The sequence below is a fragment of the Bradyrhizobium sp. HKCCYLS3013 genome (assembly GCF_051167615.1).
Lineage (GTDB): Bacteria > Pseudomonadota > Alphaproteobacteria > Rhizobiales > Xanthobacteraceae > Bradyrhizobium.
The window spans coordinates 455270-500095 of record NZ_JBNPTK010000003.1; the positions used below are offsets into that span (position 1 = coordinate 455270).

Genomic DNA, 44826 nt, shown 5'->3' on the forward strand with positions numbered 1-44826 from the left:
GGAACCTCGAACAGGCATCCGTGTCGGTGCTGAAGCGACGCTATTGGGGCGGCGTGTTTGCTGTCCGCAGCCGCAACGCCCCAGTTTATGTCTGCAAGACCGGCGATGCGTTCTATGACCCCGAGAGCGAAGCGGAGATGTTGACCCGGCTGGCCGCGTCCGGCCTTCCGGTTGCCCGGCCCGTGTATGTCGAGAGTGGCCTGTTGGTGTTGGAGGGCTTCCCGGCCGTTCCCGCGGACTGCCATTGCATCACGCGGGCGGGCAGCGCCGTCGCTGCAATGCACGAAGACGATACGTCCGGACTGTACGGCTATCCAAATTCGACGTTCTTCGGCGCCCTGAAGCTCGATAACGACTGGAGCCAACGATGGTCCAGCTTCTTCATCGAAAGGCGCCTGCGCCGTTTCGCAGCACATGCGCGCGACAGCGCTTGGCTGGCCGACGATCTCGATGACGGTGTTCAGGCAGCAGCGCAGCGGCTGGCGGATATCATGCCTGAGCCCGACCGTCCGGCGTTGCTGCACGGCGACTTATGGGCCAACAACATCCAATCCGTCGAGGGATTCCCGCTGTTCCTCGATCCGGCCGCGTTCTATGGAGATCCAGACTACGATGTTGCCTTCATGGCAACCTATCTCGACATGCGGCAGGCCGCGATCAAGGCCTATCGCCGCGCGCGATCGCTCGGACCGGAGTTCTGGCGTATCAAATTGCCGGCCTACCGGCTGGCGTTTCATCTTGCCCACCTTGCCCTGTTCGGCGAGCGTTTCGCACCGGCGGTGCGCGCGCAGATATCCCATGTCTTGGCGATCTGAGACTTGGAGATCTGAGGCTTGGCGATCTGAGGCTTGGTGCTCTGAGTCTTAGTGCTTTGATTCCCGGCGCTTTGCGTCTTGGCGCTCTGAACATCCGAATCCGAAACATGTCGTCGGGCGCCAGCGACTACGTCATCGGGTCACGCGAAAGTTGACACATCTTATGATTGTATTTGTTGAAATCGTTCTGATGCGCCGCTAAGGTTCGCCAGTTTACAGCTGACCGTCGAATTAGGGAGATGATAATGACTGACTCGAATGAGATCTTATCGCTTGCGAACTGGTTGGCTTCGCAGTCCCTCGATCAATGGACGGAATCGACGCTGACGAATTTGATGGTCTCCCAGGCCGAGCAGATGCCGAACACGATGAGGCGTCTGCAGACGCCCGAAGTGGCGGAAGCGCTGATGACCGCATTCGAAGCGGCCGATGCAATGAAGCGCCTGCAAAATGCGTTGCTACCGGTGGCAGAGGCCGGCTCCGTGTCCGCGCTGGTCGACGCGATTTCCCTCGGGTCGAAAGACGCTCCGGACATCGGCGTGCTCAGCAAGACGCTCGTCACCGTGATGGAAGGCAGCACCAATCCGAAGTAGCCCGCGTGATGCTCTCCGCGCAATCCCGGCAGAGATTTGCCGATTGGCTCACAGACCCGCGCGGTGAGCCGCCCGCTCCCGCAGCTGAGATCCAAGCCATGCTGGCCGGCTTGATCCAGGCAGTGGAGCGCGGCGGCGAGGCGGCGCAAACAAATCTTCTATTCCTCTGGACGCTGCGCGAGGCCTCCCGCGCAAATGCCCAGTTCGCGCCAATCGTTCGGAGCGTCGCTGCCGCGACGCGGGGGCGATTGGACGCGGTCGCGTCTGCGCTTCGGGGCGCCGAGGCGCCTTCCCCGCCCATATCGCCCAACCAGACTGACCGCACGCTGCTCGACCAGCTAAATCTGACGTTGATCCGTGCCCGGCGCACGACAGGGCGCTATGCGGATTCGCGGTTCCCCGCCTACATCTCAAGTCTGGAAGCCTATCGTGAATTCCCGACGCTGGAGCGCGCCGAAATCGAAGACAATGTCATCGCAGTCTGCGCCGCCGGCGCAGCGGTGGATTTCTTCACCGCCACCTCGGCCACGACAACGGGGCGCCCGCTGCTGGTGCCTCACAACCGCTCCGAGCTCGACGCGCTGACAACCTTCTCCACGGCCCATCGGCCCGAGATGGCATCAGCCTCCGACGCGAACGACGACCCGTTTGGGCTGACGCTGCGGCTGATGCCGTCCGGCCGCCTCATCGGCGCGCCGATGGACGGCGCCAACTCGGTATTGGCCACGTACGATACCAATGCCATTCGCGAGAATGTCTGGGACACCTGGGACTACATCATCAGCCAGGTCTTCGTCGAGTTTCCCACCGCGAAAGGGCCTTGCCCGGTCGAGACCATTCACGCTACGCCGGCATTCGGCTTGATCCTCCTGACGAAATACATGGTGCAGCGCGGGCTCGATCCTTCTCAATCCAACGTCAAGCAGCTCTTGGTGACCGGATCCTGGATCGGGCCGACGACCCGGCGCTGGCTGGAGCGGACCTGGAAGGTGCCGTTGTACACGACATACAGTTGTTCGGAACTGATTGGTTCGGCGGTCGAATGCGGCGCGCATCCGGGGCGCTACCATTTTTCGTCGAACATCTTTCCAGAGGTTCTCGACGATCACGGACAGCAGGTCGACGTGGGCAGCAATGGTCGCATTCACCTCACCGGCCTGTATCCGTTTCATCAGGCGGCGGTTCTGATGCGCTACAATATCGGTGATTGGGGACGCTGGCATGGCAGCGGTCCGTGCACCTGCGGCGACCGCCGGCTCGCGCTCGACATGCTCGGGCGCACTCGGGATGTTCTGACGTTCGAATTCCGCTCCGGCCGCAAGGTCAGCATTGCGCCGGTTCCGGTCCGCAACGCGCTCGACCGCTTCGACTATGTGCCGAGGATTCCGCGACCGCAGTATCGGCTTCGCATCGTGCCCGACACGATCCCGCGCCTTGAGGTCGACGTCGAATGCTTCTCGCTGGCCGGTCCGGTCTGGCGGGAGACAACGCGCAATGCCATCGCCGCGGCGATCCTCGAAGAAGATGCCGGCATAGCGGAGCTGGTCGAAAACGGCGAGGTCACCCTGGAGGTCAGGCTGTTCTTCCGATCCGGCATTACGCAACTCAGCAGCGTCATCTGACCATGACGCCCTGGCGAGCGCTGGGCATTGACCATCAACCGCTCGACGTGGACCAGACCGGCATCTTCGTCAGCGCCAGCCCGGCTTTGCGCTATGAGGAGATCCCCGCATCGCGGCTGACACGATTGCTGTCCGACATTCCGGCGCACGGCCTGCGCGAGGCGTTGCGCAGGCATCTCGGCAGCGATGACCTGATCTCCGAGGACTATTTGTTTAGCCGGTCACGCGCGCGGTTCCTGGAGCGAGTGCCGGATTCTGCGGCTCCCGACAGCCGTGCGCTGGAGATTGGCTCGGGCTATGGCCCGATCGTCCGCATCATGGCGCAGCGCTATGCCGAAGTCGTGGCGATCGAAGCGTCCTATGAGCGCCTCCGGTTGTCCCAGCTGTGGCATGAGGAGGAGCGCCTCGCGAACATCAGGTATGTACGCGCAGGGATCGGCGAGATCGATCTTGGCAAATCCCAATTCGATCTGGTTGTAATGAATGGCAGTTTGGAATGGATACCTTACGAATTCCCCGAGCGGCCGCCGCGACAGACGCAACTCGACGCGCTGAGGCGCATTCACTTGGCGCTGCGCCCGGGCGGGATTCTCTATCTCGGCATCGAGAACCGCTTCTCGCTGTTTGCATTGGCCGCGCACCCCGACCCGCACACAGGCATTCCGTTTCACTCCGTGGTGCCTCGCAAGGTCGCGGACCTGCTCGCCCGCATGCTCGTGCGCCCGCCACCGACGGTGCCAAGGGTGGACAGGCATCGCAAGTACCTGAACTACACGTACTCATATGGCGGCTATCGGCGGCTTCTGCGTAACGCCGGTTTTGGGGAAATCGCGGCGGCGGTGCCGTGGCCATCGTATAACCGACCCGAGCAGATATTGACCGGCGCGCGCGAACTCGTTGCCGCCTATCGCCAGCATCCGCTCTACCGCCTCGCCGCCTGGACGGGCGGGATCTATCCGGCGGCCCTGTGGTCCATGGCGCCCGGCTACGGCATCTATGCGCGCCGCGAGCCTGATCGCGCCAGCGCATCGCGGACCGCGGCCGCATTGTCTGGGTCAGTCAGTACGTCCGCATCGGATAAGCGAAAATCTACCGCCCAGCTGTAACGCGACCCCATAGCCGGCGAGCACAATTGTTCCAGGCGGGCGCGGTCCTGGCCCGGATGAGCGACAACACAGTGCCGACCGTCGCCCCGCTTGGCGATAAAGGCGAGCAAGGCTTGCAGCTTGGTCTCGTCGGGCCGCGACGACAGATCCAGGAAACTGTTGAACCAGGACGGTTGAGGACGCAGGCCCATGCCGATATCCCGGCAGGGCAGGCCCGCGGCAAGGGCGATGTCGGCCGCCAGTCCCGGCGCCGGCGCGTCGATATGAAAATTGAAGCTGTCCAGTGCCAGTCCCAGTGACCGGCCGCGCGCGATCTGGGCCACGCCTTCGGCGATCAACAAGTCCGGCGGTACAGCTCGGAGATCGGCCGGGGACGACGGCAACGCCCCATCCGCGCCGTCGAGCCGGCCGGTGATCGATGACCATTTCGCGCGGTCCCATTCGCTCGCGTAAGTGAGATGCACGCTGACTGCGACGTCCAGGCTGCGCACCATCCGCGCGGCGTCGGCGGCCGACGGGCCCACGGCCATCCAGGCGACTTCCTGCACCGTCCCCATCGCACAGGCCGCGAAGATCGCCGCGTCAATGGCAGGGTGCATGCCGAGATCGTCAGCCCGGATCCGCACGGACCCTTCGGCCCTCACGGTCTAGAACTCCCCAACGCAGTCGAGGAGGGCCGCGCCGATCCGCCGCGCTGCCACGTCGACGATGTCGGGCGAAAAGCCGTCGGTGACGAAGTTGACGTCCTCACGAAGCAGCACGCCGTGGCTCGCGGCAAACGTCTGAAGCCTGCGCATGCGACTGACATGGTGAGATCTATCGTCAGCCAATCTGAAATAGGGCATCGCCGGATGTCCATGCACGACGCTGCCAAGCCTGGCGTGCTGAGCAATCTCATTGACGGTGTCGGCCAGCGCCTTGCCGGCTTCGACCATGCGGTTTGGATAGTTGGTGCTGCGATAATAGGCCAGCGCGGAACGGCATACCGCCAACGAGAGTGCGTCGCCGCCATGCGTCGCCGAGATGTGCAGCGTGGCCATTGCGGGCCCGTGCTCGCTCTTCATCGTGAGGGCGGCGATCGGCACGCCCGCGCCTAAGCTCTTGCCCCAGCACATGGCATCCGGATCGAGCCCGAAATGAGCGGAGGCGCTGCCGCCTGGAAAGCGGAAGCAAGTGACGATCTCGTCCATAATCAGCAGGGCGCCTTCAGCCCGAACCAACGCCTGAATCTCATGCAGGCGCTCGCGGTCGATGATGCGGTGATAGGGCAGAGCGAGAATCAGGGCCGCGATCCGGCCGCGGTGCGCGTCGAATGCATCCTCGATGGAGTCGGGACCGGATCGCGCGAATGGGTCGATGGGATGATGCAGACCGGCAAGTGCCGCGGGCACGCCGGGCGAGCCGGTCATGAACATGTCGTTGCAGCCGTGATATCCGCCGCTGAGAAACACGTCGCGCCCGGTCTGCGCCCGCGCCAGCCGGATCGCGGCCGCGGTCGCGTCGCCCCCATTCTTGAAGAACCGGACCAGCGGTGTCGCGGGAAACACCTGCGAGAGTTGCTCGGCAGCCTCGAGCTCTGCCACGGTGGGCAGTGAGTGAATGAGGCCTTTGAGCGCCTGTGCTTCGATCGCGGTCGTCACCGCCGGATGATTGTGGCCCAGCGACAGCGCGCCGAGCCCTGCGATCATATCGATGTAGCCATTACCATCCACGTCCCAGACGAAGGGACCGTCGCCGTCGTCGATAAAGACCGGAAAGCCGCTGGCGGGAAAATTCAACCGCCGCTTCATGAACGTCTGCGTCTCGCCAGGGATGACCTTCAGCGCCCGATCATGGTAGCTGAGCGATCGCGCATGACTGGCCGAGGGTCCCGGCTTTTTCGGCAGAGCCCGGTGCGTGCGGGCGGGTGCAATATCCTTCGCCAGGGTGCGCGCCGCCAGCCAGTCGCGGCCAATGTCCTCGAAAAGAATGTCGTTGGTCCAGTAGACCGGACAGCGGTGGTGCATGCCGTTGCGCCGGACCCATTCGCGGACCCGCTCGTCCGGACATCGCGACGGCGTGTCCTCCTCCATCAGCGCCTGCAGATAGGTCGCAGGCCAGCGCCGCGCATCGTGAATGTGCGGATGCAGCGGCATGTAGTCGTGCGCCCAGCTCGGACTTTGCAGGCGGAACAAGGCCAGACCGCCAGCCTCGACCGGGATCGCTTCGGCCGTCCGTTCGAAGGTGCCATGCGCCGCCGCGGTCGGACTGGTGAGGGCGATCATGCCCGCATCGAGCGCCTTGAGCGCACCCACAACCGATCGCGGCCGGACTGGCCCGAGACATCGCCAGTCGTCTTCCAGATACAGGCAATAGCGCGCACGCGCCATGCTGAGCAGCGTCACCACGGCACGCTGCAAGCCGACATTGCGCTGGAATCGGCGGACTTCAACGCTGCCGATACGGGCGTCGACCCTGGCCAGACCTTCGAGCCACGCTTGGGTTTCGCTGATCTCGGCTTCGTCGACGCCGTAAGCAGGGTCGATCACAACGCCCACATGCAATCGGCCGTCGAACTCGAGATTGTCAAGCAGCGACCGATAGGTTTGCTGGATCAGGCTCCGTCCGACAGAGGTCGTCAGGATATCTAGATCCATGGGCCCATCCCTCTACCTCATGCGTCTACGCGCGGAAACAGGCTTTCGATTTCGACCATCTCCCGGCCTGCCGGCAGACGGTCAAGTTGCGGTACCCAGGGGGTGCCTACGCTTGCCTCAAACGGGCAGCCGAGCGTTGCGAGCGCCTTGTCCGCAGCGGTCGGAATGATCTGACGCACGCCTTCCAACACCAGCCGCAGCGCATCGAGGGTCACATAGATGACCGTCGCGCAACGCGGTGCCGTTTCCGGCTTCTTGATGAGATCCCATGGCGCCTGCTCAGCGAAGTAATTGTTGAGCATATCGCAGGCCGTCACCACGGCCTGGGTCACCCGGGGAAGCTCATACATCTCGAACGGTTTCGCAAAGCCGCGCGCTGCGTCGAGCGCGGCCAGGCGGACGCGTTCGTCATCCGCGGTGAGGTCTCCCCGCGCCGGAATCCGATCCTCGAAACGAGCCTTGGCAAACTTGCCGGCGCGCGAAAACAGATTGCCGATCCTGTTGCCAAGTTCGCTGTTGTAGGTCTGCCGGATCAGCTCGATGGAGATCATGCTGTCGGAATCCGAGCGCATGTTGCGCGCCAGATAGTAACGCAACGCGTCCGATCCCAGCAACGACACCACCTCGAACGGATCGACAACATTCCCGAGCGTCTTCGACATTTTCAATCCGCCGGTGCCCAGCCAGTGGCCGTGCACGGACAGCTGTTTGGGCGGCTTCTCACCCAGCGCCATCAGCATGATTGGCCAATAGACGCCATGTGTCTTGAGGATGTCCTTGCCGATCAGGTGTTCGGCCGTATCCCACCACAGCTCATAGCCGGGCTTCGGCCATCCGAGGTTCGTCAGATAGTTGATCAGCGCATCGAACCAAACATAGGTCACGTACTCGTCGTCGAACGGCAGGCGCACGCCGAGTGAGACGCGGCGCACCGGCCTCGAGATGCACAGATCCTCGAGCGGGTCGCTCAGCATGTTGAGCAATTGCGAACGGAACGAGGGTGGCGAAATGAACTCAGGGTTATCGTTCACATGGTCGATCAGCCGCTGGCGGAACGGCTCGATCTTAAAAAAGTAGTTCAGTTCGTCCAGCTCTTCAGGAATCAGAGTCGGATGATCGGGACAGCGGCCGTGCTCGTCCAGATCCGACGGCTTCTTGAACTGCTCGCAGCCAGCGCAATAGATACCCGTGTACTGCTTCTTGACGATCAGCCCGGCATCCATCAGGCGCTGCTCGATCAGCGCGACCTGCTCCATGTGGAACGGACGGCTGGTCCGGACGAAGAAATCGTACCCGACGTTCAGCGTGTCGAACAGGCGCCGGAACTCGCTGCTGCGCATGTCGAGATAGTCGCTCGCGGAAAGCCCGCTCGCGATGGCCGCGGCTTGGTTCTTCTGTCCGTGCTCGTCGCAGCCGGTCGTCATCTTCGTCTCGAAGCCGGCGGCCTGACGATTGCGCTTGAGGATGTCAGCCATGATCGACGTGTGCGCATGACCAATATGCGGCGCGGCATTCACGTAGTAGATCGGCGTGGTAACGTAGCTTCTCATGCTCTCTCTTGAATCCAGTTCGCGTAAAATCGATTTGCGTTGGCGCTAAATCGATCATCTTGGCGTTCATCGGCAGCAGTGTCACAATATATAGCGTACTCTGCTTTCAATGTAAGTCCCCACCACCTGCAGAACGGTTCGGAGGACCCGAACAGGATGCGATCCCCTAGCCCGAATTCGTCGGCAAGAATCTTCGGCAGCGCGCCATAGGCGCCCGGCCCGACCACCGGGTCCTTGGCGGGGAAGATCTCCCGCCCGCCTTCCGTCCAGCTCCCATAGGAGGAATATCCGGAGAGATCGGTCCATACATTGGAAATGCACGCAGCGCGCTGCAGTGCACTGCGAGACAATCTCAGGGCGTGCAGCAGATTGAACCTGATCGCTGGGTTGGCCTCGGCGACTTCGATCGCGTCCAGTGGGCCGTAGGCATTGGCGTGGATCGCATCACGATAACTCGGCTCCTCGCCAGTCCCGACGTGAATGCTCACCGGCAGATCCAGGCGTTTGACGATCGTCCAGAAGGCATCGTCGCGCGCCAGCCGTCGAAGGTCGACCTTGCACAGGATCGGCCATATGATGATACCTGCAAACTTGCCGCCGTCGCGCTCGAGAAATGCGCGGCTCTCGACATCGTTCGGATTGATCGCGGCGACCGGAAGCAGACGCGGCTCGATGGCCGCACATTGGAGAACCGCTGCGTTCTCCTCTCGATAATTTTGTTCAGGCGCGGAAGGGAACGGGCAAGCCGCGGCGCGCCAGCGGCCATCCGGCGCCACCTCTGCAAACATCGTCCTGATCTCGTCTAGCCCGAGGCGGTGTGCAAGCTCGGGCTTGTTGGCCGCAAGCCAGTCATCACGACCGAGGAGGAGGTGGCTGTCGAAGATGCTCATACGACGGTGTCCTCCATGATCGTCAACGTTGCCGCGTTTGGATCGAGCGTGGCCATCGCACCGAGCGGCAAGGTGAGGATCGGCGAGGTATGTCCAATCGACAGCCCGAAAAGCATTGGCAGTCTCCGGCGCGCCGCAAGTTCTGTAGCCAGACCGAGGATTGTCGCGCCGTCATCGACACAGAAGGGCAGTCCGACCACCATCCCGGCGGCGTTTGCGAAGATGCCGGCGAGATCGAGCGCCGTCAGATCGCGGCGGACCTTTTCAAGCTGTCCGAAAGCGGCCTCCCAGAACACGATCGCGCCGGACGTATCAGGCATTCGTCCGGCCGCAATCATCATCACCAAGGTGTCGAGATTGCCGCCGATCAGGGGTCCCCGTCCGACCTGCGTACCGAAACCGCGCGGCCCCGGCGGAGCCTGGCGGGCCGGTGCTGTGTCGTCGTCCCGGTCCCAGAACTGAAACGTCTCCGACAGAAGCGGCGGGTTCGTCACCGTGCGGTACCCTTCTGCCGGCGTCACCATCCGCAGCAGATCGGCGCCCTGCCACGGCAATATGGCAGCCTCGCCGAAACTCGGCAGCAATGCCGGGCCGTGAAACGTCACCCGTCCGCTGCGCCGGTGGAGGTCGAGCAGCAGCGCGGTGGCGTCGCTGAAGCCGACGATGGGTTTGGGATGGGCGCAGAACAGGTCGAGGTCGAGCGCCAGCGCGACGTCCAGCGAGGCATATCCGCCGGTGCCGCACATGATCAGTCCGACCTCGGGATCGCGCAGCAATGCTTCCAGATCTGACGTCCGTTGTGCGGTATCGCCGGAGAGCCGACCGAGGCGGCCCAGCGCATGAGGCGCCATCTTCACGACGCTGCCGAACGTCTCCCGCAAATGGGCTATCCCGCGGTCCAGCCGGCGCGGGAATTCGCTGATCGAATGCGACGGACAGAAGACGCCAATCGCATCCTGCGCCGGTACGAACGCACGAACAGGGCGCATCAGAGCTTCCTTGCGAGGACGATCTGCTTGGCATGGTCCGGCGCGAATGGCGTTTGGTCGAAGTCGCCATACCTGGCCGAGGCGACGAAACCGGACGCCGCAAGCAGCGCGTCGAGCGCAGCCGGAAAGATCTGCCGCATCGTGGACCGGCTGCCGGCCAACGGACGGCCGCTCGCGGCATCCACGATCCGCCAGGTGACGTGAAGCAGCTGCCTCTCATCGTCGTAAGCCGTGTCTTCATACAGGGCGACCTCGCAGCCGGCGCATGCGCTGAAGAAGCGGCGCATCAGCACGTTGTGCCGCGGCCCCGATAGAAACACGTCTGACGGATTGAAAACGTCGAACGCGAACCACCCGCCGGGCGCCAGATGATCGCGGATACGGGTGAGAGCCTGCACCAGATCCACATCGGTTTCGAGGTGCTGCAAGGAATTGAGCCCGCAGACCGCCAGATCGTAGCACTCTGGCTGCTGGATGGTGCGCATGTCTCCCAGCAGCCACTGAACCGATCCGGACCGCTGGCGCGCCCGCGCCAGCATGGCGGCCGACGCATCCAGCCCCGTCACCCGCGCACCGCGCTGTGCGAGCCGCACGGAGATCTCGCCGGTCCCGCAGGCGACATCCAGCACACGTATCCCGGGGTGTGTGACGAGCGCTCCGTAAAACTCGAATTCCTTCTCGCGCCCCGGGTGCAGCTCTTCATAAAAGTCGCAAAGATCGTCGTAAAAATCGACCGCGGGCTGCTCAATCACACGTTTCCCTTAGTCATTGACTGCTGAGACGATTACAATCTTTAATAGCAGACAAACGAAGTCGAGCATAGCTTGATTTTTGAGACGAATGGGCGCGCATGCGGAATTGGGCGGCAGAACACGAGGCCGGACGATGGTCGTTTCTCTCGGAGCCGCCCGAACAGGGCCGGCTGGCCCTAGTCGCGGCTCTAGCCAGGATGTACGGCGAAGGCACCGTGATTGACGTGGGCTGCGCCCGCGGTGAGCTTCGGCACTGGCTCGATCCCAGAGTGTTTCACCGCTATGTCGGTGTCGATATCACCGCCGCTGCGTTTCGCGGCGCCGGTCCATCGGACATCGTCTCCGAATGGATTGAAGCCGGCATCGAAAGCTACGAGCCGCCACCGATACCTGGAGCGGTGATCGTGTTCAGCGAAGTCCTTTATTATCTCGAGCGCCCCGAGCGGGAACTCGTCCGATTATCGCAGGCGCTGAAAGCCAACTGCGCGCTGGTGTCGATCACCGTCCCTGGCACGCGTCACCCCGAGTATCGTGACCGGGTCGCCGCGATCTGGGAGGCAATCGGCCGGTTGACGTGGCGCATGGCGGCGGATCTCACACTGGCCGACGAACGTGGCGGCGAACGCTGGCGCATCGCCGCTCTTGTCCCATTATGACGGTCAGTGTCTCCGGCGCCATCGACGCACTCGTCGCCGCCAATCAGGCCGCGCCGGCGCGCATCGTGACCGCTGCCTTCCCCTTTGTCCCTGCGGAGCTCGGCCTCCCGCATTTTGCCTCGACCTACCTGCCGGCTGATACGCTCAATCGCGTCTATCGCTTCCTCGGCTATCGCTCCGCTCTCGTCGGTGGCACCGACGTGCACAGCATTCAAGTCAGTCGCGACGGCAAGACGCGAGCGGGCGCGGACAGCTTGTGCGAGGAATTCGACCGCGCCTACCGCCGCGCATTCGACAGTTTCCGGGTCCACTACGATCTCTATTTGCGCACCGATGACGAAGCGCACACACGCTTGACCCACGCGGCGCTCCGGCGGCTGGAGATCGATGCGAACATTAGCCCGAGGCCGACCAATCAGTTGCGGTGCACCCAGTGCGACGCCGCCCCGCCCGAGCGCCTCACGCGACAGCCGAACGGGCCCGCGGTCTGCCCGTGGTGCGGCTCCGATGCCTTGACAACCGAGCAGGCGACGCATCTCTTCGTCGATCTTGAGCGGTTGCGCGCGACGATCGTCGGCGACGTCGCGCTCCACAGCGGCGCACGCCGCTGGATCGACAACATCCTGGCCGCGCCGCTCGAGCCCTGGTGCATCACGCGCGACAATCGGGTCGGCATGGATCTGCATCGGCCGATCGCCGGCAAGAGTCTCTATATCTGGTTCGAGTCGCTGGTCGGCTATGCGACCCTCGCGCAGGGACTGGAGGACCGGGGCTTTCCGGCTGCGCAGGCCGAGTTCAGGCACTTCTTTGGCAAGAACATCCTCTATCATCACGGCATCCTGTGGCCGGTGATCGCGCGCGCGGCCCTCGGCATCGACAATCGGTCGCAGGCCTGCATGCGCGGCTTCGCCGATTCCGACTGCCGCTGGGCGGACGCATATCGGACCGATCCGGCGCTGCGCCTGTACACGCTGCTGAAAGTCCCCGACGACGGCAGCGATTTCCGGCTTGCGGAGGCCGAGTTTCGGGAGTTTCGTCGCAAGATCTGGACCAACAAGATCGAGAACCTCCTGAAGCGCCTGGCGCTGTGTGAGATCGAGCCGCGTGGTCCACTGGAGCCCGATCCGTCCTGGCAGGAGGCAGTCGACCGGACGATGATGCGGATCTCCGCTCTGGCCGACGCCGGTGCAGTCCGCCGCATCGCCGAAGAAACCCTCCGCTTCGTCAGGTACACCGGCAGCCTCTGCGTCGACCGCGGCATTCTGTGGTCCGACCAGGCATCGCAGCGCGGGCGAGCCTTCGGCATGCGCCGCCTCTGCTTGGCACTCTTGAACCTTGTGACGCCGGGGATTGGCGATGGCCAGTTCGCGCCTGACGACCGGACGTTCCTGGCTGGCGCCGGCGGGCGGATCGATACCGCGCAAAGAGTGGGACCATAGGCCACAGCCTCGTTCACGCACGTGATCGACTGCGCTGCGTGCATGCGCTCCTCCGACACTCAAACTCGTTGTTACTATGCTGCAGGCAAGTGACCGTCTTCTCGCGGCGCGTGGCGCGTCCAAGTTGTGCCGCATGAGACCCTCTCTGGCGAAAGGTGGTGCGAGTTTCAACAGGGCAGGCCCCGCCGCAATATCTGCGTCCTGGCCCGGAGTGAGATGAAATGCGCAAGGCCCCGCAGTCAGGATCGCTCAGCGCGTGGATTTTCGTGGTCTGTCCGCCGCGCGAACGGCCGATCGCCTGTTCATGCTCCCCCTTTTCCACCGCTTGCCGAGCGATGGGCTTTGATCGAGGTGGAGTCGATTGACAAGATCACTCCGTCCTTGCCGCAGCGGGCGAGCGCCTCAAAGATCGCCTGCCAATGCCGCGCTTTGCCCAGCGGTTGAAACCGATTGTAGATCGTCGTGTAGGGGCCATAGTCTGGCGGGCAATCGCGCCAACGCGCGCCGCGCTGAAGCATATGAATAATACCGCTGATGATGCGCCAATCGTCGTCGCGCGCCGGGTCCGTCTGGTTCGTTGGAAGATGCGGCTCGACACGAGCCCACTGTCTATCGTTCAGCCAAAACAGTTCTTTGCGCATCGAATTCCCTTGGGCCGAATTATTTCGGTCCAACAGAATCAGAAAACATTAATTAGGCACAGAAACTAAGGTCACCTCTTGCTGATTCTGTTAAACTGACCATGTTCTTCGTCTCTGGCCTCTGAATGCGAATGCGCTCGGCTGCACAATGCAGCCGAGCTTTTTGTCGGTTTGGACAGCTCCGGCCACGGATTCGCAGAAGACTGACCTTGCCCGAAAGCTTCAGCCGATCGCAGTCGCCTCGATAGCGTCACCGTCAACCCAACTTCCGGATACTGTCGACCGGAGGCTCGGACGCACGATACACGCACCCTCTTGAGGAACAAGTCCCGCCTTTTCGCTGGCCCGCCTGGCCGCATGCCCTACTACTTCCGCCGGAATAGGAAGCGGACGCCTCTTCCCGGGTTCCCTGGCTGCAGCGAATTCATGAACGCCTATGCGACGCTCCTAAGCGACCGGGGGATTGACCGATCGCTATCCAACTGCCGGGGTGCGGGGCTACAAGTCGAAGAAAATCCATACCTGGAACGAGACCGAAATAACGCTCTTCAAGCGCCACTGGGCGGAAGGCACACGGGAGCGCCTGACCTTCGCGCTGCTCCTCTACACGAGCCAACGTGGGTCTGACGTCTATCGGATGACTTGGGCAGACATTTCGAGAGGTGCAATCCTGGTTGCACAGCAGAAGACTGCCGCTCACCATTCCGATCCACCAGGCGCGCTGGATCGCGTGCTTTCCACTGCGAACCGCAGCCATTCGACAATCCTGGCGACGGCTTATGGCGAGCGGTTTTCGGTGAAGGGCTTCGGCCAGATGATTTCGGCTGCGATCCGGGAAGCAGGGCTTCCCCGACGCTGCAAAGCTCACGGGCTCCGAAAAGCAGCCGCGCAGCGGCTGGCCGAGGCCGGGTGCTCCGCAAGCTAGATCGCCGCGATTACCGGGCACAAGACGCTGGCAGAAGTCGAGCGTTATACGCGCGCTGCGGACTAAGAGCGGCTGAGAGACAGGCGATCCAGCGGCAGTCCGAAAACCAAAGTGGCAAACCGCCACTTGGCGAAGTGGCAAACTCCGCGAACGAAGCCTTAGAGATCAATAGGTTAGCTAGGAAAATGGCGCTCCCTGGGGGGATCGAACCCCTGTTTCAGCCTTGAGAGAGGATCACGTCACAATAGACCGCACCAATGTTACGAGGTGGGCGGATGCAGGCGGCGCCAAAGGTCTGCAGATCACAGGGCAACGACGTGGAGATTTCGCGCCGAACGCGCCTGCAGCTGGCCCAAGTCGTGCGATCGATGATACCCAGCGGATGAGCGAGTAGCCACGTCCCGCTGGCTGATCGCTTTCAGAAGATGTGGCTATCGATGGTGACCGATCGATTAACTAGAGGCAAACAGCGCCCTCTCCGCGATCAGCGCTTTGTTCGGCGCACCAGCCTTTGAGCAAGAAGCTTGTTGATAACTGCAAGACAGAACGTCCTGCCCCTTGATTTAGCCCTCGAACCAAAATCTCGCAAAATAGTGTATATGAATCAGACTGTCAGGAGTTCAGTTCGAATCCCTCCGAGCGCGCCAGAGCCATTGACCAGCCTGCGCCCTGCTCCAGTGCGATCCAACCCTCCCCTCCGGTCAGCCTGTCCAGATGACCTCCCAGGACGGCCGCAGTTTTGATGCCCGGACAGACGGGCTCAAGCGGTCGCGACGTCGTGCGTGAGCCGGCCGACCTGGATCAACGGCTGCGTCGCATCGCCGATGCCGCCGAAGACCTTCAGTTCGATCTCGACGCGGGCATGGCCCGCGGTCGTTGGCTTGGTCGTCCCGCGCCACGTATCGATCATCTGCGCGAACGGAGTCACGAAGGCCGGCTTCAGATCGGGATCGACCACCGATGGGGTCGGCGTCAGCAGGTTGATCGGCAGCCGCACGCGAGGGATCGCGGGCTGGCCGGCCACGATCTCGTAGCTGTACATGCCCTGCATCGCGACCTCGTCGCTTGTGCTGCCATTGCCGCCGGCATAGAGCGCGGCGAAGAATGTCGTCAGACGCGCGTCGAGGTCGCCGGATGCGCCCGACATCGCGTCGAGCGAGAAGGCCGTGTAGTTCAGCTGCGGGACCACGGTGGACGCGAACCGCACCTCGGGCGTCTGGAACAGGAATGCAGCGTTGGTACTGGTGGTCTTGAGATCGGCCAGCGGGAACAGCGCGAGATTGCGCTGCACGAACACCGACGCCCAGCCGCTCTGGTACAGCAGCACGTCGAGCGGAGCGATCGAAACGGTTCGGGCGGGCAACCCACGTGCCTCCTCTTCGCCGAGATAAACCGTCTTGCCGTCGACCTGACGCGTATAGACGTAGGCGATCTGCACGCCTGCGGGCAGCTCCGCCGGAGGCACCGCCTGGGGCGTATAGAGCTCGGGTGCAATCGCGATCACGGGCGCCGGAAGCGTGGTGGTGCCATTCGAGATCGTATTGGCCGCCGCATTCCAGCTTGCCGCCATCCCATCGATGGTGATGTTGACGAGATTGGTGCGCGCATGCCCGTCGCTTGTGCCGTCGAGCGTCGACAAAAACTTCACGATCACATGGGCCGGGGCGGCCGCGAGCCTTGTGGCTCCGACCGTCTCCCGCGCATAGGCATCGGCGACCTGCCGGGTCTCAACGGCAAAGGCGGCGGTCGCCTTGCGCGCGGCGGCCAGCGTCGCCGGATCGGGTTCGGCGCCATCGATGCCGACCAGATACTGGTTGAGGTCGCGCAGGATCGCCGGATAGTTGGTGACGAATTGAGCGAGCGCGTTGAACAGGTCGGGCTCGCCGCTCAGCCTGGCCGAGCCGCGCAGCGTCGGCAGGGTGGGACGGTTGAACTCGATCGTGCAGGACACCGCGTCGGCTGCCGCCTGCTGGTAGAGATAGTCGAACGAATAACTCCAGGCGCTCAGCTTCGATGGATCAGTCGCGCCCTCACCGGTGAGCTGCCGCGCCTGCTGCGCAGAGACCGTGGGCGGCGTCGGCAGGTCGCGATTGACCACCGGAATGTTGGCGGTCTGCGTCCCCAACGGATAATCGAACGGTCCATTGACAAAGGCGAGCCATCGCGAACCGACATAGCCGTCGATGCCGGGGACGGTGCGCCGCTCGAACTCGAGGTGAGTGAGCGACAGCGTAAGCTTCAGCGGTACATAGGCTTGATCGATGACGTTCTTGGTGGCGAACACGAAGGCCAGTCGCGGATCGTACCAGGTCTTGCTGGCGGGATCGTAGACCTCGCCGAGCGGGATGCGCGTCGGCGTCAGCGTGTAGTTCTGATTGTCCGCCGCGCCCTTGATACTTCCGCCCGGCTGACCGTAGAGGTTCGGCGGACCGGCCGGATTGTCGTCACCGCCGCCGGTCACCTCGGTCAGCCCGAACACAACGGCTGCACCGGCCCGATAGGCTGCGCCGAGCTGATTAAGCAGCTGCTGGCGCAGCTTCTCGGCCGCGGCAAATCCAGTCGAGGGATCGCCTGCGCTGGTCGACAGCACCGGCAGCGTCTTCAGGCTGATCGTGTCCGCCAGCGACTCCTTGGTCGACAGCACGCTTCCCAGCGACCCGTCCTTGAGCGGATCGGTCACGCCGTCGATCCGGTCGAGGATGAAGGCGTGCGGCGCGTAGTCGGCCGACAGGAACCGATCGATGGCATCCAGCACGCTCTGGAACCACTGGTTCAGATCGACACCGTCGAGATGCACCGTGTCCGTGTCGCCGCTGTCATAGCGCGTGATCGTGGCATCGCCGCTGGCAAGCGCCTTGGCGATCGGCTTCGGCGCGAAATAGCTCGGCGACGCGCCCAGCTTGAAATGGATGCCCTGCCCGGCCGTCTTGCCGAAGCGCACGGCCCAGAGCTGCTGCGCGCCGTCGGCCGCATCCTCGCCGTCGCGCGACAGGCCCTGCCCGACCTTGAGATACCAATCGGCCGTGGCGAAAATCGCCTCGACCGCCGTGCTGAACACCGTGTAGGACACGTTGCCGTCGCCGTCGGCGCGCGGCAGGATCGCCGCGGCCACACCGGTGCCGCCCTGTAGCGCCGCCACGGCCGGATCGACCAGCAATGGATTCCGGCTGAATGCGAGCGTCACGTCGAGTTCGAGGATGTTGCCGGCGGCGATCGCATTGACGTCGACCGGGAGCGACAGGGTCACGGCCGGGGCTGCGGGCGCCTGCCCCTGCGTCACGAGCTTGAGGTACAGCACGCAGGCGCGCACATAGCCACGAATGACATCCGCCTGCGCATCGCTGAGGTCCATATCGGGCTTGGCCAGCAGCGAATTCGACAGCCGCATTGCCACCGCGTTGCCGGAGACGCCCGGCACATTCACGGCGACATTTTTGGAATAATCCTGATGCAGCTGATAGTAGATCCGGGTGTAGAGCGAGAGATCGTCGGCGGCCCGCGCCGCACCGTCCGCCCCCGCATAGGCGGCGGCGTTGAGGGACAATGCAAGCTTGAACGCGGCACCGCCCGCGGCGTCATAACTATAGCTGGCGTTGGTATTGATCCAGGACCCAAGCCCGATCAGTTCGTCGCGGTACAGCAGGGGCACCGCAGCCCCGTTGAGCGCGCCGCGATACCCCTGCGGCGGCGCCTCGAACGGCGTCACCGTGGTGTTGCCGAAGATGTCGCGCCATTGCAGCGCGACCTGCGCCATGGTGCCGACACCGAGATAGGGATTGGCCGCCCTTGGCGGCAGATTGGAATCGGAGGGATCGGGCGCGGCGTTGACCAGCGCGAACTGCGCGCCGATGCCGATCGACTGGCGATAGTCGAAATCGGCAAGAGCGACCTGCGCCAGCCGGTTGCCGCGCGTCGTCGCCGAGCGGGCATGGCTCTCGAACGCACTGGCCTCGTTGTCGTCGTGATCCTGCGGACCGAACGGCATGCCGAGCGGACTGACCTTGTAGAAGACGTTGCCGGCAAGCCCCGCGGCAAGCGAGGTGTAGAGCTGATACATCGTCTTCTTGGCAAAGTCCGGCGCCGCGGGATCGTCCGGCGGGAGGCCGAAATTGTCGCGCGTCAGAGCGAACCCGATGTTCTGCGGTGGCAACTGGTCGCGCAGCGAGAACAGCTGAGGATCGAGATCGAGCACGGCATTGACCGGAAACAGTCCGGGCGCAGCGCTGGCGCCGCGGGCGATCAGGTCGACGTCCAAGCCGTAATAGGCGGCCATACTGGCAAAGCTCATTCCGGGCGCGGCCGAGGAATTGACCTGATAGGTCAGCGGCGGGATGTAGAACACCGCCGCGAGCGCAACGCCGACCTGCGGATTGAATGCGGCGATGTCCTGGCCGGTGATCGGACGGACTGCACCGGCGGAGAACAGCCTGGCGAGCTTGTCGAGCGTGGCCTGCGCATCGATCGCCCCGCCGGTGCCGCGGACCAGATCCGCGTCGGTGAGCTGGCGGACCGCGCCCACGATCGGCACCAGTGCGTCCGCGGCGAGCGGCCTGGTCGCGTTGACCTCGGCGATCCGTCCGGGCCCGGGGCCGTAGATCGCCGCGAGCGCGTCGAGCGATGCTCCTGCCTCGACCGGCGCCGTCGGGCCGGTCGAGGCCAGCGACACCGTCTGCACCAGGTCGCTCTGCGGATCGACGGCGTCGGTCGTCACGAAGGCGTTGACGAAATCGGGAAGCGTCGTGCCGAAGGACTCGCTGCCCTGCGCCGCGAACGTCACGACCACCGTCACGATGCCGGAGCCAGAAGAATCGAAGACGGCCGCCGGCAGGCCCTCCTCGCTTTCGACGTTCTCGTAGTAGAGATAGTAGCCGCCGCTGCGGACCGTGCTGAGCTCCCACATCAGGCGGATGAACTGCGCCGGGGAATTGGCAATGCCGCGCGGCGGAGCATCCTCGGCGCTCAGCATCAGCCGCAGCGCTGCGGCAGGATTGGTCTCGGTCGACAGGTTCGTCTGGGTGATGAAGGCTAGGAAGTTGGCGTCCGCAGGCGTCACCAGCATCGGCGCACCGGGTCCGGACTGGTTGTAGAGCAGGAAGACGGCGGAGGCGATGCCTTCGCCCAGCGCATCCATGGCGGTCAGGATGCGCTGCAGCCGGACCGCGTCCTCCGAGCTGGGCCCGACCAGCTCATAGACGAACGGCAGCGACGGCGCGGATGCCGGACCGCTCGGCAGATCGCCTGCGCCTGTGCCCTGAGCAGCCAGCGCCGCCGCGTCCGGCAGGCGCTTGATCTCGATGTCGAGCCGCGTGCACCAGGCCCAGCGTCCCAGGTCGGCATAGTCGGTGCGTCCGGTCGCGGGGTTGCTGCGCCCGATCTGCGGCTGGAACTTCGGCAGCAGCGCGAGGGTCGAACGGAGATCCGGCATGACGGCGCCGATCGACTGCTCCCGCGTGGCGACCAGATTGGTCTGCGCCGGCGGCAGGCTCCACAGCGTCGGCTGCGCTTGCGCGCCGGAATCGGCGGCCGCGACCATGCCGCTGCGGTTCGTCAGCGCCAGCAGGCTCGCGACGGATCCGCTCGACCAGCGCGCAAAGCCGCTGGCGGTAAACGGCCGCGGCTGACGCTCGGCGAGCGGCAGCGCCGCAAATGTCGGGCTCGGGACGAAATTGCCGGGCGCCCTCGCCCAGCTGACGACGACGTTCAACGCGGCAAAGGCCTGGCTCAGATCAACCTCCATGCTGAGGCCGGTGCCGGCATTCAGCATGATGAAGTCGAGCAGGACACCGTGGCTCTGCGTCTCGCGCGCGAAGTCGATCTTGTAGCCGCTGGCAGAGCTGGGCGTCGGGAACTGCTGGCCGGTGAGCTGATAGACACCGTAGCCCGACTGCGTCCTTGGATAGAGGAACGCAGGCGACAGCGTCAGTCCGTCCTGGACCGGCAGCCGCAGCCCATAGACCAGGAAGCGCGAGACCATGCCGGCGGTCTGGCCGACCTGGCCCGTGGCCGCGATCGCCGACCACAATGCGCCGACCGACAGAGCCTGAAGATTGGCGACGGTGAGCAGGCCGCGCTCCGCCTGCACCGAGAACAGGCCGGCGACGCCGCGATTGGCATCCGCGACCGCAACCGCGGTGGTCTGGAATAGGCTTGCCACGACGGCCAGCGTATCCGACGACGGGCCGGATGTTCCGGCCGTCTTGTAGGCGATCGGCCAGATCGCCAGCGGCAAGGTCGGCTGCAGCAGGCCGGCGGCGCCGTAGAGCACGCTCTGCGCGGCGAGTGCGTCGATCGAGATCGCGCCGAGTTGCAGCGCGATTTCGTCGAAGCTGTCGCCCTGCCGCGTCACATAGATCTGCTCCTTGCCCTGGCTGTTGGTGAGCAGCAGGATGACGCCGCCCTGCAGCATGTGGCGTGACCGGTTGGCCACGATCAGGCGGTCCGGCGTCGTGGTCCAGCGCGGTGCCGGCGCCGCGTCGGAATAGCGGCCAGCGATGCTTTGCAGGGTGTCGCCGGTCTGAACGACGTATTCGAGGTCGTCGATATGCAGCGACAGCCCGGCTCCCAAGGCATGATCGACGTTGGGCTGGACGATATCGGCAATGGTCAAGGCGTTGCCGACGATTCCGTTCAGCTCATCCAGGATAGCACCGATGCTGCTCGTCGCGGTCAGCGGATAGGCATAGCTCTGCAGCGCGTCGGCCGCGGCCTGGAGCAGTTGGCGCGCGATCAGCGTGAAGGTGTCGACGAACACCAGCGCCGCCATCGACTCTGCCGAGTTCGCATCGCTCTCCGCGGCAAGCCGTCGCGTTTCCTTGTTCTGGGCCTGGATGTCCGCAGCCACCTGCGCGAACAGCTTGCTGACCGCGGTCGCATAGCCGGGCGTCGCCGTGGTGTAGGTCTCGAACGCGATCGGCGACGTCTGGCCGCCGGACACGCCGGGCACCTGCAGCTTCAATCCGTCGAACGCCGGAAACAGCACCGAGCCGGCGTCGAGCTTGGTCTTCAGCCCCGACGATTGCGCCGTCGCCGGATTGAAGATGTCGAGCGTGAAGGCGTCGGCCAGGAACTGCAACAGACCCTTGATCGACAGGAACGGATCGGCGGTGTCGGCGAGGCGCGCGACATAGGCCTCGAGCTGGATGAGCGTCACCGACGTGGCCAGCGTCTCGACGAGCTCGGCCGCATCCCCGCTCTCGTTCCCCAGTGCATCAATGATCCAGGGGAAGTAGACCTCGGCCAGCACGTCGAAGGACGTCTTGGTGGCGGACGGCGCGCTGGCCGCGGCATCCGGCGCGTCCATCGCGAGCAGGAGCACGAATGCCCCTTGGTTCGAGGCTGCGTCGGTGGCTTTCTCTGGAGCAAGCACGGTGTACTGCGCGCCGGCCATCAGCGACAGCTTGGGCTTGTTGCCTTCGGCGGCTACAAGGCCCATGCGATGAGCGGCGGTCGGCGCGAGCCGCTTCGGTCGCGGCGTCAAGCTGCGCGCCAGCCGCATCGCCGCGTCCGGTCCGCGCGCATGCGCCCGCTGCATCAGCAGCGCGTCGGCGCGTGCCCCCTGAACCTCCCATGGCGCCGTGCTGGTCTGTCCGATCACGAAGGTTGCAGACACCTGGGCCGAGAAGGACAGGCTGATCGAGATCGAGAACAGGCCGAGGTTGATCTTGACCTTCAGGCTGATCGTCACGCTCGCGCTGGCGACCACCGGAATCTCGCGATAGCTCTCATAGGTGAGCTGGATCGACAGCACGATCTTGACATTGACCGAGGCCGAGATGATCGCGAAATCGACACTGCCGTAGAGCAGGCCGATGATGCCGACGGTGCCGGACAGCCTGAAGTAATAGTCGCTTTGCAGTGCGCCGCTGCTGGCACGCGATGCCAGCGTGCGCGTGGCGTTATAGGGATGCCACGGCGCCACGACGCCTTCGACGATGCCGAACACCGTGAGCGCAAAACCCGCCTTCAGTGGCCCCTTCTCGAAATTGTAGCCCAGGCCGAGCTGCAGCCCGATGCCGAACTCGATCACCGGATCGAAGGTGCCGAGGTTGGTCTTCGGGATCCTTGTCGAGGTCGCGTTGGAGAGCTTGCCGATGTAGAAGCCGCCGGCGCCCAGCACCGGAACGCCGTAGACGATCACCGAGATCGAGAAGGAACGGCGGAAATCGAGATTGTAGGGGAAGCCGATGTCGATGAAGAAATCGCCGTTGGTATAGACCTTGATCCCGAGCTGCGGCAGCGTGATCGACACCGCGCCAAAATTGAGGTTGCGGATGATGTCCGGGAAGGTGAAATCGATCTGGTAGACGCCGATGTCGTCGGTGATCTTCTTGTAGAGAATGTCGACGACGAGATTGGCGAGCCCGCCCATCTTCTCGCCGGCGAGTGCCAGCCGCAGACCGTAGAGATTGGGGTCGTTGAACACCAGCATCGCATCGATCGACCAGGCGCCCGCCACCTTCATCAGGCCGAGATGCCCGGCAATGAGCCAGTTGTTGGACTGGTCGTAATAGGGCAGCCCCGGTGTCCCGCCGTCGTCCGCATTGGGATCGACCGGATTCATCTTGCCCGTCGTGCTGGGGACGGACTGCAGCGCGCAGATCACCTCCTTGGTGCTCTCGAAGCTGGAATGGCCGGTGATGCCGATGCGCTGCCCGAGCACCAGCAGGAACAGCTTGAACCATTCCTCGCCCCGGCCGGGCACCGACGGCAGGTCCTTCACGTCCTGTCCCTTGGCCGGATCGAGCAGATTCTTGAACGCCGGATCGTCGGCGACGAGCGGGCTCGAGCCCTCGATGGCAAGCGTCACCTTGCCATCGGTGCCGCGACGGAAGGTCAGCGCGGTGATGCTGATGAAGCCGAGATTGATCGGGCTCGACAGCTCGTAAGTGGCCGACAGGCGTTGCGAGAAGCTCTCGCCGTTCTTGAGGGAGACGTTGACGCGCAGCGCATCGAGCGAGATCTGATTGAGGAGGTCCCAAGGCGAGTCGAGGGTGAAGTACGGATTTCCGAGCGTGCGCACCAGCGCCTGGACCAGCGAGCCGATGCTCCAGCCCTTGAGGCTGAACGTGACCAGTTCCTTGTCGCTCTCCCAGGCCGCGCGGAATCCTTCCCACTCGACGAACAGAATATTGTTCGAACCCGCCTCGGTCGTCTTGAACTCATAGCCCATCGTGAGCTTGAGATTGATCGCCGAGTAGACCCAGGTGCCTTGCGCGAAGCCGGAGAACTGCTGCTGGGCCGGTTTGTTGCCGTCATAACTGACGCCGAGCCGTGCCGGATCGATGCCGACGGTCTGATCGCCGAATGCGAATGTCCACTCGAAGCCGACAGTGATGTCGTAGCTCGTCTCCAGCTCGCCCTGCTCCGCCGGAATGGTCGCGGTGATCGCGAATTCGGAGATGATGAGGTCGCCCGGCAGGAAGCTCGGGAAACCGTAGGCGCTGCCAGGCGAAAAGAACTGGTTGATCAGGTCCGAGACCTCGAGCCGCTCCTCCAGCGAGGCGGCGAGGTCCCACCGCTTCGGCGTTTCGAACCCGTCATAGGTCACGCTGACCTTGGTGTGCAACGGGCCGACATCGAGGAAGCCGCCGACGCTCGACTTCCATTGCGTCTGCGAGGCGGTTTGCAGCGCGCCTCCTCGCGAGGTCCGCAGCATCGGCAGCGGCGCCGCCCGCAGCAGCGTCGTCGCGTTGCCCCCGTCCGGCGTCTGCGTCGGAGTCTGCGCCGCGATCGAGACCGTCCCCTCTCGCACGGCAAGGATCGGCTGATCGTTGATCTTGAGCAGATTGAGCGTGAGGCTGAATCCGGCATCGAACTGAAAGCTCTGCGCGCCGTAGTCGACCGCGACCGCGATGTCGCCGAGCTCGAAATCCCCGACATTCTCCACGTCGAGCACAACCGCGCCGCTGGACAGCGCCGTCAGGAAGTCGCTCAGCTTGGCGGTGCCCGCGAAGGACGCGTAGAACTGCTTGGCTGACGTGAACTGGACGGTGAACACGCCGTCGCCCTCGCCGTCCGGTCCCTTGAAGACGCTCGGCGCCAGCACGAACTCGGTGGTGAAATCGTAGGTCTGCTGTCGCTTGGTGCCGTCGAACGGATACGCCATCGACCATTGCAGCGAAAAGCTCGTGATCTTGAAGTCGAGCACGCCGGTCGCCGGCAGGATCTGCCAGCTCGTGTCCTTCGAGCTGCCGATCTCGATCGAGACCGCCGTGATCGTCGGCGAGCTGCCGAGCGTGCCGGCGATCGAGAAGCCGTTGAGACCGACGAAGGCGAGGAACTGCTGCAGCACGTCGGGAGTCGCGGCGAGATAGCCGCCATTGCCGCCCATCACCTCGATCACCGTCGCCGGCGTCAGCGGATCGCCGCCTTCGACGACGGCGAGCGCCACCGAATAGTTGGCATCCGCGCCAGGCGTGATCTCGACGTCGAGCTGATAGGAGCCGGTACCGCCGATGTCGAACTGCGAGGAGATCGCGAGCGTCGGCGCCTGGTCGCCCGCATCCGGATCGACGGGATCGGCCAGCACCAGTGCGCCATCGACCTCGTCAGCGCCATCGGGCACTGGAATGGTCAGGGCCAAGCTCGGATCCTTGACCGTGAACTGCGACGCAAGCTTGAAGGTGCCGTCCTGGATCGCCGCCCGCAATTGCCCCGGCGGGAACAGCACGGTCTCGCCGTTGAAGATGCCCATGTTGAGGGCGCCGCTCAGCAGCAGGTCGCCGGTCGGCGCGGTAAGGCCGGGAAACAGCAGCAGGAACGGCTTGGCGACGTCCGGCAACGCGACCTTGGCGTCGAAATTCTGCACCGCGCCGCCGCTCACGGCACGCCCCGCGGAGTCGCCAAACGGATAGCTGCCGGTCGCCGTCGAGAACACGAAGCTGACGTTCTTCAGCGTGCCGAACTGATTGAACGGGAAGCCGCCCATGAAGGCGAAGCTGCTGGTCCAGGTCCAGTTCGACGGCGTCGCCTCGGCCTGCACGATCAGTTGGTCGCCGTCCACCGTGAACACGAGCGTGGCCTTCGCGGCCAGCGGAGCGGTGGCGCCGATGAACGGGATCGTCGCCGACTGCACCGTGAACGCCGCCTCTTCCACGGGGCCGACGTCGGATTTTTCCACCGTTACCTTGAAGTCGGCGGCAGCCTTGAGGAAGAAGGCCTGGCTCAGCCAAGTGTCGTAGTCGGCGGGGACCTTCACGGCGGGATCGGCGAGGCCCGCCGTCAGGAAGGCGGCATCGAGCGCGAAGGCGGTCTCGCCGGCGGCGGCTTCGACAGCGGCGCGGAGATTGTCGATAGCGCTCATCGGCCGGCGCTCCCTTCAGATGTCGGCGAAGACGCCGAAATGATCGCTGGTGTTGCGGACGCGCCCGTAGTTGCTCCAGCCGGTCAGATTTCCGGCGCCGCCAATCCCGGGATAGTTCGCCGCCGTCGGCGCGCCCGGCCACCCCATCGGCGCCGCGGTGAACTGGTTGGCCAACGCGACCGTGCCGAGGGGAGGATTGTCCGGCGGCGCCATGACCCCGTTCATCGGCGTGCCGGTCACCGTGTTCATGATCGTGGTCTGATAGTTGTGCATGCCGTTGTGCGGCCAGACCAGGACGTTGTCGATCGAGTAGAACGGCGCGGCGACGAAGTTCGAGCCGACATAGCCGTAGCCGGGATAAAAGCTCTGTCCCGGCCCGCCGCCGTTCGACCAGAGGAATTTGGACGCCGCCGTCTTGTCCTTGCCGCGGATATGGGTGGAGAAATAGCCCTTGTACTGGTCCAGATTGACGGGAACGCCCACGGCCGTCGGACTGAGAAGCAGCGTGTAGGCACCGGGCCCGCCGGTGAGCGGATTGTAGAGACCCGAGGCCGTCCCGTTGACGGCGAACAGATTGACGTTGAAATCGCCGCCGATCACCCGCGTCTCGTTCACACCGAGGGCGCCGACGACGTCGTTGATCGTCGACATCGTGGTGATGTAGTTCGCCGCCGCGGGGTTGTTCGGCGGGGAATGGATGCCGAAGATGGTGAGGTCGCGCTGGACGTTGCCGAGATTGTCGGCCTCCGTGAACGTCGCCATGAACGGCTCGCGCAACCCGGCGAAGGCAACGGGCGCGCCGAGCGTGGTCGTGAAGGCGATACGCGCGGCCACGACGTCCTCGTTGATGCCGCCATTGTGCTGGGCCCCTGCAGGAATCTGCCGCACGCCGCCGAGCCCCGGGGGCACCAGCATTCCGTTGACGTTGACGGCACCGAGAGGCACCAGCATGCCGTTGTACGGCGTGGCGACGCCGCCGCCCGGCGGCACCGACATGCCGCCATGCCCGCCGGTCCAGATGTTGGGCCCGGTGAAGTAGCGGTTGAGGGTGCCCGCAGTGTTGGTGCGGCGATAGAGAATGCCGACCGTTTCGGCGCGGCCGCCGACTCCGGTGTAGAGCGGCGGCACGGCGTTCCATCCGCCCGCCACCATCGTGGCGGGGTTGTTGAGTCCGAACTGCACCATGGCGAGCGCATTGATGCCGCCCGTCTGGCTCGCCAGTGCGTTGGGCGCATTGTCGCCGGAGCTCACCTCGATGATGACGATGATGTCCGGCTGGGTGGCCGTCAGCACGGCATTGATCACCGCGCGGCGCTGGATCGCGCTCTGCATGTCGTTGAGGCCGCCATGCCCGCGCTGCCGCTTGATCGAGGCCGAAAAGATCTTGTTGATCGAGAAGTTCTCGATGTTCCAGAACAGGATCCGCGTCATGATGACGGCTCCTGCAGCTCGGGCTTGTTTGCGGCGAAGGCGAGCGACTGCTCGCAGCCCGGATTGTCGTCGGCGACGTAGGCGGCATACCAGCCGAGGCTGCCGGTGTTGTCGGGATCGCCGAACAGGAAGAACTGGATGTTGGCGGACGGCGGCAGCTTGGCGATGCCGAAGATCTTGATCGCGATGTCGTCGATCCGCAGGCAGTAGAACCACTTCGGCCCGTCTTCCGACAGCTTGCGTCCCGATGCGGTCGGCACCGGCTGGCGCAGGATCGAGATCGCGCCGACCGCAACCTTGATGACGCCCTGGATGCTGAACAGGCTGGCGCCGGGCGCCGCGCCCGGCAGGCTCATGCCGATGAAGACCGCATGCTGCGCGTCCGAGCCGGTGGTGACCGGCGACCATGCCGCGAGCAGTTGCGACTGGAAGCCGACGCCGGAGGCGAGTGCTCCCGGGCCGCCCAGCGTGATGTCGTAGACGACGCCGAACCAGGGCCCCTCCAGCTCGGTCAGGTTGAGCTGCGAGGTCACCGGCAGGAAGCCGAGATCCGACGGCTTCTGATCGCCGGTCGCGTTGACGAAGCTCTTGAGCTGCAGTGCGAAGCCGCGGAACAGGCTGGTGTCGCGCATCCTCGAGCCGTTGAGATTCCAGGCGAGGTTGCCGGTCGCGACCTGGAACCGCTTGGCTCCGGGCGTCGCCTGCGGATAGGTCATGCCGATCACGAGGCCGGAGAAGGCGAGCCCGATGCCGAGCGCTTCCTCCGGCGTGTCGGGCGGGCTGCCAAACGACAGCAGGTCGAGCGTCTCTCCGATGGTGCTCTCGAGCGCCGTGAAATCGAACTGTCCCCAGACCAGGAAGTTGCTCGCCACCGTGGCGCCCTGGTCCTGGGTGCCAATCGTGTTGAACTGCACGCGGTCGAAGGCAACGGCCGGTAGCACGTTCGACGGGCTGGTCAGCACGTTGGTCGTGTTCTGCTCGAAGACATAGGCGCTGCGGCCGCCCTGGTCGACATAGCTGCCCTTGAGCACGATTCCCGTGAAGGGCTGCGGCGTGCGGCGCGAGTACAGCCGCGAGACCGGCGCGCCGAACAGCGCCGCAACCGAGAGCTGGACGTGGCTGTCGAACCGCGTCAGCCTGGCGTTCTCGAACAACGACTGCAATTGCAGCACGGTGAAGTCGAACTCGCCGCTCATCTGCACCGCCACCGGCACGTCAGGCGCAACGCCGTTGGAGATGTTCATTGCATAGCGCGGATCTTCGTAGTCGATCAGGCCGAACAGACTCGAATTGCCAGGGGGCATCGTGATCCGGCCGCTCCGACCATCGACCGTGACGCGGCTGACGGTGAAGCCGAAATGATGGGCGTTGAAGCGGGTGAAGTCGATGCCGGCGGCAAGCCCCGCAATCTCGGGCGGCATGTCGCGCTGGCCGAGATCGGCCGCGAGCACGATGACGCCGGTCCAGTTCGGATCCTGCGCGATGCGCGCGAAATTCTCGTAGAATGGGCCGGACGCTCCCTTCGAACGCACGATGGCTTCCGCGATGTAGTCCTGCAGCCATTGCGACAGGCCGGTGTAGGACAGCGCGGCGGTGACCGGCGGCGTGCCGGGCAACAGCGAGAACTGCTCCGCCGACGTCCAGCGATTGGCATTCGTGACCCGCTCCAGCAACGAACCGGAGCAGAACTTCATGATGACAACGTTGCGGTAGGCGGTCGCCGACGCGCCGGCGCCGACCGCCGCGGTCATGGTCCAGCCCGCAATGTTGACGGTGTTGGCGAACTGGGCGCCGGTGCCGAACGGCTCCGGATTGACGGCGACGAGAAAGAGCTGGTTGGTCTGCAAGGCGTCCTGCATCGCCTGGGTCGGAGCAGATAGCGCGAATGGCAGGGTGTTGCCGTCGCGGTCGATCGACTGCGCCATGCTGACCTTCAGATAGGCACCCGTCGTCGGATCGCCCGCGATGATGAAGCCCTGCGGCGTCGTCCCATCGGTGCTCGGGCCGTCCGGCAGCGTGCCGCGCAGCGCGTGAGCCCGCGCCGCCTGCACGCGCGCCGACCACGTCTTGCTGCCATAGCTCGAGATCAGCGACTTACGGGTCGCGGCCACGATCTGGCTTTCGAACTGGACGAGCGTAGCGCCATCGAGGCCGCTGCTCGCAGCAGCTCCATAAGGCACCAGCGGAAACGTCTTGTCGTTGCCCTGGGCAAGCGGCATGAATGGCGGCGCCGATTGCAGGATCGCGACGTCCTCGGCGCCGGCGCCGGCCTCAGCCGCAGCGTAGATCGCGCTGCCTTCGGGCTCTGCGAGATAGTCGACGACGCCGCCTCCGGAGACGATGGTCACCCAGGAGGTCTGATGCTCGTCCGTCAGGCGCGCCGCGACGGCACCGCTCGTGGGACGGTTTAGGTCCGCCGTCTCGAATGGAAACACCGGCGCGTAGCCCGGCTTCGAGGGAATGGCGTTGAGACGATCGTTCTGGGCTGCAGGCAGGCTGACGTCGTACGCCTTGAAGCTCAGCGCTTCCGATCCGAACAGTCCGCCCATCAGCTTCGCAAGCTGCCCCGCCGAGCTGCCATCGGCACCGAGCGCGTAGTGGCCGGCCAGGCTCAGATAGGTCGTGCCTGTCTCGACCGCGGCCGTCTTCGCGGCGCTGGTCGCAAAGGCGAAGCCCCCTGCCCCGAGCGCCGGCGCCGTATCCGTGCTGCCAGCCCCGAGCGGCGTCAGTTGCACGACACGCCCGCCGGTCGTGCGGAATTCGCTGGTCAGCGCCGGCGCCCCCTTGATGGCGAAACCCGAACGCAGATAGCCCTGCTCGAGCTGCTCTCGGCCGATCGCGCGGTTGGCCGGATCGCCGAGGTCGAAGGCGCCTGCGATCGAAAGCTGCGACGGCAACGCCGCCACCGTCATGGCGGCATATTGCGCAGCTTGCGGCGACGACGCCGCGCTGTTGTTGATGACGTAGCGGACGCCCTGCCCCAAGCCCTGGCTGACGAACGCCTGCTTCGAATCGAGCAGCCCATCAAAGGTGACGCAACCGGTGTTGGCACCGCCGAACGGCACGTAGGCGTAGATGCGATTATTGGAGGTCGGCGCAAGCCGAATGCCGAGCGGGTTGTCGCCCTTGCCCGAGAAGCCGACGAACGGAGGCGAACTCAGCGCCGAGCCCGACAGGCGCAGCGCCCCACCATCGATCTCGATCCGGGTCTGATCGAGAATGTAGAATTTGGCGTTGCGGGCGAACCAGAGGTTCAGGTTGCCCGAGACCTGGTAGACCGGCGGCAGGTTGATGAAGGAGATGCCGTAACTCTCGAAGTCGCCAAACCTGACCGGATTGGCCGAGGCCAGCCAGACGACGGCGCGGTTGCGCGTCGCCTTGCTGATATAGGTCCGCACACGCTCGGCGAACCCGCCGGGATCACGATCAAGATCGGCGGGCCGCTGCGTGGCGAAAATATAGCTGCCACCGTACTTCTTCAGCGAGTCATCGTAGTTGATGAACGGTGGCAGCGACGAGCCCGTGCCGAGAAGGTAGCCGGCCCAGCCAACCGAGCCGGCAACCCTGGTCTCGTAAATCGCAGAGGAGTCGACCTGCTCGAACTGCGCTGACGCGGACGCGTCCATGCTCGTATCACCCGATCGGGAAAATGCCGAGCAAGGTGCCCGCCAGTGAATAGAGAGCGCGATCGTCGATGATATCGCCCTTGATGATGGTCACCGTATATTGCGCCGAGCCCAGCGCAGCATATTGCACCGTGATGCCCGCCTTCCATGTCGTCGCGCCGATCGTGATATCCGCGGCGAGAACCGCGGTGATCTGGGACTGCGAGACGATCGGCGTCCAGACCGGGATGCGGCCCTGGTACTGGAACGAAACGTAGGTCGTGTTGTTGGTGTCGCCGCTTGGCGTCGTCACCACGTTGCTGTTCGGACTGGTCGGCGTATTCACCGTCGGCAGCGCCGTGAAGGCGGCGCGCGGATACTCTTCGGTCCGCGTGGTCGCGGGCGGCGCTGCCTTGACATCCAAACCGATCGGGAAGATGCCGAGCGTCACGCCCTGGAGCAGGTAGAGCCCACGATCGTCCACGATCTCGCCCGAGATGATGGTCACGGTGTACTGGGTCGATCCCAGCGCCGCATACTGGATCGTAATGCCCTTGCGCCAAGTCGTTGCGCCGATCGTGATGTCAGTCGCCAAAACGACCTGAGGTTGCGCCTGCGAGACAACCGGCGTCCAGACCGGAATGCGCCCCTGATACTCGAACACGAGCTGCGTCGTGTTGTTTTGATCGCCCGTCGGCGTCGCGACGACCTCGGTGTTGGGGCTTGTGGGGGTGGTGACAACGGCGGGAGCCGAAAAACGAAGGCCTTCATGATGAGCCATGGCTATCTCCTTTTCTAAAACACAGATTGAAACCCGCAGTACGCAACCGCCGGCGCGGCTGAAACGAATGGAAAATCAACTAAGCTACCAATGATTGAAATCTATCAGAGGTTGTGGCGTGTAACAGGGTTCGCCGCGGTGGTCAATCGGGCCAGATCACAGTCTTCCCCCCACGCCCGGTCACATTCTGGTGTTTACATTCCAGGCGAAGCCGGGCGCCGCTCAGCGGCTGACTTGTTTCCGGAGCATCTGCATCGCACGCTTCATCGCTGCGGACCGGATGAACGAGCCGAGCACGAATCCGGTAAAGCTGCTCTCCTTTCCGGAATCGACAATCTCCCCGCTCATCGTGACCGTGTAGTAGCGCCCCATCGGGTGCATGGTCACGGTCAGTCCCTTGCGCAGGACGATGCCTGCAATGGCAATGTCCTCGGTCAGCTCGACCTCCACTTCGCCAATCGACACCAGCGCTCTCCAGCACGGGATCGTACCGTTGAAAAAGAAGGTCACCCAGGTGCTGTCATTCGTGTCGAACGTTGCAGCCACCTGCGCATTGCAATTCGTCGTCAGCTGGGTGTTGACGGTTTGATCGGTGAGCTGAGATGGCGCAGCGAGCAAGGCGACTCCCGTTCTCTTCAGGCGCTCAGCGTCGTGCAAAATGACCCGCTAGAGGGTAACAAATAACTAGCTGTGGTCGGTTTGCGAGTCCATTTGCAATCCGGCCCCTGCACCAGTCCGGACGGGGGCTCTGCATCTCACGCAGGGGCGACCATGCCCCTGGCCGTCACGTCCCGCGGATCGAGGAGTCCAGGCGGCTTTTCGCAACCGGCCCGATCCGCTGCAAGAGCTGCTCTTCCCGGGTGTCCTCAAACTCTAGCAGCCCTGTTGCCCGCTCCTTCCCCCGCCGATCGCATGCCGCGCGCCGGGAAACGCCTCGACCGGTGGTCGGACGCTGCTGACGGCAAAGTTGATTTTTCCATATTTTTCAATCCGTTGTCGTGACTGCAACGTGAGATGCCGCCGCGGCGGACGTCGCAAGCGGCAGACGCCGGAATGATCAGGCGCAGAATCATCTCCGGCCTGGACGCCTGATCGTCGCTCGGCGGGCGGCAATCCCGTCTCCGGCGGCGTGCGTCGGGTTGCCTCCAGGCCCTGCTGTTTCTACAACAGCCGGAGCGCCTCCCAAGCATCAGGACCATCCCCAAAAGTGAACGAGCAACGCTTCATCGGCTCGCTGACCGGCTTGCGCTTCGTCGCGGCCGCAACGGTCGCCATCGGCCATGGCGCCCCGTCGTTGGCGCAAGGCCCGCTGCCGGAGCTCATCGCACAAATCAGCAGCATCGGAATGACGATGTTCTTCGTGCTGAGCGGATTCGTCCTGTGGCTCAACTACGCCGAGCGCTTCCAGTCGCAACCGCTCGGAAGCGCTCTTCGCGAATTTGCCGTCGCGCGCTTCGCCCGGCTCTACCCCATGTACGCCGTGATTGCGCTCGCAGTCGTCGCATACATCGTGATTGCGCGAGGTCTTTCGGCCCCGTCGCTCGGCTTCATCCTCACGATGACGCAAGCCTGGTTTCCCGTGCAGAACGGCACCATGCTGGTCGCAGTCGTGCCATCGCTGCAGCACCTCTGGTCCATCAGCGTGGAGCTGTTCTTCTACCTGCTGTTTCCATTCGTCTGCCTGCTGTTTGCAGCCGTCGTCCGGCTGCAAACGATCATCTGGATCGCGCTGGTGAACATCGTGACGTTCGCGCTGACGATCGCGGCCGCCTTCACCTTCGGGGATGCGTTGCTGCGGGCCGTCGCGCCGAGCCTGACGCAAAACGGGATGCAGTGGCTCACCTACTACTCTCCCTATCTTCACATCGCTCAGTTCCTGGCCGGCTGCCTTGCCGCCATGATCTACAGGAACCGCGCCGATGCCAGCGTCGGTGACGGGGAGCGGCGCTGCGTGAGGCTCCTGTTCTGGCTTTCGCTGGTGAGCCTCATCTGTGCGCCTGTGCTGCTGTTTCTGCAGCCTCGTCTGCCCGGCTGGTCATTCGCGATCGAACTTGCCGTACGTCTCATCGAGATCTCGGGATTTTCGATCGTCTTCGTCGCCGCCAGTCGATACGGCCATGCCCCCTGGCTGTCGTCCAGAGCCCTGATCATTGGTGGCGAATGCAGCTATTCGATCTATCTGCTGCATCCCTTTCTCATTCGGCTTGCGATGATCGGAAAGTCAGATGCTCCTGGCGCTCTTGAGCTCGCACTGCGGCTCGGTCTGTTCGTTGCGATCGCGACGGCGATGGCCTGGATCACCTACATGCTCATCGAGGCACCGTCGCGGGCATGGTTACGGAGAGCCTTCCGCACCAGCGCACCACGCGACGTGATCCATGCGAGGCCGGTCTGAGCGCCGGAGCTTCGTCTTGCTCCTGATACAAGGCACGGCTCGCGACAGCCGGCGGTCCGATCCACGTTCTCGCGCCGGTGATCAGCCCTCGTATATTCACCTGCTGACACAGGCCTTCGCCTGTCTGCTCCATTTGAACGCGGTTCCGCACGGCGGTCTTGGCCGAGCGCCCGCGGGGCATTCGTTCCACACCGGCGCTCCCACCTCCCAGCCATTCACGACGCAGCCGCCATTCGGCGCGACGTGGCACCCTGGGCCGCAGGACTCATTGGCGTCCATCCGGCCGGCCCCTGCCGCAAGGCCGGTCAGTAGCACGACCGAGAACATCAGCCTCATCGCTTCGCTCCGTTGCCTCTGAGACGACGAGCCCATGCGACTGCGCCCCAGCTGAAACCATGAACGTGCCAAACCGTTCCTCAGTTTGTCGCAGCCTGCTCGAGCTGCTTTCGTCGGAGATCGTCGCCGCCAGCCTGTGACGAAACACCGCGCCGCCACCACACTCCAGCCCCACTACGCGCACGACTGCGCCATATCCGTGCACGGGAATGGGAAACCATCGTAGCGAGAAGGTTTTCACCATGTTGGGCGATGATTGCGCAGCCTGGGCGAGCCGGAAGCGGAAAAGTCACCTCTCCACGCCAGTTTGATCGTGGTGAGCCAGCAAGGCGTTGGGGCGCGCGCTTAGAAGCGGGACGAGCCAAACAACATCAAGAACCGGCGGCACGAACTGCCGGCCAGCCTTGGATCGTCCGGATGTATGCCGGACGGGCCCGTGGCGAATGCAGGGAGCGACAGATCGACATCATGACACGAAAGCTTTCAGTCCGCGAAGTCATTGCCAGATCCTATCCCAGTTGGGACTATGCCATGGCGGACCGGTTGATCGCATGGCTCGATCATTGTGGTTACGAGATCGTGGAGAAGAAGCCGGAGCGCACCGCGGCTCTCGTGACCGATGACGCGCGGCCACACGTGATCGGCGCTTGATGAATTGAGCGCCTTTCGCCGGGGCGCGGTGAACGATCAGCGCTCCTTGAGCGGCAGCGCTCGGGCGCCGCAGGAACTGTGCATCCCGCCCTGGGGTTCAGGATGACAAGAGACCAACGCTCGACGTTTCATCGAGCACCATGAGATCAGGGAAGGATCACCAATGTCTCGCAAGCTCACGCCACGCCAGGTCATCGCACGCTCCTACCCGACCTGGGATTACGCCATGGCCGATCGCCTGATCGCCTGGCTGGACGATTGCGGCTACGAGATCGTCGAAAAAGGAGCTGCGCATATGGGCGCAAGCCTCGTGCCTGCGGCGCCGGCATCGACACCGTCGCATGAAAGCACACATTGATCCCGTTCGCGATCACCGAGACCGCGAACGGGGTCTCCGGACACTCTTTGGCATGAGAAAGCCTGGCTCAGGCAAGCAGTTGCTTCTCGATTTCGTAGACCGGAAGCTTGACCAGATCCTTGTGGACCTCGCCATGCAGCGCCTTTCGTACCGCGTCGGAATAGTCGGCGCGGATGATCCCGAGCGCGCGCGGCGACGCCACCATCGTGACGGCTTTGGTTTCGCCTGAAATGACAGCATGATGCAGGCGATCGGCAAGCTGCTTGAGAAAGATGCGCTCAGCCTGATCATGCCAATCCGTCTGATCCACTGAACTCCGAGCATTGCCAAATGACGGCTGCACCGAGCCGGGAGCGTCCGTGCCCTGAGCGCTCGTGCGGTCGTTCTCCTGTTCACGGACCTCTTTGGTGTGCAGGTTCGGAAACATGCTGTCACCGACGTTCTCGAGGATCAGCGCCTTGCGCCCGTCGCATACGACGATCCAATCACCGGTTCCGACCTTCATCTTGTCCATGAGATTACTCCATCATCCGAATTACAGCGAAGAATGTGCCGGCGAGCTCATCGGGAGAAGCCGCCGCAGCTATATGCCTTCTTCGAAATCTTCCAAGGAAAGGCCGAACTCCGAGAGAGCCTCCTCCAGATAGTCGCCGAGCATCGGCGTTTCGATCAGATACGTCGCCGTGCGATTGTTGTGCGCCTGAGCGGCCTGCGCACGAAGCTCATCCCAATTGTCCAGCGAGCCGTCGCCCCGGCCCAGCCACATCAGCGTGACCAGATCGATCTGTTCGTCGACATTGAGGCCCCTGATGAAGCTGACGAGCTCCGACCGGTCCGTTTTCAGGCCTCGCCCACCGGTACCGGGCGCCGTGTCGTCATCTGCCAAATCTGCCAGCAATTCGGGTTCGGCCGCTTCCATTTCATGCTGGTGGATCTTGGTCACCACGAAGGCGACCTTCTCCGGCGAGATCGAGAGGGTGGGCGTGGTAGTCGTCATTCAGCGTCTCCTGGGTCCCCGGGCAAACGCCCCCAGGTCCCGTGCAGAGACGCTAGGCGTTCCGGAAGGAGCGCACTTTGCGCAAGATCAAGGCAGCGTAGCGGCGTGAAAACCGGCGCAGCACCCCGCGCGAGCCCCGGAGCGCGATTGCAGCGGGACCGCTTGGATCGACCAGGGACCGCGGGCGATCGATACTACCAAGTCCAATCGAGAGAGCCGACATGCGGCTGCTGCGCGACCAGAATCATCGGTCTGCCCGGATGAGCTTTTGCGGTCCTTCGCTTCTTCGCCTCTGCAGCCGGCTTGCCTGTGTCGGCAATCCGCGTCGCGCGAGGCTTCTCGGCGGACTTCACGGCCGCAACCTGCGGGTTGGTCTCGACGGCGCTCATCTGCGCGAAGGCGTCGCGGGCACTGGGCTTGGCCACTTCTGCCGCAGGCTGCTCCGCCTTCGCGAGCTTCACCGGAGCCGGCGTGGCGATCGAGGTGTCCATCACGATCCGCTCCGGCCACTTTCTGGTGGACTGAATGCGCACCGGGGGAAGGTCCGACGCAGACGACAGGCTTGCAGGCAATGGTACGCTGGGAAGCACGGCATCCGCCAGGACCAGCAGCGCCAGCAGAGTTCCACCGACGAAAAGAAAGTAACGCAGAATGGGCATAATTTACCGCTCCGTCGGCACCTGCGCCGACATCCACCTAACGGAGGATCATGACAGTATGTTCCCGCGTCGAACGCTCGGGTTCAAAAACCGTGGGAGACTAGCGCGACATAATTAGATTTTCGTCGCTGCAACCAGCGCGCATTTGGCCGCGCTGACGTTAACGTTGACGAATCCGACATGGACCGCCGCGAAGGTCTTCCGGCTGCGCGGCCCGACTTGGCCGGGCACGATCCGTCGGCGGTCGCTGACATGGCTACCGTCCCGCCGGCCGAAGGCGCAGCTGATTTCGACGTCCTTGATTGCGAAACTGTTGGCATTCCGTACCGTGAAGGTCACCAGCGCCCTCGACCCAAGACCGCCGCGCCGCCAGGACTGGGAACTGATCCGCAGGCCGGACAGAGCGGCCGGGTCGAGCGCAGGGGATGAAGCAGGCGTCATCGTCGGCGACAGGCTGGCATTGGCGTCCATGACGGTCCGGCCGGAGCCGACCACCGGGGACGAATCGGGGTGCGCGCTGGACTTGGCCGCCGGGCTGGGCACCACCAAGGAGAGTCCACGCGACGTCTCCGTCCCGTCTTCATCCCCTTCATAGCCGCTGCTCGGGGAGGCCGATCCGACCCGCGTGAGGCTGGAGTCGGCCACCTCCTCCTCTTCGACCGACATGATCAGCCACCCGACGACGCTGAACATGATCAGCGCGAGGATCGCCAACCCCGACACCGCAGCTCCCAATGGGATGGACGCTCCGTCGCTTCGGCGCATGGCCAGCGACGCCGTGGCATCGGGCTTGCGCCCCAGCAAACGAGAGAGACCCGCGCTCATGTCTGCACCATCGGCTGCCCGGCGGGGGCATCTGGAAGCTTCAATCGGCAAACATCGATAGGGTTGCATGCAAAGCCGACAATTGGAGGGCAGGCCCCGATACCGGTCGGTATGCCGGGCTGGCGCGGCCGGTGACGGGCCGGTAAACATCCGACCCGTTGCCGGCACCTCAAGAAACGCCGCCGCGCCGCAGGCGGTTCACTCCTTCGAAAGATCTCGACGATGTTGAATGTCACGTGGGACCACATCCATCTCCGCAGCCCGGACCCGGAAGCCACCGCTAATTGGCTTCACGACATTCTCGGCGGCGAGATCATCCGCAATCCCGGCCGCATCGACGTCAGGCTCGGCGGCGCCAGCGTGTTCATCGCCAAGGTCGAGCCGAACGACGGCGTCAACGCGCCGCCTGTGACGCCGCACCAGGGCCTCGATCATTTCGGCCTCACCGTGAAGGACATTGACGCCGCGGCCGCCGAGCTCAAGGCCAAGGGCATCACCTTCACGACCGAGCCGACCACGATCCGCCCCGGTGTTCGCATCTGCTTCATCCGCGGGCCGGAGGGCATTTCCATCGAGCTGCTGGAGCGCGACAAGAAATACACCTGAGCGCCGCCCCGCCCGGCTACGACATGCTACCCGGCATGAAGCAGCGGATCTGGAGGCCCTGATAGCCGCGCATCGGCCACACCATCGTGCGGCCGACCCGGTTGGGCTCCGTGATGACAGCGTCGTCGGGAACGTCGAGCCATTCACCCTCGATGCGGACGCGGTAGTGACCGCCCCTGCTCTCCCAGTCGACATCGCTGACGGCGCTGCCATCGGCGTCCGAACAGCACGGGCCCTTGCCGCTGCGCAGGCCGTCGAACCATGCCTTGATCTCCGGCGACGAGTTCGCGTACTGGCCGCGATCGCGCGCCAGTGACGGTGGCGCGGCGAGTGCGATCAGCAGCGCCGCACTGCCGACCTGGACAGGTGGCTTCCATCGCGCGGCCGCCTGCGGCCTCGAGACCGTCCTGCTGATGTCGGAGCGATCAGCTCGATGCGGCTCACGGCCGCGGCAAACAATCCATCTGCTCATTTCCATCTGGTCCATCTGGCTCCTGCACCACCCCAGGGTGCACGGATAGAAATGCATCAACCGGGCCAGATTTCGTTTCGATCTCGGCTTCGTGAGAGTCAATCCGGGGTTTTACGCAGACCGCCCTATTCGGCCGCCTGCTCCAGCGGCGCGACCCGCGGCAGAATGATCTGGACGCGCGTGCCGGCGCCCGGCTCGGAGTCGAGATCGAGCCGGCCGCCGAGCCGGCTGGTCACGATGCTGTAGACGATGTGCAGGCCGAGCCCGGTGCCGCCCTGGTCGCGGCGCGTCGTGAAAAAAGGATCGAAGGCGCGGCGGCGGACGTCGAGCGACATGCCGCAGCCATTGTCGGAAAAGATGATCTCGACATTGTCGCGGCCGGACTCACGCGCCCTGATTTCGATCACGCCGCTCCTGCCGTCCGGAAACGCGTGCGCGACCGCATTGAGGAACAGATTGGTCAGGACCTGCCCGTACGGCCCGGGGTAGCTGTTCATCACCAGGTCGGGCTGGCAATCCACATTCACCGTCAGGTTCTGTCTGCGCACACCCGGGCGAAGACTCATCACCACCTGCTCGGTGAGATCGGCGAGATCGAAGCTGCGTTGATCGGAGTAGTTGCGGTCCGCCGCCACCTGCTTGAACGACTGGATCAGCTCGGCCGCGCGATTGAGATTGGCGACGAGCTGTCCCGCGGCGCTGCGGCTCATCTCGATGAACTCAGTGAGACTCGACCGCCGCAGCTCGCCCCGCGTGACCGCCTCGCTGAAGCGCTCGGTCTTGCGCTCGAGCGCGGAAGCGACCGTCAGGCTGATGCCGACGGGGTTGTTGACCTCGTGAGCAACACCGGCGACCATGCGCCCGAGCGCCGCGAGCTTCTCGGCTTCGATCAGCGAGGCCTGGGTCTCGCGCAGGTTCCGGAGCGCGGTCTCGGCGGCCTCCTTGGCCTTGCGCATCTCCAGTTCGCTCTTCTTGCGCTCGCCGATGTCGAGCGCCACCGTGACGATCTTGTCGACCTCGCCGTCGGCATCGAGAAGCGGTAGCTTGTTGACCAGCCATTGCCGCATGACGTTGCATGAATCGAGGTATTCCTCCTCGTAGAACCCGAGGCCCGCCTTCGTCGCCAGCACGCGCTTGTCGTTCGAGTCGGTCTTGTTCGCGCCGTAGCGCGACATCAGCTCGCCCGTGGTACGACCGAGCGCATCCTCGGGCTCGACGTTGAAGATGCCGGCCATATAGCGGTTCATCAGGACATAGCGCAGCTCGCGATCCTTGACGTTGATCACCGCCGGCACCGTGTCGATGACCTGCTGCAGCAATCGCCGGCCTTCCGCGATCGCGTCCTCGGCGCGCTTCTGATCCGTGATGTCGCGGACCACGCCTTCGTAGCGAACCACCTCGCCGCTCTCGTCCCGCACCACCGTGGCGCTGTCGGAAAGCCAGCGGACCTCACCGGTGCGCCGGCGCACCTGGTATTCGAACTCGCGCACCATGCCGTCGCGCCGCATCAGCCGCTGATAGCGTTCGCGCGCCAGGGGATGGACATAGATCGTATCCGCGATGTCGTTGACGCTCTGGATCAGCTCGCTCGCGGATTCGTAGCCCATGATGCGCGCGAGCGCCGGATTGGCATTGAGCACAAGACCGCTCGGTGTGGTCACATAGATGCCGTCGATCGAGGCTTCGAACAGCTTGCGATAGCTCTCCTCGGCCAGCCGCTGCTCGGCCAGCGCGCGGACCGCCGCCTCGCGCGCCGCGTCGGCGTCCTGCAAAGTCTGCCGGAAGACCTCGGCCGCCCGCGCGATGTCGCCGATCTCGTTCTGAACGTCGGTCTGGGGGATCGACGCCGCCTTTTCGCCTGCCGCCAGCGCCCTGATCGAGCGTGCGATCGAGGCCAGCGGCCGCACGGTGCGCCGGACCACGAAAGACGCAGCGAAGATGCCGATCAGAACGCCCGCCGTGCCGAAGATGATGCTCTGCCATTTCGTCTCCGCCAGGGTACGGGCGAAGTCGCGCGACAGCACCTTGCCCTGGCTCGCACTCAAGGCGCGCAGCAACTCGGTGACCCGGCCGATCAGCCGCCCCTCGATGCCCAGCACCTCCTTGTCGAGCCGCGCGATCTCGTCCTCGGTGCCGGCGATGGCGATGATCGCCTCGGCATAGCGGTCGGCGGCCGCACGAAGCGCGCTGTCCTCGATCGGCATCGCGCGCATGCTGCGGGCGGCCTGCTCGGCGCCGGCCGGGTCACGCGCCAGCAGCGCCGCGCCGACCTGGTTCTGCACCTGGAACAAGGCCCGCGCCGTGCCCCGATCGGTCAAGCCGGCGATGGCGTCCTCGAAGCCCTCGCGCGCCGCCGGCAAACCCGACAGCAGCTCGGCACGCCGGGCGATCAGCGCACTGATCCGGTCGATGCCCTCGCGGTAATTGGCGAGCCGCTGGGCGACGCCATCGATGGTCGCCTGCTGCTCCGGCGCGAGCTGCAGGCGCGTCTTCTTCAGGAGCGCGCTGAGCTCGGTCGCCGCCTCCATGGCCCGATCGGAACGCGAACCGGGATCGGTGACAAAATCACGCGCCGCGAGCCGCAGCTCGTTCATGCGCTGGTCGATCTCCTCGGCGAGATCGCCGACGCCCTGCAGCCGCTGCAACTCGGCAAAGGTCGAATCGATGTGACGGATGGCGATCACGCTCGCCATGCTGGTTGCGGTGATGACGGCGAGCAGCAGCAAAAAGCTGCCAAAGATCATCCGCCCGATCGTCATCGATCGGAGGCTGCTGCAGGCCGTGTCGAGGTCCGGTAATCTACTCATGGGATCCGATGGTCGGAACCGCACTATATACGAGCCGCCGCGCGGCTGAATGAACAGATAGGGAACAATCCCGTCCGCGCATCATCCGCCGGACGAAAAATAGCCTGTGCGGTTAACCGGCCGCACCGAACTCGAACACCTCCCCATCATAGCCTGCCTCGCGGGGAATGCGCAGCTGACGGCCGCCCTCGGCGGTCCTGGTCATCACCGGCATCACGGTGACGATCTCCATGTCGCGCGCCGCCGCCAATGCCCCGGCCACCGCCCGCTGCTTGCCGAGACGGATCAGGTTGCGGGTGGTCGGGAACGGCAGCTTGAAGCGGCCATCCTCGCCGCCGGCCAGCGCCTCGCGCGGCGAGACCCAGACGGAGTCGGTCGATTCCCGGCCGTCATGGGCGCCGAGTTGGTCCGGCGGCGCCGCCGCCAGGAAGAACCAGGTGTCGAAGCGCTTCGGCATGCCCTCGGGCGTGATCCAATGCGCGTAGGGAACCAGCGCATCGAGCGCCAGCACCAGCCCGTGCGCCTCGATGACCTCGAGGAAGCTGACCTTGCCCTCGCACAGCGACAAGCGATGTGCCGCCTCGATCTCGCGGGCGGCAGCGGCCTCGATCAGCGTGTCCGCGCCGCGCGCTCGGGCCAGCAGGATGCCGCTCTCCTCGAACGTCTCGCGCACGCCGGCGATGCGGAAGCCGAGCGCCTCGGCGTCCAGGCCATCGTCGCCGGCATAGAGCTCCGGCCTGCCCGCGATCTCCCGGTCACCCTTGTCGACGCTGCCGCCTGGAAACACCAGGGCGCCCGAGTTGAACTCGATCTGATGGTGGCGCACCATCATGAACACCTCGATCTCACGTGCGGCTGCGCTGTCGCGCAGCAGCAGCACGGTCGAGGCGGGACGGACGGCGGCAGCGTCAGCCATGGTCACTCCGCGGCAGTGGCTCGGGGTTGCAGATTGGCGCGGGCGTCGGTGCGGGCGACACGCGACAGCAGATAGTCGACCTCGGCCTTGGCGGCCGCCGTGATCGCCGAGGCCGGCTTGCGCTGCGCGCTGGAGGCGATTGCGCCGCGCTTCTGCAGCACGTATTTGCGCACGGCAAGGCCGGCGCCGGGCTGCTGCTCGTAGCGGACCAGCGGCAGATGCGCGTCGAACAGGTCGTGCGCGGCATCGCGCTTGCCGGCCTGCGAGAGCTTGACGACGTCGACCAGCATTTCCGGGAAGGCGTAGCCGGTCATCGCGCCGTCGGCGCCGCGCTCCATCTCGAAGTCCAGGAACAGGCCGCCATTGCCGCACAGGATCGACAGCGGCCGCAGCGAGCCGTCCTTCTGGAAGCCGCGGAGCGCCGAGATCTTCTCCAGGCCCGGCCAGTCCTCATGCTTGAGCATCACGCAGGACGGACTGTCCATGACGATCCTGCGGATCACCGCCGGCGTGAACTGCACGTTCAGCGTCAGCGGATAGTCCTGCAGCACCCACGGAATGTCCTCGCCGATCGCCTCCTGGGCCTGCTTGAAATAGCCCGTGATCTGATCATCGGTGCGCAGGGTCGGCGGCGGCGCGATCATCACGCCGGCAGCGCCGGCATCCATCGAGGCGCGCGCCAGCGCGCGCATCGTCGCGAAGCCCGGCGCGGAGACACCGACGATGATCTGCAGGTTCTTGGCGCGCTTGGCAAAGCGCACCGCAACCTGCTCGGATTCCGCCGCGTCCAGCTTCGGCGCCTCGCCCATGATGCCGAGCACAGTGATGCCGTCGCAGCCGGCCTCGGCATAGAAATCGACCAGCCGGTCGATCGAGGCGTCGTCGATGCGGCCGTCATCATGGAACGGGGTCGGCGCGATCGCGAAGGTGCCCTTGGCGGCGGCGGTGAGCTTCATCATCTGTCTCCAATCTCTCTGGCGTCATTCCGGGATCGTCCGCAGGACGAGACCCGGAATCTCGAGATTCCGGGTTCGCTCGCCGTCGCGAGCGCTCCGGAATGACGACCTGAATACATCAAAACCGCCGTGCGGACTTGGCTATCTCGGCCTCCGAAAAGAATATCTCCCCTGCATGGGCGGCGATGTCCTCGGCCTTCCAGGCCGACGACGGCGGTTTCCATCCGTCCATTTCCATCATGCGCAACTCGCGCACGCCGCGTGGGCCGGAGACGCCGAGCACCTTGCCGGTCTGATCCCCCGAGAGACTGCTGACCATGTAGAGCACGGCCGGCGCAATGCCCTCGGGCGTCAGCGCCGCGCCCGGGTTCTCCTTATAGCGCGGCAGATCCGCGGTCATGCGGGTCAGCGCGCCCGGCGCCAAGGTCCACACCCGGATGTTGTACTTGCGGCCCTCGATTGCCAGCACGTTGGACAGGCCCCAGATACCGCCCTTGGCGGCGCCGTAGTTGGACTGGCCGAAATTGCCGATCAGGCCCGAGGTCGATGAGGTGTTGACGATGACGCCGCCGCCATTGTCGCGCATCCAGCGGAACACCGGCAGGGTGCAGCAGAAGGTGCCTTTGAGGTGCACCTGGATCACCTTGTCCCAATCCGCTTCGCTCGACTTGGTAAAGGTCTGGTCGCGCAGGATGCCGGCATTGTTGACCAGGATGTCGGCGCGGCCGAAATGCCGGATGGCGTCGTCGAACACAGACTGCCCGCCGGCCATGGTGGAGATGTCGGCGGCGTTGGCGACGGCGTGGCCGCCCTCGGCCTTGATCGCGGCCACCACCTGCTCGGCCATCGACAGGTCGGAGCCGGAGCCGTCGCGCGGCCCGCCAAGGTCGTTGACCACCACCGCCGCGCCCTCGCGCGCGAACAGTTTGGCGTAGGCCTCGCCGAGGCCGCCACCTGCGCCGGTGATCAGCGCCACCTTGCCGTCGAGCAGTCCCATGGGTACGTCCTCCGCTTATGTTCTTGCTTTCTCCGTCATGGCCGGGCTTGACCCACGGCTGTCCGGTTCAGCTTCCGCATATTGCGAGGCTCAACTGTTGTGGGTTTTTGGCAAGTTG

General features: G+C 64.5%; 31 protein-coding genes and 1 pseudogene. 11 read left to right on the forward strand and 21 right to left on the reverse strand.

Features of this window, described 5'->3' with window-relative positions; all coding sequences use genetic code 11:
- The first annotated feature begins 20 nt into the window (after nucleotides 1-20).
- The 4 genes from ACQR1F_RS08845 (at nucleotide 21) to ACQR1F_RS08860 (ending at nucleotide 4136) form a co-directional block, all read left to right on the forward strand.
- Nucleotides 21-815, forward strand: a complete 795-nt coding sequence (locus tag ACQR1F_RS08845; RefSeq protein ID WP_434912861.1) for a fructosamine kinase family protein — start codon at nucleotides 21-23, stop codon at nucleotides 813-815.
- Between the two features lie 245 nt (nucleotides 816-1060).
- Nucleotides 1061-1408, forward strand: a complete 348-nt coding sequence (locus ACQR1F_RS08850) for a hypothetical protein (RefSeq protein WP_434912862.1) — start codon at nucleotides 1061-1063, stop codon at nucleotides 1406-1408.
- Between the two features lie 98 nt (nucleotides 1409-1506).
- Nucleotides 1507-3030, forward strand: coding sequence for a hypothetical protein (locus tag ACQR1F_RS08855; RefSeq protein ID WP_434912863.1), 1524 nt, complete (start codon nucleotides 1507-1509; stop codon nucleotides 3028-3030).
- 2 nt (nucleotides 3031-3032) lie between these two features.
- Nucleotides 3033-4136 carry a class I SAM-dependent methyltransferase gene (locus tag ACQR1F_RS08860; protein ID WP_434912864.1) on the forward strand — a complete coding sequence of 368 codons (1104 nt, stop codon included), beginning with the start codon at nucleotides 3033-3035 and terminating at the stop codon, nucleotides 4134-4136.
- Here ACQR1F_RS08860 and ACQR1F_RS08865 read toward each other — a convergent pair.
- From ACQR1F_RS08865 to ACQR1F_RS08890, 6 genes are read right to left on the reverse strand one after another with little or no spacing between them, the layout of a single operon-like run.
- Nucleotides 4025-4735: a ChbG/HpnK family deacetylase gene (locus tag ACQR1F_RS08865; RefSeq protein ID WP_434912865.1), complete on the reverse strand. Its 711-nt coding sequence runs from the start codon at nucleotides 4733-4735 to the stop codon at nucleotides 4025-4027. The two genes, ACQR1F_RS08860 and ACQR1F_RS08865, sit on opposite strands and share 112 nt — an antisense overlap.
- A 48-nt stretch (nucleotides 4736-4783) precedes the next feature.
- Nucleotides 4784-6772, reverse strand: coding sequence for an aminotransferase class III-fold pyridoxal phosphate-dependent enzyme (locus ACQR1F_RS08870; protein WP_434912866.1), 1989 nt, complete (start codon nucleotides 6770-6772; stop codon nucleotides 4784-4786).
- A gap of 17 nt (nucleotides 6773-6789) precedes the next feature.
- Nucleotides 6790-8322 (reverse strand): methionine--tRNA ligase, encoded by a 1533-nt coding sequence (gene metG / locus ACQR1F_RS08875; protein ID WP_434912867.1) that lies wholly within the window; start codon nucleotides 8320-8322, stop codon nucleotides 6790-6792.
- Nucleotides 8319-9212 (reverse strand): amidohydrolase family protein, encoded by an 894-nt coding sequence (locus tag ACQR1F_RS08880; RefSeq protein WP_434912868.1) that lies wholly within the window; start codon nucleotides 9210-9212, stop codon nucleotides 8319-8321. The genes metG and ACQR1F_RS08880 overlap by 4 nt, the downstream gene beginning before the upstream one ends.
- On the reverse strand, nucleotides 9209-10201 hold the full coding sequence (locus ACQR1F_RS08885) for a S66 peptidase family protein (RefSeq protein WP_434912869.1): 993 nt from the start codon (nucleotides 10199-10201) through the stop codon (nucleotides 9209-9211). Before ACQR1F_RS08885 ends, ACQR1F_RS08880 begins: the two co-directional genes overlap by 4 nt.
- Nucleotides 10201-10953 carry a class I SAM-dependent methyltransferase gene (locus ACQR1F_RS08890; protein WP_434912870.1) on the reverse strand — a complete coding sequence of 251 codons (753 nt, stop codon included), beginning with the start codon at nucleotides 10951-10953 and terminating at the stop codon, nucleotides 10201-10203. Before ACQR1F_RS08890 ends, ACQR1F_RS08885 begins: the two co-directional genes overlap by 1 nt.
- 98 nt (nucleotides 10954-11051) lie before the next feature.
- Between ACQR1F_RS08890 and ACQR1F_RS08895 the strand changes: the two genes are divergently transcribed.
- Nucleotides 11052-11609, forward strand: coding sequence for a class I SAM-dependent methyltransferase (locus ACQR1F_RS08895; protein WP_434912871.1), 558 nt, complete (start codon nucleotides 11052-11054; stop codon nucleotides 11607-11609).
- Nucleotides 11606-13048 carry a class I tRNA ligase family protein gene (locus tag ACQR1F_RS08900; RefSeq protein ID WP_434912872.1) on the forward strand — a complete coding sequence of 481 codons (1443 nt, stop codon included), beginning with the start codon at nucleotides 11606-11608 and terminating at the stop codon, nucleotides 13046-13048. Before ACQR1F_RS08895 ends, ACQR1F_RS08900 begins: the two co-directional genes overlap by 4 nt.
- A gap of 147 nt (nucleotides 13049-13195) precedes the next feature.
- Here ACQR1F_RS08900 and ACQR1F_RS08905 read toward each other — a convergent pair.
- Nucleotides 13196-13689 (reverse strand): annotated as a pseudogene (locus ACQR1F_RS08905) (IS5 family transposase); the annotation flags it as partial.
- Nucleotides 13690-14152: 463 nt separating this feature from the next.
- On the opposite strand from ACQR1F_RS08905, the gene ACQR1F_RS08910 reads away from it, so the two are divergent.
- A complete protein-coding gene (locus tag ACQR1F_RS08910; RefSeq protein ID WP_434912873.1) occupies nucleotides 14153-14614 on the forward strand; it encodes a tyrosine-type recombinase/integrase in 462 nt (153 codons plus the stop codon).
- A 760-nt stretch (nucleotides 14615-15374) separates the two neighbouring features.
- Here ACQR1F_RS08910 and ACQR1F_RS08915 read toward each other — a convergent pair.
- From ACQR1F_RS08915 to ACQR1F_RS08935, 5 genes are all read right to left on the reverse strand, one after another.
- A complete protein-coding gene (locus ACQR1F_RS08915; RefSeq protein WP_434912874.1) occupies nucleotides 15375-25916 on the reverse strand; it encodes a LysM peptidoglycan-binding domain-containing protein in 10542 nt (3513 codons plus the stop codon).
- Nucleotides 25917-25931: 15 nt separating this feature from the next.
- Nucleotides 25932-27347, reverse strand: a complete 1416-nt coding sequence (locus tag ACQR1F_RS08920) for a hypothetical protein (protein ID WP_434912875.1) — start codon at nucleotides 27345-27347, stop codon at nucleotides 25932-25934.
- Nucleotides 27344-30973: a hypothetical protein gene (locus ACQR1F_RS08925; protein ID WP_434912876.1), complete on the reverse strand. Its 3630-nt coding sequence runs from the start codon at nucleotides 30971-30973 to the stop codon at nucleotides 27344-27346. Before ACQR1F_RS08925 ends, ACQR1F_RS08920 begins: the two co-directional genes overlap by 4 nt.
- Before the next feature lie 7 nt (nucleotides 30974-30980).
- A complete protein-coding gene (locus ACQR1F_RS08930; RefSeq protein ID WP_315804858.1) occupies nucleotides 30981-31733 on the reverse strand; it encodes a hypothetical protein in 753 nt (250 codons plus the stop codon).
- Nucleotides 31734-31955: 222 nt separating this feature from the next.
- Nucleotides 31956-32351: a hypothetical protein gene (locus ACQR1F_RS08935; protein ID WP_315804857.1), complete on the reverse strand. Its 396-nt coding sequence runs from the start codon at nucleotides 32349-32351 to the stop codon at nucleotides 31956-31958.
- A 589-nt stretch (nucleotides 32352-32940) separates the two neighbouring features.
- On the opposite strand from ACQR1F_RS08935, the gene ACQR1F_RS08940 reads away from it, so the two are divergent.
- From ACQR1F_RS08940 to ACQR1F_RS08950, 3 genes are all read left to right on the forward strand, one after another.
- Nucleotides 32941-34128, forward strand: coding sequence for an acyltransferase family protein (locus ACQR1F_RS08940; RefSeq protein ID WP_316237760.1), 1188 nt, complete (start codon nucleotides 32941-32943; stop codon nucleotides 34126-34128).
- 804 nt (nucleotides 34129-34932) lie between these two features.
- A complete protein-coding gene (locus ACQR1F_RS08945) occupies nucleotides 34933-35115 on the forward strand; it encodes a hypothetical protein (protein ID WP_315804960.1) in 183 nt (60 codons plus the stop codon).
- A gap of 163 nt (nucleotides 35116-35278) precedes the next feature.
- Complete coding sequence (locus tag ACQR1F_RS08950) at nucleotides 35279-35473, forward strand: hypothetical protein (RefSeq protein ID WP_434912877.1); 195 nt, start codon at nucleotides 35279-35281, stop codon at nucleotides 35471-35473.
- A 67-nt stretch (nucleotides 35474-35540) separates the two neighbouring features.
- Here ACQR1F_RS08950 and ACQR1F_RS08955 read toward each other — a convergent pair whose 3' ends face one another.
- From ACQR1F_RS08955 to ACQR1F_RS08970, 4 genes are all read right to left on the reverse strand, one after another.
- Nucleotides 35541-35987: a host attachment protein gene (locus ACQR1F_RS08955; RefSeq protein WP_315804853.1), complete on the reverse strand. Its 447-nt coding sequence runs from the start codon at nucleotides 35985-35987 to the stop codon at nucleotides 35541-35543.
- Between the two features lie 69 nt (nucleotides 35988-36056).
- Nucleotides 36057-36470 (reverse strand): DUF3775 domain-containing protein, encoded by a 414-nt coding sequence (locus ACQR1F_RS08960; RefSeq protein WP_315804852.1) that lies wholly within the window; start codon nucleotides 36468-36470, stop codon nucleotides 36057-36059.
- 194 nt (nucleotides 36471-36664) lie between these two features.
- Complete coding sequence (locus ACQR1F_RS08965; protein WP_315804851.1) at nucleotides 36665-37129, reverse strand: hypothetical protein; 465 nt, start codon at nucleotides 37127-37129, stop codon at nucleotides 36665-36667.
- A 114-nt stretch (nucleotides 37130-37243) separates the two neighbouring features.
- A complete protein-coding gene (locus ACQR1F_RS08970; protein ID WP_434912878.1) occupies nucleotides 37244-37954 on the reverse strand; it encodes a hypothetical protein in 711 nt (236 codons plus the stop codon).
- A gap of 222 nt (nucleotides 37955-38176) precedes the next feature.
- Here ACQR1F_RS08970 and ACQR1F_RS08975 point away from each other — a divergent pair, with 222 nt between their 5' ends.
- On the forward strand, nucleotides 38177-38560 hold the full coding sequence (locus tag ACQR1F_RS08975; protein ID WP_315804849.1) for a VOC family protein: 384 nt from the start codon (nucleotides 38177-38179) through the stop codon (nucleotides 38558-38560).
- A gap of 16 nt (nucleotides 38561-38576) precedes the next feature.
- On the opposite strand, the gene ACQR1F_RS08980 is transcribed toward ACQR1F_RS08975, so the two are convergent.
- The 5 genes from ACQR1F_RS08980 to ACQR1F_RS09000 form a co-directional block, all read right to left on the reverse strand.
- Nucleotides 38577-39032: a hypothetical protein gene (locus ACQR1F_RS08980; protein ID WP_434912879.1), complete on the reverse strand. Its 456-nt coding sequence runs from the start codon at nucleotides 39030-39032 to the stop codon at nucleotides 38577-38579.
- A 125-nt stretch (nucleotides 39033-39157) separates the two neighbouring features.
- Nucleotides 39158-41839: a PAS domain-containing protein gene (locus tag ACQR1F_RS08985; protein WP_316182081.1), complete on the reverse strand. Its 2682-nt coding sequence runs from the start codon at nucleotides 41837-41839 to the stop codon at nucleotides 39158-39160.
- Nucleotides 41840-41951: 112 nt separating this feature from the next.
- Complete coding sequence (locus ACQR1F_RS08990; protein WP_434912880.1) at nucleotides 41952-42755, reverse strand: NUDIX hydrolase; 804 nt, start codon at nucleotides 42753-42755, stop codon at nucleotides 41952-41954.
- A gap of 2 nt (nucleotides 42756-42757) precedes the next feature.
- Nucleotides 42758-43711 carry a dihydrodipicolinate synthase family protein gene (locus ACQR1F_RS08995; protein WP_434848874.1) on the reverse strand — a complete coding sequence of 318 codons (954 nt, stop codon included), beginning with the start codon at nucleotides 43709-43711 and terminating at the stop codon, nucleotides 42758-42760.
- A 118-nt stretch (nucleotides 43712-43829) separates the two neighbouring features.
- Nucleotides 43830-44708, reverse strand: coding sequence for an SDR family oxidoreductase (locus tag ACQR1F_RS09000; RefSeq protein WP_434912881.1), 879 nt, complete (start codon nucleotides 44706-44708; stop codon nucleotides 43830-43832).
- Nucleotides 44709-44826 lie beyond the last annotated feature (118 nt).

Bases quoted from the DNA above. Each gene is read 5' to 3' on its own strand.
- ACQR1F_RS08850 (WP_434912862.1), top strand. From the start codon at position 1,061: ATGACTGACTCGAATGAGATCTTATCGCTTGCGAACTGGTTGGCTTCG.
- ACQR1F_RS08855 (WP_434912863.1), top strand. From the start codon at position 1,507: ATGCTGGCCGGCTTGATCCAGGCAGTGGAGCGCGGCGGCGAGGCGGCG.
- ACQR1F_RS08860 (WP_434912864.1), top strand. From the start codon at position 3,033: ATGACGCCCTGGCGAGCGCTGGGCATTGACCATCAACCGCTCGACGTG.
- ACQR1F_RS08865 (WP_434912865.1), bottom strand. From the start codon at position 4,735: ATGCACCCTGCCATTGACGCGGCGATCTTCGCGGCCTGTGCGATGGGG.
- ACQR1F_RS08870 (WP_434912866.1), bottom strand. From the start codon at position 6,772: ATGGATCTAGATATCCTGACGACCTCTGTCGGACGGAGCCTGATCCAG.
- metG (WP_434912867.1), bottom strand. From the start codon at position 8,322: ATGAGAAGCTACGTTACCACGCCGATCTACTACGTGAATGCCGCGCCG.
- ACQR1F_RS08880 (WP_434912868.1), bottom strand. From the start codon at position 9,212: ATGAGCATCTTCGACAGCCACCTCCTCCTCGGTCGTGATGACTGGCTT.
- ACQR1F_RS08885 (WP_434912869.1), bottom strand. From the start codon at position 10,201: ATGCGCCCTGTTCGTGCGTTCGTACCGGCGCAGGATGCGATTGGCGTC.
- ACQR1F_RS08895 (WP_434912871.1), top strand. From the start codon at position 11,052: ATGCGGAATTGGGCGGCAGAACACGAGGCCGGACGATGGTCGTTTCTC.
- ACQR1F_RS08900 (WP_434912872.1), top strand. From the start codon at position 11,606: ATGACGGTCAGTGTCTCCGGCGCCATCGACGCACTCGTCGCCGCCAAT.
- ACQR1F_RS08915 (WP_434912874.1), bottom strand. From the start codon at position 25,916: ATGAGCGCTATCGACAATCTCCGCGCCGCTGTCGAAGCCGCCGCCGGC.
- ACQR1F_RS08920 (WP_434912875.1), bottom strand. From the start codon at position 27,347: ATGACGCGGATCCTGTTCTGGAACATCGAGAACTTCTCGATCAACAAG.
- ACQR1F_RS08925 (WP_434912876.1), bottom strand. From the start codon at position 30,973: ATGGACGCGTCCGCGTCAGCGCAGTTCGAGCAGGTCGACTCCTCTGCG.
- ACQR1F_RS08930 (WP_315804858.1), bottom strand. From the start codon at position 31,733: ATGGCTCATCATGAAGGCCTTCGTTTTTCGGCTCCCGCCGTTGTCACC.
- ACQR1F_RS08945 (WP_315804960.1), top strand. From the start codon at position 34,933: ATGACACGAAAGCTTTCAGTCCGCGAAGTCATTGCCAGATCCTATCCC.
- ACQR1F_RS08950 (WP_434912877.1), top strand. From the start codon at position 35,279: ATGTCTCGCAAGCTCACGCCACGCCAGGTCATCGCACGCTCCTACCCG.
- ACQR1F_RS08955 (WP_315804853.1), bottom strand. From the start codon at position 35,987: ATGGACAAGATGAAGGTCGGAACCGGTGATTGGATCGTCGTATGCGAC.
- ACQR1F_RS08960 (WP_315804852.1), bottom strand. From the start codon at position 36,470: ATGACGACTACCACGCCCACCCTCTCGATCTCGCCGGAGAAGGTCGCC.
- ACQR1F_RS08965 (WP_315804851.1), bottom strand. From the start codon at position 37,129: ATGCCCATTCTGCGTTACTTTCTTTTCGTCGGTGGAACTCTGCTGGCG.
- ACQR1F_RS08970 (WP_434912878.1), bottom strand. From the start codon at position 37,954: ATGAGCGCGGGTCTCTCTCGTTTGCTGGGGCGCAAGCCCGATGCCACG.
- ACQR1F_RS08975 (WP_315804849.1), top strand. From the start codon at position 38,177: ATGTTGAATGTCACGTGGGACCACATCCATCTCCGCAGCCCGGACCCG.
- ACQR1F_RS08980 (WP_434912879.1), bottom strand. From the start codon at position 39,032: ATGAGCAGATGGATTGTTTGCCGCGGCCGTGAGCCGCATCGAGCTGAT.
- ACQR1F_RS08985 (WP_316182081.1), bottom strand. From the start codon at position 41,839: ATGAGTAGATTACCGGACCTCGACACGGCCTGCAGCAGCCTCCGATCG.
- ACQR1F_RS08990 (WP_434912880.1), bottom strand. From the start codon at position 42,755: ATGGCTGACGCTGCCGCCGTCCGTCCCGCCTCGACCGTGCTGCTGCTG.
- ACQR1F_RS08995 (WP_434848874.1), bottom strand. From the start codon at position 43,711: ATGAAGCTCACCGCCGCCGCCAAGGGCACCTTCGCGATCGCGCCGACC.
- ACQR1F_RS09000 (WP_434912881.1), bottom strand. From the start codon at position 44,708: ATGGGACTGCTCGACGGCAAGGTGGCGCTGATCACCGGCGCAGGTGGC.